The sequence below is a fragment of the Pseudomonas sp. 58 R 3 genome (genome assembly GCF_900006605.1).
In the GTDB taxonomy this organism is placed as follows: domain Bacteria; phylum Pseudomonadota; class Gammaproteobacteria; order Pseudomonadales; family Pseudomonadaceae; genus Aquipseudomonas; species Aquipseudomonas salomonii.
In genome coordinates this window covers 1-55,626 of sequence record NZ_CVTT01000046.1, presented here as the reverse complement: position 1 = coordinate 55,626, position 55,626 = coordinate 1, and the positions used below count along the sequence as shown (strand labels likewise).

The 55,626-nt window shown below is 60.3% G+C and carries 54 protein-coding genes and 5 tRNA genes (1 of these 59 only partly in view); 31 read left to right on the top strand and 28 right to left on the bottom strand.

Features of this window, described 5'->3' with window-relative positions; genetic code table 11:
- The 6 genes from BFP92_RS12060 to BFP92_RS12035 all read right to left on the bottom strand — a co-directional run.
- Positions 1-467, bottom strand: the 5' portion of a protein-coding gene (locus BFP92_RS12060) for a 50S ribosomal protein L25/general stress protein Ctc (protein ID WP_065929657.1). It extends 133 nt beyond the left edge of the window; only the first 467 of its 600 coding nucleotides appear in the window; it begins with the start codon at positions 465-467; its stop codon lies beyond the left edge, outside the window.
- A gap of 139 nt (positions 468-606) precedes the next feature.
- Complete coding sequence (locus BFP92_RS12055; protein ID WP_003208392.1) at positions 607-1,548, bottom strand: ribose-phosphate pyrophosphokinase; 942 nt, start codon at positions 1,546-1,548, stop codon at positions 607-609.
- A 46-nt stretch (positions 1,549-1,594) separates the two neighbouring features.
- A tRNA-Gln gene (locus BFP92_RS12050) sits at positions 1,595-1,669 on the bottom strand.
- A gap of 36 nt (positions 1,670-1,705) precedes the next feature.
- Positions 1,706-2,509 carry a 4-(cytidine 5'-diphospho)-2-C-methyl-D-erythritol kinase gene (gene ispE, locus BFP92_RS12045; protein WP_218178052.1) on the bottom strand — a complete coding sequence of 268 codons (804 nt, stop codon included), beginning with the start codon at positions 2,507-2,509 and terminating at the stop codon, positions 1,706-1,708.
- 49 nt (positions 2,510-2,558) lie between these two features.
- On the bottom strand, positions 2,559-3,176 hold the full coding sequence (lolB, locus tag BFP92_RS12040) for a lipoprotein insertase outer membrane protein LolB (RefSeq protein WP_065929655.1): 618 nt from the start codon (positions 3,174-3,176) through the stop codon (positions 2,559-2,561).
- A gap of 4 nt (positions 3,177-3,180) precedes the next feature.
- Positions 3,181-4,905: a tetratricopeptide repeat protein gene (locus BFP92_RS12035; protein WP_056859136.1), complete on the bottom strand. Its 1,725-nt coding sequence runs from the start codon at positions 4,903-4,905 to the stop codon at positions 3,181-3,183.
- A 182-nt stretch (positions 4,906-5,087) separates the two neighbouring features.
- Between BFP92_RS12035 and hemA the strand changes: the two genes are divergently transcribed.
- From hemA to BFP92_RS12005, 6 genes are all read left to right on the top strand, one after another.
- A complete protein-coding gene (gene hemA, locus BFP92_RS12030) occupies positions 5,088-6,377 on the top strand; it encodes a glutamyl-tRNA reductase (RefSeq protein ID WP_065929654.1) in 1,290 nt (429 codons plus the stop codon).
- Positions 6,374-7,456, top strand: coding sequence for a peptide chain release factor 1 (gene prfA / locus BFP92_RS12025; RefSeq protein WP_065929653.1), 1,083 nt, complete (start codon positions 6,374-6,376; stop codon positions 7,454-7,456). The genes hemA and prfA overlap by 4 nt, the downstream gene beginning before the upstream one ends.
- Positions 7,457-8,287 (top strand): peptide chain release factor N(5)-glutamine methyltransferase, encoded by an 831-nt coding sequence (prmC, locus tag BFP92_RS12020; RefSeq protein WP_065929652.1) that lies wholly within the window; start codon positions 7,457-7,459, stop codon positions 8,285-8,287.
- Positions 8,281-9,036, top strand: a complete 756-nt coding sequence (locus tag BFP92_RS12015; protein ID WP_056859132.1) for a molybdopterin-synthase adenylyltransferase MoeB — start codon at positions 8,281-8,283, stop codon at positions 9,034-9,036. Before prmC ends, BFP92_RS12015 begins: the two co-directional genes overlap by 7 nt.
- Positions 9,029-9,823, top strand: coding sequence for a glutamate racemase (gene murI, locus BFP92_RS12010; RefSeq protein ID WP_065929651.1), 795 nt, complete (start codon positions 9,029-9,031; stop codon positions 9,821-9,823). The genes BFP92_RS12015 and murI overlap by 8 nt, the downstream gene beginning before the upstream one ends.
- 109 nt (positions 9,824-9,932) lie before the next feature.
- Complete coding sequence (locus BFP92_RS12005) at positions 9,933-10,451, top strand: acyloxyacyl hydrolase (RefSeq protein ID WP_065929650.1); 519 nt, start codon at positions 9,933-9,935, stop codon at positions 10,449-10,451.
- A gap of 170 nt (positions 10,452-10,621) precedes the next feature.
- Here BFP92_RS12005 and BFP92_RS12000 read toward each other — a convergent pair whose 3' ends face one another.
- From BFP92_RS12000 to BFP92_RS11945, 12 genes are all read right to left on the bottom strand, one after another.
- Positions 10,622-10,927 carry a YkgJ family cysteine cluster protein gene (locus BFP92_RS12000; RefSeq protein ID WP_056859129.1) on the bottom strand — a complete coding sequence of 102 codons (306 nt, stop codon included), beginning with the start codon at positions 10,925-10,927 and terminating at the stop codon, positions 10,622-10,624.
- A 54-nt stretch (positions 10,928-10,981) separates the two neighbouring features.
- Positions 10,982-11,473 carry a DUF2878 domain-containing protein gene (locus tag BFP92_RS11995; protein WP_065929649.1) on the bottom strand — a complete coding sequence of 164 codons (492 nt, stop codon included), beginning with the start codon at positions 11,471-11,473 and terminating at the stop codon, positions 10,982-10,984.
- Positions 11,466-12,737 carry an SAM-dependent methyltransferase gene (locus BFP92_RS11990; RefSeq protein WP_065929648.1) on the bottom strand — a complete coding sequence of 424 codons (1,272 nt, stop codon included), beginning with the start codon at positions 12,735-12,737 and terminating at the stop codon, positions 11,466-11,468. The genes BFP92_RS11995 and BFP92_RS11990 overlap by 8 nt, the downstream gene beginning before the upstream one ends.
- Complete coding sequence (locus BFP92_RS11985) at positions 12,724-13,533, bottom strand: DUF1365 domain-containing protein (protein WP_065929647.1); 810 nt, start codon at positions 13,531-13,533, stop codon at positions 12,724-12,726. The genes BFP92_RS11990 and BFP92_RS11985 overlap by 14 nt, the downstream gene beginning before the upstream one ends.
- On the bottom strand, positions 13,530-14,777 hold the full coding sequence (locus tag BFP92_RS11980) for an NAD(P)/FAD-dependent oxidoreductase (protein WP_065929646.1): 1,248 nt from the start codon (positions 14,775-14,777) through the stop codon (positions 13,530-13,532). The genes BFP92_RS11985 and BFP92_RS11980 overlap by 4 nt, the downstream gene beginning before the upstream one ends.
- A complete protein-coding gene (locus tag BFP92_RS11975) occupies positions 14,774-15,556 on the bottom strand; it encodes an SDR family NAD(P)-dependent oxidoreductase (protein ID WP_065929645.1) in 783 nt (260 codons plus the stop codon). The genes BFP92_RS11980 and BFP92_RS11975 overlap by 4 nt, the downstream gene beginning before the upstream one ends.
- Complete coding sequence (locus BFP92_RS11970) at positions 15,553-15,975, bottom strand: nuclear transport factor 2 family protein (RefSeq protein ID WP_065929644.1); 423 nt, start codon at positions 15,973-15,975, stop codon at positions 15,553-15,555. The genes BFP92_RS11975 and BFP92_RS11970 overlap by 4 nt, the downstream gene beginning before the upstream one ends.
- Positions 15,968-17,410, bottom strand: a complete 1,443-nt coding sequence (gene phrB / locus BFP92_RS11965) for a deoxyribodipyrimidine photo-lyase (protein ID WP_065929643.1) — start codon at positions 17,408-17,410, stop codon at positions 15,968-15,970. Before phrB ends, BFP92_RS11970 begins: the two co-directional genes overlap by 8 nt.
- Positions 17,411-18,340, bottom strand: a complete 930-nt coding sequence (locus BFP92_RS11960; protein ID WP_065929642.1) for a MerR family transcriptional regulator — start codon at positions 18,338-18,340, stop codon at positions 17,411-17,413.
- A 3-nt stretch (positions 18,341-18,343) separates the two neighbouring features.
- Positions 18,344-19,303: a YbgA family protein gene (locus BFP92_RS11955; protein ID WP_065929641.1), complete on the bottom strand. Its 960-nt coding sequence runs from the start codon at positions 19,301-19,303 to the stop codon at positions 18,344-18,346.
- 113 nt (positions 19,304-19,416) lie between these two features.
- Positions 19,417-19,632 (bottom strand): TIGR02450 family Trp-rich protein, encoded by a 216-nt coding sequence (locus BFP92_RS11950; RefSeq protein ID WP_065929640.1) that lies wholly within the window; start codon positions 19,630-19,632, stop codon positions 19,417-19,419.
- Complete coding sequence (locus BFP92_RS11945; protein WP_017137621.1) at positions 19,629-20,615, bottom strand: NAD(P)/FAD-dependent oxidoreductase; 987 nt, start codon at positions 20,613-20,615, stop codon at positions 19,629-19,631. Before BFP92_RS11945 ends, BFP92_RS11950 begins: the two co-directional genes overlap by 4 nt.
- Positions 20,616-20,853: 238 nt before the next feature.
- On the opposite strand from BFP92_RS11945, the gene BFP92_RS11940 reads away from it, so the two are divergent.
- The gene (locus BFP92_RS11940) at positions 20,854-21,753 is read left to right on the top strand and encodes a TIGR01777 family oxidoreductase (RefSeq protein WP_065929639.1); all 900 of its coding nucleotides are present in this window, start codon (positions 20,854-20,856) and stop codon (positions 21,751-21,753) included.
- Positions 21,754-21,767: 14 nt separating this feature from the next.
- Positions 21,768-22,793: a ferrochelatase gene (hemH, locus tag BFP92_RS11935; protein WP_065929638.1), complete on the top strand. Its 1,026-nt coding sequence runs from the start codon at positions 21,768-21,770 to the stop codon at positions 22,791-22,793.
- Between the two features lie 140 nt (positions 22,794-22,933).
- Here the strand turns inward: hemH and BFP92_RS11930 are convergent, their stop codons facing one another.
- The 3 genes from BFP92_RS11930 to algW form a co-directional block, all read right to left on the bottom strand.
- On the bottom strand, positions 22,934-23,653 hold the full coding sequence (locus BFP92_RS11930; RefSeq protein WP_065929637.1) for a DUF4198 domain-containing protein: 720 nt from the start codon (positions 23,651-23,653) through the stop codon (positions 22,934-22,936).
- A gap of 12 nt (positions 23,654-23,665) precedes the next feature.
- Positions 23,666-25,762, bottom strand: coding sequence for a TonB-dependent siderophore receptor (locus BFP92_RS11925; protein ID WP_065929636.1), 2,097 nt, complete (start codon positions 25,760-25,762; stop codon positions 23,666-23,668).
- A gap of 108 nt (positions 25,763-25,870) precedes the next feature.
- Complete coding sequence (gene algW, locus BFP92_RS11920; protein ID WP_056859113.1) at positions 25,871-27,025, bottom strand: Do family serine endopeptidase AlgW; 1,155 nt, start codon at positions 27,023-27,025, stop codon at positions 25,871-25,873.
- A 102-nt stretch (positions 27,026-27,127) separates the two neighbouring features.
- Between algW and BFP92_RS11915 the strand changes: the two genes are divergently transcribed.
- The 3 genes from BFP92_RS11915 to cysN all read left to right on the top strand — a co-directional run bounded on the left by BFP92_RS11915 (position 27,128) and on the right by cysN (position 30,874).
- Positions 27,128-27,886: a Nif3-like dinuclear metal center hexameric protein gene (locus BFP92_RS11915; protein ID WP_065929635.1), complete on the top strand. Its 759-nt coding sequence runs from the start codon at positions 27,128-27,130 to the stop codon at positions 27,884-27,886.
- 162 nt (positions 27,887-28,048) lie between these two features.
- A complete protein-coding gene (cysD, locus tag BFP92_RS11910; protein WP_065929634.1) occupies positions 28,049-28,966 on the top strand; it encodes a sulfate adenylyltransferase subunit CysD in 918 nt (305 codons plus the stop codon).
- Positions 28,967-28,975: 9 nt separating this feature from the next.
- Complete coding sequence (gene cysN / locus BFP92_RS11905) at positions 28,976-30,874, top strand: sulfate adenylyltransferase subunit CysN (RefSeq protein ID WP_065929633.1); 1,899 nt, start codon at positions 28,976-28,978, stop codon at positions 30,872-30,874.
- A 176-nt stretch (positions 30,875-31,050) separates the two neighbouring features.
- Here cysN and BFP92_RS11900 read toward each other — a convergent pair whose 3' ends face one another.
- The 3 genes from BFP92_RS11900 to BFP92_RS30400 all read right to left on the bottom strand — a co-directional run bounded on the left by BFP92_RS11900 (position 31,051) and on the right by BFP92_RS30400 (position 34,420).
- Complete coding sequence (locus BFP92_RS11900; protein WP_065929632.1) at positions 31,051-31,950, bottom strand: acyltransferase; 900 nt, start codon at positions 31,948-31,950, stop codon at positions 31,051-31,053.
- The gene (gene pta, locus BFP92_RS11895) at positions 31,951-34,050 is read right to left on the bottom strand and encodes a phosphate acetyltransferase (RefSeq protein WP_065929631.1); all 2,100 of its coding nucleotides are present in this window, start codon (positions 34,048-34,050) and stop codon (positions 31,951-31,953) included.
- Positions 34,051-34,129: 79 nt separating this feature from the next.
- Complete coding sequence (locus BFP92_RS30400; RefSeq protein WP_341865562.1) at positions 34,130-34,420, bottom strand: DUF3565 domain-containing protein; 291 nt, start codon at positions 34,418-34,420, stop codon at positions 34,130-34,132.
- Between BFP92_RS30400 and BFP92_RS11885 the strand changes: the two genes are divergently transcribed.
- On the top strand, positions 34,419-34,904 hold the full coding sequence (locus BFP92_RS11885; RefSeq protein ID WP_027606858.1) for an FKBP-type peptidyl-prolyl cis-trans isomerase: 486 nt from the start codon (positions 34,419-34,421) through the stop codon (positions 34,902-34,904). The two genes, BFP92_RS30400 and BFP92_RS11885, sit on opposite strands and share 2 nt — an antisense overlap.
- A gap of 287 nt (positions 34,905-35,191) precedes the next feature.
- Here BFP92_RS11885 and rpsT read toward each other — a convergent pair whose 3' ends face one another.
- Positions 35,192-35,470, bottom strand: coding sequence for a 30S ribosomal protein S20 (rpsT, locus tag BFP92_RS11880; protein WP_003171647.1), 279 nt, complete (start codon positions 35,468-35,470; stop codon positions 35,192-35,194).
- A 253-nt stretch (positions 35,471-35,723) separates the two neighbouring features.
- On the opposite strand from rpsT, the gene murJ reads away from it, so the two are divergent.
- The 6 genes from murJ to ispH all read left to right on the top strand — a co-directional run bounded on the left by murJ (position 35,724) and on the right by ispH (position 43,242).
- The gene (gene murJ, locus BFP92_RS11875) at positions 35,724-37,262 is read left to right on the top strand and encodes a murein biosynthesis integral membrane protein MurJ (RefSeq protein ID WP_065929629.1); all 1,539 of its coding nucleotides are present in this window, start codon (positions 35,724-35,726) and stop codon (positions 37,260-37,262) included.
- A gap of 119 nt (positions 37,263-37,381) precedes the next feature.
- Positions 37,382-38,320: a bifunctional riboflavin kinase/FAD synthetase gene (ribF, locus tag BFP92_RS11870; protein WP_065929628.1), complete on the top strand. Its 939-nt coding sequence runs from the start codon at positions 37,382-37,384 to the stop codon at positions 38,318-38,320.
- A 14-nt stretch (positions 38,321-38,334) separates the two neighbouring features.
- Complete coding sequence (gene ileS / locus BFP92_RS11865) at positions 38,335-41,166, top strand: isoleucine--tRNA ligase (RefSeq protein ID WP_056859106.1); 2,832 nt, start codon at positions 38,335-38,337, stop codon at positions 41,164-41,166.
- Positions 41,159-41,668, top strand: a complete 510-nt coding sequence (gene lspA, locus BFP92_RS11860; RefSeq protein WP_056859105.1) for a signal peptidase II — start codon at positions 41,159-41,161, stop codon at positions 41,666-41,668. Before ileS ends, lspA begins: the two co-directional genes overlap by 8 nt.
- A gap of 7 nt (positions 41,669-41,675) precedes the next feature.
- Positions 41,676-42,113, top strand: coding sequence for an FKBP-type peptidyl-prolyl cis-trans isomerase (gene fkpB / locus BFP92_RS11855; RefSeq protein WP_010213263.1), 438 nt, complete (start codon positions 41,676-41,678; stop codon positions 42,111-42,113).
- 181 nt (positions 42,114-42,294) lie between these two features.
- Positions 42,295-43,242, top strand: a complete 948-nt coding sequence (gene ispH / locus BFP92_RS11850) for a 4-hydroxy-3-methylbut-2-enyl diphosphate reductase (RefSeq protein WP_017137605.1) — start codon at positions 42,295-42,297, stop codon at positions 43,240-43,242.
- Here ispH and BFP92_RS11845 read toward each other — a convergent pair.
- Positions 43,196-43,771: a GspH/FimT family pseudopilin gene (locus BFP92_RS11845; protein WP_065929627.1), complete on the bottom strand. Its 576-nt coding sequence runs from the start codon at positions 43,769-43,771 to the stop codon at positions 43,196-43,198. The two genes, ispH and BFP92_RS11845, sit on opposite strands and share 47 nt — an antisense overlap.
- 204 nt (positions 43,772-43,975) lie before the next feature.
- Between BFP92_RS11845 and pilV the strand changes: the two genes are divergently transcribed.
- From pilV to thiO, 5 genes are all read left to right on the top strand, one after another.
- Positions 43,976-44,461, top strand: a complete 486-nt coding sequence (gene pilV / locus BFP92_RS11840) for a type IV pilus modification protein PilV (protein ID WP_065929626.1) — start codon at positions 43,976-43,978, stop codon at positions 44,459-44,461.
- Positions 44,458-45,165 (top strand): PilW family protein, encoded by a 708-nt coding sequence (locus BFP92_RS11835; RefSeq protein ID WP_065929625.1) that lies wholly within the window; start codon positions 44,458-44,460, stop codon positions 45,163-45,165. The genes pilV and BFP92_RS11835 overlap by 4 nt, the downstream gene beginning before the upstream one ends.
- Positions 45,166-45,171: 6 nt before the next feature.
- Entirely contained in the window at positions 45,172-45,696 is a 525-nt protein-coding gene (locus BFP92_RS11830) for a pilus assembly PilX family protein (protein ID WP_065929624.1), read from the top strand.
- Positions 45,697-45,710: 14 nt separating this feature from the next.
- Entirely contained in the window at positions 45,711-46,112 is a 402-nt protein-coding gene (locus tag BFP92_RS11825; protein ID WP_065929623.1) for a type IV pilin protein, read from the top strand.
- A gap of 62 nt (positions 46,113-46,174) precedes the next feature.
- Positions 46,175-47,284: a glycine oxidase ThiO gene (gene thiO / locus BFP92_RS11820; RefSeq protein ID WP_065929717.1), complete on the top strand. Its 1,110-nt coding sequence runs from the start codon at positions 46,175-46,177 to the stop codon at positions 47,282-47,284.
- Here thiO and BFP92_RS11815 read toward each other — a convergent pair.
- Positions 47,271-47,504 carry a PP0621 family protein gene (locus tag BFP92_RS11815; protein WP_065929622.1) on the bottom strand — a complete coding sequence of 78 codons (234 nt, stop codon included), beginning with the start codon at positions 47,502-47,504 and terminating at the stop codon, positions 47,271-47,273. The genes thiO and BFP92_RS11815 overlap by 14 nt on opposite strands.
- Positions 47,505-47,630: 126 nt before the next feature.
- Positions 47,631-48,656 carry an outer membrane protein assembly factor BamD gene (locus BFP92_RS11810; protein WP_017137597.1) on the bottom strand — a complete coding sequence of 342 codons (1,026 nt, stop codon included), beginning with the start codon at positions 48,654-48,656 and terminating at the stop codon, positions 47,631-47,633.
- Between the two features lie 149 nt (positions 48,657-48,805).
- Here BFP92_RS11810 and rluD point away from each other — a divergent pair, with 149 nt between their 5' ends.
- From rluD to BFP92_RS11770, 8 genes are all read left to right on the top strand, one after another.
- A complete protein-coding gene (gene rluD, locus BFP92_RS11805) occupies positions 48,806-49,768 on the top strand; it encodes a 23S rRNA pseudouridine(1911/1915/1917) synthase RluD (RefSeq protein WP_017137596.1) in 963 nt (320 codons plus the stop codon).
- On the top strand, positions 49,765-50,490 hold the full coding sequence (gene pgeF / locus BFP92_RS11800; protein WP_065929621.1) for a peptidoglycan editing factor PgeF: 726 nt from the start codon (positions 49,765-49,767) through the stop codon (positions 50,488-50,490). The genes rluD and pgeF overlap by 4 nt, the downstream gene beginning before the upstream one ends.
- A gap of 149 nt (positions 50,491-50,639) precedes the next feature.
- The gene (clpB, locus tag BFP92_RS11795) at positions 50,640-53,204 is read left to right on the top strand and encodes an ATP-dependent chaperone ClpB (RefSeq protein WP_065929620.1); all 2,565 of its coding nucleotides are present in this window, start codon (positions 50,640-50,642) and stop codon (positions 53,202-53,204) included.
- A 303-nt stretch (positions 53,205-53,507) separates the two neighbouring features.
- Positions 53,508-53,583: transfer RNA gene (locus tag BFP92_RS11790), tRNA-Asn, on the top strand.
- Positions 53,584-53,593: 10 nt separating this feature from the next.
- Positions 53,594-53,670, top strand: a tRNA-Pro gene (locus tag BFP92_RS11785).
- Between the two features lie 5 nt (positions 53,671-53,675).
- Positions 53,676-53,751, top strand: a tRNA-Lys gene (locus BFP92_RS11780).
- Positions 53,752-53,845: 94 nt separating this feature from the next.
- Positions 53,846-53,922 (top strand) — tRNA-Pro (locus BFP92_RS11775).
- Positions 53,923-54,249: 327 nt separating this feature from the next.
- Positions 54,250-55,581: an IS110 family RNA-guided transposase gene (locus BFP92_RS11770; RefSeq protein WP_065911656.1), complete on the top strand. Its 1,332-nt coding sequence runs from the start codon at positions 54,250-54,252 to the stop codon at positions 55,579-55,581.
- The last annotated feature ends 45 nt before the right edge of the window (positions 55,582-55,626 follow it).

The following is a 55,626-nucleotide window of genomic DNA, read 5'->3' as shown; positions in this document are numbered from 1 at the left end:
ATGGCGCCGATTTCCAGAGCCGACAGGTCGACTTCGATGAACTCAGGCAGGTCTTTCGGCAGGCAAGTCACTTCGATTTCGTTCAGGACGTGCGAGACTTCGCCGCCTTTCTTGACCGGAGCTTCTTCGCCGACGAAGTGAACTGGAACGATAGCGGTCAGTTTCTGACCGGCAATAACGCGTACAAAGTCAGCGTGCAGCACGTGGCCTTTGGCCGGGTGACGTTGCAGAGCCTTGATGATCACGTTTTGCTTTTTGCCGCCAACGTTCAGTTCGATAACGTGGCTGTAAGCAGCATCGTTTTCGAGCAGTTTGGCGATTTCTTTGGCCAGCATGCTGATGGATTCAGGGGCTTTGTCGCCACCGTAAACTACAGCTGGAACCAGGCTTGCGAGACGACGCAGGCGGCGGCTCGCACCTTTCCCCAGGTCGGAACGCGCTTCAGCATTCAGAGTAAAATCGTTCATGTTGTATCTCCAAAATAACCACATTCGCCCCAGCGTTTGCGACCAGCGCTAAAGGCGATATGGGCAAAAAAGCCCCGCCCCAACAGAATGCTGGGGCGGGGCGCTTTTCGTCAGTGGGATGTTTCGTAAGGTTTGACCCTTATCGGAACATCGCGCTGATCGATTCTTCGTTGCTGATGCGGCGAACCGCTTCGGCAACTACCGGTGCGATATCCAGTTGACGGATACGCGAACAGGCTTGAGCTGCTGCGGACAACGGGATGGTGTTAGTCACCACCAGTTCGTCCAGCATGGAGTTCTCGATGTTCTCGATCGCTCGGCCCGACAGCACAGGGTGTGTGCAGTAGGCGAAGACTTTTGCTGCACCGTGCTCTTTCAAGGCTTTCGCCGCGTGGCACAGGGTGCCGGCGGTGTCGACCATGTCATCAACCAGAATACAGGTACGCCCTTCGACATCACCGATGATATGCATCACTTCAGAGTGATTGGCTTTCTCACGGCGTTTGTCGATGATCCCGAGGTCCACGCCCAGGGATTTGGCAACAGCCCGTGCACGCACGACGCCACCAATGTCCGGGGACACGATCATCAGGTTTTCAAAGCGCTGGTCTTCAATGTCATCCACCAATACCGGGGAGCCGTAGATGTTATCTACCGGAATATCGAAGAACCCCTGGATTTGGTCAGCGTGCAGGTCAACCGTGAGAACACGGTCGATACCTACCACGGTCAGCATGTCAGCCACGACTTTCGCGCTGATAGCCACACGTGCGGAACGCGGACGGCGATCCTGACGGGCATAACCAAAGTAAGGGATTACAGCTGTGATTCGAGTCGCTGAGGAGCGGCGGAAGGCATCAGCCATCACGACGAGTTCCATCAGGTTATCGTTGGTCGGAGCGCAGGTCGGCTGAATAATGAAAACATCTTTACCGCGGACGTTTTCATTGATCTCGGCTGTAATTTCGCCATCGGAGAATTTACCGACAGAGATGTCACCGAGAGGGATATGCAGCTGACGTACGACACGTCGAGCCAGATCGGGGTTGGCGTTCCCCGTAAAGACCATCATCTTGGACACGCGCAGTACCTAGAGGCTGAGGGTAACCTGGATGAGTATTAGAAAATGGCAGGGGCGGCTGGATTCGAACCAACGCATGGCAGGATCAAAACCTGCTGCCTTACCGCTTGGCGACGCCCCTGTATCTGTTGCAACGAGTACCCAGTACTCGGTTCCTTTAGAGCAGACTTTGCAGCTTGCGATGCAACATCGAAACGTTGCTTCCCTTTGCTACAAACCCTGTAAGGGTCTCTGTAAGAAGGGCCGAGACTTTATCAGCTTCAGCTTTGTTTGGGAAGCCCCCAAACACACAACTTCCAGTTCCGGTTAATTTTGCCTCGGTAAATTTACCTAACAAATTCAAAGCGTTACGTACCTCTGGATAACGCCTTGCTACAACCGGTAAGCAGTCATTTCGACTGTTTCCCTTGGGAACGGGGCGCACTTTAATGGGAGGAGAGTTACGTGTCAACAGTGGATCTGAAAAAATTTCTGCTGTACTTACAGATACTTGCGGAACAAGCACGACATACCACGGCTCTTCGGGGTATTCCGGGGTGAGTTTCTCCCCGACGCCTTCGGCAAAAGCCGCGTGCCCACGCACGAAAACCGGCACGTCGGCGCCCAGTGTCAGGCCCAGCGTGGCCAGGCGATCGTGGTCCCAGCCCAGTTGCCACAAGTGATTCAAACCGAGCAGGGTGGTCGCGGCATTTGAGCTGCCGCCACCGATGCCGCCGCCCATGGGCAAAATTTTATCGATCCAGATGTCGATACCGAGCGAGCAACCGGATTGCGCCTGAAGTGTTTTCGCCGCCCTGACAATCAGATTGCTGTCGTGGGGCACGCCTTCGAATTCGGTGTGCAGCTGGATCACGCCATCGTCGCGTACGGCAAAGGTCAGTTCATCGCCGTAATCGAGAAATTGAAACAGCGTCTGCAGTTCGTGGTAGCCGTCTTCACGGCGCCCAAGAATGTGCAGCATCAGGTTGAGTTTGGCCGGAGAGGGCAGCGTCAAGCGTTCTGAGGTCACGTTATTGCCCCAGCTTGCGCGGTTGCCATTCCTTGATCACCAGCGTGACGTCAAGGTCGGTGCCATGCAGTTTGATGCGCTCAGGCAGCCAGTAGCCATTCTGTTCCACGTAGCTCAGGTACTCGACCTGCCAGCCATCCTGCTCAAGCGTGGCCAGGCGGCTGTCGCCGTTGAGGCTCAGGCGGCTTTTGCTGTCCGGCGCGGGCAAGCCGCGTACCCACCACACCAGGTGCGAAACCGGCAGCTTCCAGCCTATCTGCTGTTCCAGCAATTCTTCCGGCGTGGCTGCCTCATAGCGGCCCTGGTTGGCCACTTCCAGGCTCACTTGCCCTGGTCGGCCGGTCAGGCGTGCTGCGCCGCGGCCCAGTGGTCCGGACAGACGAATATCGTAATAGTCCTGGCGTTGCAGCCAGAACAACGTACCGCTGCCGGAATCTTTTGGTGCGCGCACCCCGACTTTGCCGTCGATCTGCCAGCCGTCAATGCTGCTGAGCTGATCCTTGTGCTGCTGCCATTGCGCCGGGCTGCCCTGGCCTTCAACGGATTCGCGGCTGCCAATGCCCGCGCAACCGGCGAGCAGGGCGATGAAACTGAAAACAATAACGTGGCGCAAGAACATAAGCTTAAAGGGTCTCGGATCCGGTCAGGCGCTTGATGGTGCCGCGCAGGATAGGGCTTTCGGGTTGTTCCTTGAGGAATTTTTCCCAGATTTGTCGCGCTTCGCGCTGTTTGCCATTGGCCCACAGCACTTCACCCAGGTGAGCGGCCACTTCCTGATCCGGGAAGCGTTCGAGTGCCTGGCGCAGCAGGCGTTCGGCTTCGTCCAGGTTGCCCAGGCGGTAATTCACCCACCCCAGGCTGTCGAGCACGGCCGGGTCTTCCGGGTTGAGCTTGTGGGCTTGTTCGATCAGCACCTTGGCTTCGGCGTAGCGCGTGGTGCGGTCCGACAGGGTGTAGCCCAGGGCGTTGAGCGCCATGGCGTTGTCCGGGTCGCGCTTGATGATCAGGCGCAGGTCTTTTTCCATCTGCGCCAGGTCATTGCGTTTTTCCGCCTGCATGGCGCGGGTATACAGCAGGTTCAAATCGTCGGGGTATTGCAGCAAGGCTTGTTGCAGCAATTTCCAGGCGCGTTCGCCCTGCTTGTTGGCCGACAGCGTCTCGGCCTGGATCAGGTACAGCTGGATCGCATAGTCCGGCTCGGCAGCGCGTGCCGCCGCCAGGCGTTTTTCGGCTTCGTCGGTGCGGCCGTTGCTCATCAGGATATCGGCCTGACGCAACTGGGCCGGCAGGTAGTCATTGCCGGGGCCGACCTGGGCGTATTCAAGCAGTGCAGCCTGCGGGTCGTTGCGTTCTTCAGCGATGCGGCCGAGGTTCAGGTGCGCCGAATCCACATGGCTTTCGCGCTCGATCAGCTCCTCCAGGTAACCCTTGGCCTCGTCCCAGGCCTTGGCTTCCAGGCACACCAGCGCCAGCGAATAACGCAACTCGTCGTCGTCAGGGTATTGCTGGACCAGGTTGGCAAACTGCACTTTGGCGTCTTCCATGCGGTCTTGCTCAACCAGCATGCGCGCATAGGTCAGCAGCAAACGCTTGTCGCCCGGATACTTCTTGATGCTTTTTTCCAGCAGTGGAATCGCTTCCTTGCCGCGATTGAGGTTTTGCAGCAAGCGTGCGCGCAGCAGAATCGGGGCGATCTCGCCGTCTTCCGGCGGGTTCTGCTCCAGCAGCTTGAGGGCGGCGTCGGCTTCGTCATCCTGTTGCAGCAGCAAGGCTTTGCCGAAAATCAGCTGGCTGTTCTTCGGATGTTTTTGCAGCAGGCGGTCAAAACTTTTCATCAAGCCATTGCGCGTGTCCTGGTCGGTGTCGGCCGCCGACAGCGCGAGGAAGTCGAAATGCGTGTCGCCCTTGCCCTGCAGGACTTTCTCCATATAGACCATGGAGTCGTCATAACGCCCGGCGCGGGCCAGTTGCACAGCCGCCGCGCGTTGCGCTTCCAGGTCGTCCGGGGCGTTTTTCGCCCAGATCAGCGAGGTGTCCAGCGCGGCCTGGTCAGCCCCCAGGTATTCGGCGATGCGAAACGCACGCTCCGAAATGCCCGGGTCCTGGGTATTGATGGCCTGGGTCACGTAGTTATCCAGGGCAATATCGAAACGATTGCGCTGGCCGGCGAGTTCGGCGGTCAGCAGGCTATAGATCGTTTCTTCATTGAACGAGGAGTAAACCTTGGGCTTTTCAGGGGCTGGGGTGCTGTCTTCGACCGGCGGCGTACCGTCCGGCGACACGGGTGCCAAGGCCTGGCAGCCGCTGAGGAAGACAAAAGCAAGGAGCAACGCGGAAGATCTATTCATATAGGAAGAGGACGACTAACCTGCGGTCGGATCATCATGACACAAGCCTTCGGCCAAACATAACCGAGTCTCAGTGGGCGCCTTTATAGGCACAAGCTACTAGGACAATAGACGACGGTGGTTGTTCTGGATCTTTCGAAGTAGGACAATTGTCGGCTTCCCGACATCATCAGCGATATTGAATGGCCTTCCTCGCACTCGGTATTAACCACAAGACTGCAACCGTAGACGTGCGCGAGCGCGTGGCGTTTACGCCAGAGCAGTTGGTTGAGGCCTTGCAGCAGCTCTGCCGGCTCACCGACAGCCGCGAAGCTGCGATCCTTTCGACCTGCAATCGCAGCGAGCTTTATATAGAGCAGGAACATCTTTCGGCGGATGTGGTGCTGCGCTGGCTGGCCGATTATCACCATTTGGACCTCGACGACCTGCGCGCCAGTGCTTATGTGCATGAAGAGGATGCGGCAGTTCGTCACATGATGCGCGTCGCCGCAGGGCTCGACTCGCTGGTGTTGGGCGAGCCGCAGATCCTCGGGCAGATGAAATCCGCCTACGCCGTGGCCCGCGAGGCCGGCACCGTCGGCCCGTTGCTTGGCCGTTTGTTCCAGGCCACGTTCAATTCGGCCAAGCAGGTGCGCACCGACACCGCCATCGGTGAAAACCCGGTGTCCGTCGCGTTCGCCGCCGTCAGCCTGGCCAAACAGATTTTCAGTGACTTGCAGCGCAGCCAGGCGCTGCTGATCGGCGCCGGTGAAACCATCACCCTGGTCGCCCGCCACCTGCACGACCTGGGCGTCAAGCGTATTGTGGTCGCCAACCGCACCCTGGAGCGCGCCAGCATCCTGGCCGAGCAGTTTGGCGCCCATGCTGTGTTGCTGTCGGACATCCCGGCCGAGCTGGTGCGCAGCGATATCGTCATCAGCTCCACCGCCAGCCAACTGCCGATCCTGGGCAAAGGCGCGGTCGAGAGTGCATTGAAGCTGCGCAAGCACAAGCCGATCTTCATGGTGGATATCGCCGTTCCCCGCGATATCGAGCCTGAAGTCGGCGAGTTGGACGACGTTTACCTCTACAGCGTCGACGATCTGCACGAAGTGGTCGCCGAAAACCTCAAGAGTCGCCAGGGCGCGGCCCAGGCCGCCGAAGAAATGGTCAGCACCGGCGCCGAAGACTTTATGGTGCGCCTGCGTGAATTGGCGGCGGTCGATGTGCTCAAGGCGTATCGTCAGCAGGGCGAACGCCTGCGTGATGAAGAATTGATCAAGGCCCAGCGTTTGCTGGCCAACGGCAGCAGCGCCGAAGACGTGCTGATGCAACTGGCGCGTGGCTTGACCAACAAATTGCTCCACGCCCCCAGCGTTCAGTTGAAAAAGCTTACCGCCGAAGGCCGCCTCGATGCGCTGGCCATGGCCCAGGAACTCTTTGCCCTCGGTGAGGGCGCGTCAGATAGCTCTTCGGATAAAAAACCGCAATGAAAGCGTCACTGCTCAATAAACTGGACGTGCTCCAGGACCGTTTCGAAGAACTGACCGCCTTGCTCGGCGATGGCGAGGTCATCTCCGATCAGACCAAGTTCCGTGCCTATTCCAAGGAATACGCCGAAGTTGAGCCTATCGTGGCCACCTATAAAAGCCTGATGAAAGTGCAGGCCGACCTCGAGGGCGCCCAGGCGCTGCTCAAAGACAGCGACCCGGACATGCGCGAAATGGCCGTGGAAGAAGTCCGCGAAGCCAAAGAGAAGCTGGTCGAGCTCGAAGGCGACCTGCAACGCATGCTGCTGCCCAAAGACCCGAACGACGGACGTAACGTGTTCCTCGAAATCCGCGCCGGCACCGGTGGCGACGAAGCGGCGATCTTCTCCGGCGACCTGTTCCGCATGTATTCGCGCTACGCCGAGCGACGTGGCTGGCGTGTCGAGATTTTGTCCGAGAACGAAGGCGAACACGGCGGCTATAAAGAAGTCATCGCGCGGGTCGAAGGTGACAACGTCTACGGCAAGCTCAAATTCGAATCCGGCGCGCACCGCGTGCAGCGGGTTCCGGCGACTGAATCCCAGGGCCGTATCCACACCTCGGCGTGCACCGTGGCCGTGTTGCCCGAGCCGGACGAGCAGGAAGCCATCGAGATCAACCCGGCAGACTTGCGTGTCGACACCTACCGCTCGTCGGGCGCCGGTGGTCAGCACGTGAACAAGACCGACTCGGCGATCCGCATTACCCACTTGCCGTCGGGCATCGTGGTCGAGTGCCAGGAAGAACGTTCCCAGCACAAAAACCGTGCGCGGGCCATGTCCTGGCTGTCGGCCAAGCTTAACGACCAGCAGACCAGCGCCGCCGCCAATGCAATTGCCAGCGAGCGCAAGTTGCTGGTGGGCTCGGGCGACCGCTCCGAACGCATTCGCACCTACAACTTTGCCCAGGGCCGGGTCACCGACCATCGGGTCAACCTCACCCTGTATTCCCTCGACGAGATTCTCGCCGGTGGCGTTGACGCGGTAATCGAGCCGTTGCTGGCCGAATACCAGGCTGATCAATTGGCGGCGATAGGTGAATAAATGACCATTATTGCCAGCCTCCTGCGCGCCGCCGACCTGCCAGACTCGCCCACCGCGCGGCTGGATGTGGAGCTGTTGCTGGCCGCTGCCCTGGGCAAATCGCGCAGCTACCTGCACACCTGGCCGGAAAAAATCGTCAGCAGCGAAGACGCGCTGACGTTTGCCAATTACCTGCAGCGTCGTCGCACGGGTGAGCCGGTGGCCTACATCCTCGGGCAGCAGGGTTTCTGGAAGCTGGATTTGGAGGTCGCACCGCACACGCTGATTCCGCGCCCGGAAACCGAGTTGCTGGTAGAGGCCGCGCTGGAATTGCTGCCGTCCACGCCTGCCAGGGTTCTTGATCTTGGCACGGGCAGCGGCGCCATCGCCCTGGCCCTGGCCAGCGAGCGCCCGGCCTGGCAGGTCACTGCGGTCGATCGTGTGCTCGAAGCCGTGGCCCTGGCCGAACGCAACCGCCAGCGCCTGCACCTGAAGAACGCCTCGGTGTTGAACAGCCATTGGTTCAGCGCGTTGCAAGGCCAGCACTTCGACTTGATCATCAGCAACCCGCCTTACATTGCCGATAACGATCCCCATCTGGTGGCCGGCGATGTGCGCTTTGAGCCCGCCAGTGCCTTGGTGGCAGGCCATGATGGGCTGGACGATTTGCGGTTGATCATCGCCCAGAGCCCGGCCCACTTGAATGCCGGTGGCTGGTTGCTGCTCGAACACGGTTACGACCAGGCTGGGGCGGTACGTGATTTGTTGTCGGGTGAGGGCTTTGATGAGGTCCACAGCCGCATCGACCTCGGTGGTCACGAACGCATCACGTTGGGGCGCCGCCCGTGCTGACCGACCAGGAACTGTTGCGCTATAGCCGACAGATTCTGTTGCAGCACGTCGACATCGACGGCCAATTGCGCCTGAAAAACGCCCGCGCGCTGATCGTCGGCCTCGGTGGGCTCGGCGCGCCGGTCGCGCTTTACCTGGCCGCCGCCGGTGTGGGTGAGTTGCACCTGGCAGACTTCGATACCGTCGACCTGACCAACCTGCAACGCCAGATCATCCACGATACCGACAGCGTCGGGCAGACCAAGGTCGATTCGGCCATGCGTCGTCTGGCCGCCATCAACCCGGAAATCGCGTTGGTCGCCCATCGCACTGCGCTGGATGCCGATTCACTCGCCGCCGCAGTGGCGGCGGTCGATGTGGTACTCGATTGCAGCGACAACTTCTCTACCCGTGAGGCCGTAAACGCCGCTTGCGTTGCAGCGGGCAAGCCTTTGGTCAGCGGCGCGGCCATTCGCCTGGAAGGCCAATTGTCGGTGTTCGACCCACGGCGCGCCGAGAGCCCGTGCTACCACTGTTTATATGGGCACGGCAGCGACACCGAGCTGACCTGCAGCGAAGCCGGTGTGATCGGCCCGTTGGTCGGGCTGGTTGGTAGCCTGCAAGCACTGGAAGCCTTGAAGTTGCTGGCAGGTTTTGGTGAGCCCCTAGTGGGGCGTTTGCTGTTGATCGATGCCTTGACCACGCGTTTTCGCGAGCTGCGCGTCAAGCGCGACCCCGGCTGCAGCGTTTGCGGGACGGCCCATGGTTAAGGACGCGCCCATCGGTGTGTTCGATTCCGGCGTCGGCGGCCTGTCGGTGCTGGATGAAATTCAGCAACTGTTGCCCCATGAGTCGTTGTTATACGTGGCTGACGGCGGGCACATCCCCTACGGTGAAAAATCCCCGGCGTTCATTCTTGAACGTAGCCGTTTGGTCGCCGGGTTTTTCCGCGAAAAAGGCGCCAAAGCCTTTGTGATTGCCTGCAATACCGCAACCGTCGCCGCCGTGGCTGATTTGCGCCAGGACTATCCCGACTGGCCCCTGGTGGGCATGGAACCTGCTGTCAAACCGGCGGCGGCCGCCACCCGCAGCGGCGTGGTCGGCGTGCTGGCCACCACCGGCACCCTGCAAAGCGCCAGGTTCGCCGCGCTGCTCGATCGCTTCGCCACCGATGTGCGGGTGATTACCCAGCCGTGTCCGGGGTTGGTTGAACTGATCGAAACCGGCGACCTCAACAGTGCCGCACTGCGCCAGTTGTTGCAGGGCTATGTCACCCCGCTGCTCAACGCAGGTTGCGACACCATCATCCTCGGCTGCACCCACTATCCCTTCCTCAAGCCGCTTCTGGCACAGATGCTTCCCCCCAGCATCGTCCTGATCGACACCGGCGCTGCCGTGGCCCGCCAGCTCAAGCGTCTGTTGGGCGAGCGTGACCTGCTGTCGCCTGGCAATCCTGAGCCAGCGCAGTTCTGGACCAGCGGCGACGTCGATCACCTAAGAAATATCCTACCGACACTCTGGAAATCTTCTGGCGTTGTGCGTAATTTTGGCTTGTGAAAAATTCGTGAAACATCGCGGTTGGAAGCTGAACTTCTGGCATCGCGCAAGCTTCTATAGCGTTAGCCTGTACAAACCCTACAACTTCGATCTCAAAGGATGTGCTCTTATGAAGCGCTTGTTCTGTTTGGCTGCGATTGCGGCCGCGGTGGTGGGACACTCAGTTTCGGCTCAGGCCGCCGGCCTGGAATTTGGGGTGGGGGGGACCAGCGATTCGACCTTGACCTATCGGTTGGGGCTGACGTCGGATTGGGATAAAAGCTGGTGGCAGAGTGATACGGGCCGACTGACCGGCTATTGGAGTGGCGCTTACACCTACTGGGACGGCGACAAACGCGCGAGTGTCAGCAGCCTGTCGTTCTCGCCGGTGTTTGTGTATGAGTTTGCCGGGGAGAAGGTCAAGCCTTACATCGAAGCGGGTATCGGTGTGGCGGTGTTTTCACGCACGCGGGTTGAAGACAACAACATCGGCCAGGCCTTCCAGTTCGAAGACCGCCTGGGCTTTGGTTTGCGCTTTGCCGGCGGGCATGAAGTGGGCATTCGTGCCACGCACTATTCCAATGCGGGCATCAGCAGCAATAACGACGGCGTAGAGAGCTACTCGTTGCACTACACCTACCCGTTGTAACTCCCAAGCCTGCGCAAGCCAGCTCCCACATAGCTTGACTTGGAATACAGTCAAAATGTGGGAGCGGGCTTGCTCGCGAAGACGGTGTGTCAGACGCCTGATGCATCGACTGACACTGCGCTTTCGCGAGCAAGCCCGCTCCCACATTATGATCTTCATCAGTCTTGGGCTCAGCGATACGCCGTCGCAATGCCCTGGCGCTCTTCAAGGCACTCCGGCGCACCCATCTCGAATTCCCGACAGATCAACGGCCGCCGCTCGTAAATCGTGCACATCATCGTGTCCCGATCCAGGGCCGCGCACCAGCCGTCATCCAGGCGCAGCATCACTTCACCGCCCCAATCGTCGGTATCGATATAGCGCTCCGGCACGCCGGTGTCGGTGATCAGCATGACTTCCAGCTGGCAGCAGCAGGCTGCGCACGTCGAGCAGGTGACGGCGGGTTCGGTGATTTGTGTGTGGGGGATGTTGGTCATAGGCGCGCAGTGTAAGGCAAGCGCGTTGCTTGCGTATGAATGCTCTGACGGACGTCAGTGCCCAAGCTGCCGTGCCACCCAGTGCAATACCGGGAACACCAGCGCCCAGAGCAACGCCAGGCCGATCAGCGTCAGCGTTGTGTCGTAGCCCAAACGCACACCGGCCAATTGGCTGCCGGCGTAATAAGACAGTGGCCCACCCACCGCCCCCAACAGGCTGGCGCGCCACCAGGGTTGTGCACTCCAGGCCAGGCAATGGCGCAGTGTGGTGGCGAGCAGTGCCCAGAGCATGATCAGCCAGAAGGGAATCAGCGGCCCTGGAAAACCGAAGTGAAACACGCCAAAGGTGCGCAACAAGGTATCAACCACGGTGCCCAACAGGGTCACGGCCAGGATCACGTGGCCTTCTTCCGACCATGAACTTGTCCACAGCAGGTGGATGGCCAGCACGCCCGCGCCCACCCACAACCAGCGGCTGTCACCGCCCAGCACACAGGCAAACCAGCCGCACTGGAACAGCACGGCATTGGCCAGGGTTTTAAGCATTGAAACGCCCGAGCAACGGCGGGTTGATCGCCGCAGGCTTGGCCAGCAGCAGCTGCGCGGTACCGATCGTTCGCTCCATAAACCCGCCTTCGCAGTAGCACAAGTAAAATTCCCACAGGCGCAGGAAGTACTCATCGTAGCCCAACTCGGCAAGACGACCATGGGCGCGACGGAAGTTCTCATGCCACAGGCGCAGGGTGCGCGCGTAGTGCAAGCCGAAGTCTTCCATGTGCAGCAGGTTCATGTCGGTGTCGCGGCTGACGATCTGCAGCATGTTCTGCACAGAGGGCAGGGCGCCGCCGGGGAAAATATAGCGCTGGATAAAGTCGACGCTGTTTTTGGCCTTCTCATAACGCTGTTCACGAATAGTGATGGCTTGCAGCAGCATCAGCCCGTCGCTGTTGAGCAGGTGCGCGCATTGCTTGAAGTAGGTCGGCAGAAAGCGATGGCCCACCGCTTCGATCATCTCGATGGACACCAGTTTGTCGTACTGGCCCGTCAGGTCGCGGTAGTCCTGCAGCAGCAGCGTTACCTGCTCCTTGAGCCCCAAGGCCTCGATGCGTTTTTCGGTGTAGGCGAACTGCTCTTTGGACAAGGTCGTGGTGGTGACCTTGCAGCCATAGTGCTGCGCCGCATACAGCGCCATGCTGCCCCAGCCGGTGCCGATTTCGAGCAAATGGTCGGTGGGTTTGAGCGCGAGCTTCTGGCAGATGCGTTCCAGTTTGTTCAGTTGCGCCTGTTCCAGGCTGTCGTCGGGGGTCAGAAACTGCGCCGCCGAATACATCATGGTCGGGTCGAGGAATTCCTCGAACAAGTCGTTGCCCAGGTCATAGTGGGCGGCGATATTTTTCTGCGAGCCCTTGCGGGTGTTGCGGTTAAGCCAGTGCAGGCCTTGGGTGAAGGGTCGCGCCAAGCGCGCCAGGCCGCCTTCCATGGCATCGAGCACATCCAGGTTGCTGACCATCACGCGCACCACGGCGGTGAGGTCCGGGCTGCTCCAGTAACCGTGGATAAACGCCTCGCCGGCGCCGATCGAACCATTGGCCGCCACCAGGCCCCAGACTGCCGAATCGTGGACCTGGATTTCGCCCAACAGATGCGCTTCGCGTGCGCCGAACACTTGGCGTTCACCGTCTTCGATCACCACCAGTTGGCCGTGGCGCAGTTGGCTGAGCTGGCGCAGTACACCTTTGCGCAACAGCGCACTGGTCACGCCGTTGACGTTCAGGCGGTTGGTCTTGACCGATAAGCTAGGGGATTTCATGGCGGCGATCCTTGGTATACCCGACTGCGGTGCGAGAGGCGCCATCGGCGGCCTGATGGGAAAAAATCGGTGTGCGTTTGAGCAAAAGGCGAATGGCTTGCCAGTAAATCGCCAGGCAGGTCTTGGCGGTCATCCACGGAAAGCGCCACAAGTAGCGATGCAGGCTGGCGCGGGTCAGCGCTTCTTTTTGCAGGCTCAAGGTGGCGTCGAAGACTTTTTGCGTGCCCTGCCAATCAGCCATGTGCACGCCGAGCCTGTCGGCCGGCGGGCTGAAGCTCATGCGGTATTCCAGGTCGCGGGGTAAAAACGGCGACACATGGAACGCCTTGGCCACGGCGAAGTGCTGGTGTTCCTCGGCGCCGAGCGCCTGGGCCGGCAGCACATAGTGGTAGCGCTCGCGCCACGGGGTGTTGGTCACTTCACACAGGATCGCGGCCAATTGCCCATCGGCCTCGAAGCAGTAGAAGAAACTCACCGGGTTAAAAGCCAGGCCCCAACTGCGGGCCTGGGTCAGTAGGCAGATAACGCCCCGGGGCTCGCGCCCCAGAGCCTTGCCGACTTCCTGGCGCACGGCATCGCTCAAGCTGATGCCGTGACGCGTAAATTCACGCAGGTAGTCCTGCTGGCGAAAGCCGAAGGGCGCCAGCCGGCTGTTGCCGGCCAGGGGCGAGAGCCCGAGCACTTCGTCTTGTTCGCTCAAGTCCAGGTACAGCAGGCCAATGCGGTAGCGAAAGGCGTGGGCCTTGGGCGCAAACCGGCGATGGGCGATCCAGCCGCTGTACAGGGCGCTGTTCATAGGGTTTCGCCAAAGGCCTGGGCCACGCGCAATGCGCTGGTCACGCCGTCTTCATGAAAGCCGTTGGCCCAGTAGGCGCCACAGTAAAAGGTGTGGCGCGCGCCGTGTAATTCTTCCCAGCGGTTTTGTGCCGCCACCGCTGCCAGGCTGTATTGCGGATGCGCATAGGTGTAGCGCGCAAGGATCTTCAGCGGGTTGATCATCGGCGTCTGGTTGAGGCTGACGCAAAAAGTGGTGTCGCTGTGGATGCCTTGCAGGATGTTCATGTCGTAAGTGACGGCCGCCTGGGTTTGCGCGGTGCCGCTCAGGCGATAATTCCAGCTGGCCCAGGCCAGTTTGCGCTCGGGCAGCAGGCGCGTGTCGGTGTGCAGCACCACGTCATTGTCGGCGTAGGGCAGGGCACCGAGAATGTCTTGCTCGGCCTGGCTCGGGTCGGCCAGTAACGCCAAGGCCTGGTCGCTGTGACAGGCAAACACCACGCGGTCAAAGCGCTCGCTGCCGGCGGGGCTGTGGATAATCACGCCCTCGTCTGTGCGTTCGACTTTATCCACAGGGCAATTGAGACGGATCTGCTCGCGAAAACTGCGGGTCAGCGGTTCGATGTAGCTGCTTGAACCGCCTTCGATCACACACCATTGCGGCCGATTGTTCACCGACAACAAGCCGTGGTTCTTGAAAAACCGCACAAAGAACTGCAACGGGAAACCGAGCATGTCCGCCAGGGACATCGACCAGATCGCCGCGCCCATCGGCACGATGTAATGGCGGATAAAGCGTGGGCCGTATCCACCGGCTTCCAGGTAATCGCCCAGGGTCATGTCGGCACTGATGCGTTGCTCTTGCAGGTCCAGCGGTGCCTGGCGGTTAAAGCGCAGAATGTCGCGCAACATGCCCCAGAATCCCGGCGAGAGAATATTGCGGCGCTGGGCAAACAGGCTGTTGAGGTTATTGCCGTTGTATTCGAAACCGGCGTTCTCGTCGCACACCGAGAAGCTCATTTCGGTGGGCTTGAAGGTCACGCCGATCTGCCCGAGCAGGCGGATGAAATTGGGGTAGGTCCAGTCGTTGAACACGATGAAACCGGTGTCCACGGCATAGCTTTGACCTTCAACTGTGACATTGACGGTGTGGGTATGCCCGCCAATGCGCTCGCCCGCCTCAAACAGCGTGATGTCGTGGCGCCGGCTGAGCAGGTAAGCGCTGGTCAGCCCGGCGATACCGCTGCCGATGATGGCGATCTTCACAGGTCGTCCTTCTTCGGTGGCGGGCTGCGCAGCATGCGTTTGCCGATAATCAGTTGCGCGCGGTTGGGCAGCTTCGACAATGGCCACAGGGTGGCGATAAACATCGCCGGGAAGGCGATTTCCAGCGGGCGTTTTTCCAGCTTGGCGAAGATATGCCTGGCAGCCTTCTCGGCGGACCAGCTCAGCGGCATCGGGAAATCATTGCGTTCGGTCAGTGGGGTGTCGACAAAGCCCGGGCTGATCACCGTGACGTCGATGTTCTCCGGCGACAGGCTGATGCGCAGCGATTCGAACAGGTAACGCAGCCCGGCCTTGGACGCGCCATAGGCTTCGGCGCGTGGCATTGGCAGGTAGGTCACGGCGCTGGCGACGCCCACCAGATGTGGGGTGAGCCCTTTGCGCAACAGCGGCAGTGCAGCTTCGATGCAATAGCTGCTGGCAAGCAGGTTGGTGCGCACCACGTGCTCGACGATGGAGGAATCGAATTGCCGGGCGTCGACATACTCACAGGTGCCGGCGTTGAGGATCACCGTATCCAATGAACCCCAGACCTCGCCGATGTGTTCGCCGATCTCGCGCACGGTCTGGCTGTCGGTCAGGTCGCCGGCCACCACCAGCACTTGGCCTGGGTAACGCAGGGCGAACGCTTCAAGCGGGCCTTTGCTGCGCGAGCTGAGCGCCACATGCGCGCCACTGTTGAGCAGTTCGACGGCCAGCGCGGCACCGATGCCACTGCTGGCACCGGTCAACCAATAACGGCGGGGCGGTACAAGGCTCATCCCATTCTCCTTTTTAGCCAACTGACCACAGGGCCGACTACCGGCAGGTGTTCATAGAGCAACGCGCCCGCATCGAAATAATCGCGATGGCGGTAGACCTTGTCGCGCCACATCAGGTGCGAGCAACCTTCCACCCGGATCACCTTGCCACTGGCCAGGCGCGGGTGGCAAAAGCTCATTTTCCAGCGCAGGTAGCCTTCACCTTCGGCGACCTGGTCGAATCCGTGGAAGTCAAAACGCAACTGGCTGATGTTGCTGTACATCTGGGCGAAGTAACTGCGCAAAGCGGGCAGCCCGTGCACTTCGTGCAGCGGATCGGTGAAGGCGATGTCCTGGCTGTACAAGCTGTCGAGCAGGTGCAGGTTGTGCTTGTCCAGGGTGGTAAAGGCCTGGGCGAACCGCTGCAGGAAGTCACTCATGTTCGGCGACCTCCTGGCGTGAAGGCAGGTTGCGAAAGGCGGCGAGTGCACGCTCGCGGGATTTTTTCAGGTCGACAATCGAGCGTGGGTAATCTGCCACGCCGAACAGGCCACCGGCGGCTTCGGGGTTGTGCACTTCCTTCTTGTTCAGCGCCGCCAGCTCCGGTAGCCAGTGCTTGATGAACACCCCTTCGCTGTCGAACTTTTGCGACTGGCTCAACGGGCTGAAAATCCGGAAATACGGCGCCGAGTCGGTGCCGGTGGACGAGCTCCACTGCCAGCCGCCGTTATTGGCGGCCAGGTCGCCGTCGATCAAGTGGCGCATAAAGAAGCGCTCACCTTCGCGCCAGTCGATCAGCAGGTTCTTGGTCAAAAACATCGCCACCACCATGCGCAGGCGGTTGTGCATCCAACCGGTTTCCAGCAGTTGGCGCATGGCCGCGTCAATAATCGGCAGGCCGGTGCGCCCTTGTTGCCAGGCGGCCAAGTCCTTGGGCGCATCGCGCCAGGCCAGCGCCTCGGTTTCGGGGCGGAACGCACGGTGGCGCGAGACCCGTGGGTAACCGACCAGAATGTGTTTGTAGAACTCGCGCCACAGCAACTCGTTGATCCAGGTGATGGCGCCGATATCGCCGCTTTCGAACTCGCCCTGGTTGGTTTGCAGGGCGGCGTGCAGGCACTGGCGTGGTGAAACCACACCGGCGGCGAGGTAGGCCGAGAGCTGGCTGGTGCCGGGTTTGGCCGGGAAGTCGCGTTCGTCTTTGTAGTAGCTGATCTGTTGGTCGGCGAAGGTGTCGAGGCGACGCCGGGCTTCTTCCTCACCCGCCGGCCAGAGGGCGCGCAAGGTGTCGCTGGGTGTTTCGAAACCTTCGACCTGATCCGGGATGGCGTCGCGGTGCACATCCAGCGGTGCCTGTTGTTGCGGCGTCGCCACCAGGCGCGGCAAGGCGCTGTGCAGGCGGTTGTAGCAGACTTTGCGGAATTGACTGAATACCTGGAAGTAAGTGCCGGTTTTGGTCAGCACGCTGCCAGGTTGGAAAAACAGCTGGTCGAGGTAACTGTGGAACGTCACCCCGTCAGCCTCCAGAGCTTTAGCCACGGCCACATCGCGACGGCTCTCATGAATGCCGTATTCCTCGTTGATGTGCACCGAGTCCACCGACAGTTCCCGGCACAGTTTGCCCAGCACGGCGGGCGCCTGGTCCCAGGTGTCGGCGGTGCGAATCAGCAAGGGAATGTTCAGTTCGCCAAGGGCCTGGCTCAAGTGTTTGAGGTTGCGCAGCCAGAAATCGACTTTGCAGGGCGCATCATCATGGTCCAGCCATTGCTGCGGCGTGATCAGGTACACGGCGACAACCGGGCCGCGCTGGCAGGCGGCGGCGAGGGCGGTGTTGTCGTGCAGGCGCAAGTCGGTGCGCAACCAGATCAAATGCATTTAGACAATTCCACGCTGGATCAATAACTGGTGGGCCGACAACGGGTCTTCGGCCACGAACAATTCAGGAGTGTCACGGGTTAATACGGCTAACTCGTCCTGGTGGATGCATACCGTTGGTCCGGCAATCAAAATTGGGCAATTGATGCCGCCTAAAAGTTTGCTGAGTGCCGACAGGTGGAGGGCTTTGCTTGAATACAGCAGCACCGCACGCGGTTGCAGGTGTTCCACGGCCAGGGCCAATTCGCCGGTCGGCAAAGGCCAATCAAAAACCTCCACGGGGCAGTCGGCACTGCTGGCCAGCCAGGCGCTGAGCCACAGGTGCGGCTCCAGCGGCACGTCGGACTGGTTGACCAGCAGCAACGGTGCGCCCTGGAGCTGGCGGTTGTTGTGGTAAATGCGCGCGCCGAACTTGCTGCGCAGCCAGGACAGAAAAAACACCCGCTCCATTTGTGCGCCGAACTGGCCCTGCCAGCGTTGCTCCAGCGCGGTGAGCAGCGGCAGCATCAACTGCTCACACAAGGTGCGCGGCGGGTACAGCGCCATAGCCTGGTTGAACAGGTCGTCGACCCGGCGTTCGGCCAGTTCGCTGATTGCGGTGAGCAGTTTATGCCGCAGCACATGCCATTCATTTTCGACGCTGTCGGGGCTGGCCTGGGCGGAATCGATCAAGCCTTTGACCTGGCTGACCGGCACGCCACGGTTGAGCCAGGTCAGAATGGTGTGGATGCGTTGCACATGTTCGGCGCTGAACAGCCGATGGCCCTTGGGTGTGCGCTGGGGCACGATCAAACCATAACGGCGCTCCCAGGCACGCAGGGTCACGGCGTTGACGCCGGTCTGGCGCGCCACTTCGCGAATCGGCAGCCAGCCGTCTTCGATGGCTTGGGCGATGTCTTCGACAGGGTCGTCTTGCAGGGCAGGTGTCATGGTCTAGATCGCATTACGCAGGCTGAGGTTTTCCGGATGCGGCTGCAAGTAGGCCTGCTGCGCGATGTAGCGGTCCGGGTGTTGGCGAAAGTGATGTTTGAGCAAGGTCAGCGGCACCACCAGCGGCACGATGCCGGTGCGGTATTGGCCGATGACGGTTTGCATTTCCTGCTTGTCATCGGCGCTGATGGCCTGCTTGAGGTAGCCACTGATGTGTTGCAGCACATTGGTGTGGGTGCCGCGGGTGGCGCATTTTTTCAGGCCGCTCATCAACTCGCTGAAATAGCCGGCGGCCAGTTCATCCAGGTTGATGCCCTTGCCCATGCTGCCCAGCAGGTGGCCAAGGCTTTTGTAATGCACGGGGCTGTGGGCCATCAGCAGGTATTTGTAGCGCGCGTGGAACGCCAACAGGCGGTGACGGGTGATGCCTTCAGCCAGCAATTGTTGCCAGCTGGCGTACACAAACACGCGGGTGAGGAAGTTCTCGCGCAGCACCGGGTCATTCAGCCGGCCGTCTTCTTCCACCGGCAGGTTGGGGTGGCGTGCGCAAAACGCCTGGGCATAAATGCCGCGCCCGCCGCCATCGACGGGCGTGCCGTTGTCGCGATAGACCTTGACCCGCTCCAGCCCGCACGACGGCGACTTTTGCATGAAGATATAGCCGCACAGGTCTGTGTGTTCCACCGCCATCTGCTGGCCGTAATCGTCCAGGGGCTGGGTCACATTGAGTTCACGGTGCACGGTGCCGACGGCCTGCGGATGAGCAGGGTCGCCCACCAGGCGAATCGGTTCGCGGGGGATGCCCAGGCCAATTGCGACTTCGGGGCACAACGGCACGAAGTCGAAATAGTCGGCGAGGGTTTGGCTGCACAGCAGGGATTGTTTGTGTCCGCCGTTGAAGCGCACGTTCTCGCCGAGTAGGCAGGCACTGATAGCGATCTTCGGTTTTGCGCTGCTGGACATGCTCAACCCTCTGCGAAATTCCTGTACAGATTTATAATTCTGTACAACTAAATCTCATCATAGGTTTGATGCTGTACAAGTCAAATTATTTGTATAAGTTTTTTCAGCGCCCGCTATTTCCAGCCCATGTGCCAGTCTTCGGCATTTTGCAGGGTTTGCCACGGGAGGCGTTCGGCGCGGCGGGTCATGACCGCTTGCAGTTCGATTTCGAGCACGGTGCCTTCGTCATCACGAAACAACTCGGTGACCAAAAAGTGTTTTTCCTTGTTGCGCGGGCGTGCTGCTGTCCACTTCGACAACAGCAATTTCGTCGGGTTGAGACGGTTCATTGCAGGTGTTCGATCAGGCGGCGTGCGGCTTCCTGGCCGCTGAGCCACGCGCCTTCGACCCGCCCGGACAGGCACCAGTCACCACACACGTACAAGCCCAGGTCGGCGTCGGCCAACACACCGAATTCATGCCGCTCCGACGGCCTGGCGTAGAGCCAGCGATGGGCCAGGCTGAAGGACGGCGCGGGCATGGCGCTGTGCAGCAGTTCGGCGAAGGCGCCGTGCAGGTGTTCGATCACTGCCTCTTTGGGCAGGTCGAGGTTGGCCTTGCTCCAGGCGCTGGTGGCGTGCAGCACCCAGGTGTCGAGGGTGGCGTCGCGCCCGGGTTTGCTCCGGTTGCGCGCCAGCCAGTCGAGCGGGCTGTCTTGCACAAAGCAGCCTTGCATCGGCGTATCCAGCGGTGTGTCGAAGGCGAGGGCGACGGCCCAGGTCGGGTCCATTTTCACCCCGGCGGCGGCGCTTGCAAGCTTGGGCGCGGCAGCCAGCAGGGCGGTGGCCTGGGGCGCCGGCGTGGCAATCACCACGTGGCTGAACGGGCCATGATTGCCACCGTCGGCGTCCAGCAGGTTCCAGTGCTGTTTGCCTTGGAACACTTCGGTGATGCGGCAACCGAACTCCACCGGCAAGTCATCAAGCAGCGCGCGGGTAATAGCGCTCATGCGCGGCGTGCCGACCCAGCGGATCTGCTCGTCGGGGGAGGGCGTAAGCTGGCCGGACTTGAAGTTGTACAACTGCGGTTTCCACTGTTCGGCCCAGCCGTTGCTTTGCCAGCGCTGCACTTCGTTGACGAAGCGCCGGTCGCGGGCCGTGAAGTATTGCGCGCCCATGTCCAAGGCACCGGCATCGCTGCGCTTGCTGGACATGCGGCCGCCACTGCCACGGCTTTTATCGAAGAGTTGTACAACGTGCCCCGCGTCTCGTAACGCTCGGGCGGCGGAAAGACCGGCGATGCCGGTGCCGATGATCGCGATGGGAACAGTCATGGGGGGCCTCGTTTTACCTTTGAGTACAGACTACGCCGACACCCATAGCTGTACAATATTGTTTTTTGGTATAAGTTTTGGCGTACCTGTTCTAACGGCGTGACCTATTGTTAAAGGTGAGGGGTTAAGGGTGAGGCTTGAATTGGCCTCTGAAACCAACGTAACGCCCAATTACAAAAGATCCCTGCTTATAAAATAGACTAGCGATGGGCGGCAAACGTTACATGAGGAGAAACCCATGCATATTTTGCTGACCGGCGGTACGGGCTTGATCGGTCGCCAACTCTGCCTGCACTGGCTGGCCCAGGGGCATCGCTTGACGGTGTGGAGCCGTGAGCCGGATACCGTGGCCAAATGGTGCGGTGCCGAGGTGCTCGGTGTTGGCCGCTTGCAGGACGTGATCGGCACGGTGGATGCGGTGGTCAACCTGGCCGGCGCGCCGATTGCCGATCGCCCGTGGACCAAAAAGCGCAAGGCATTGCTGTGGAGCAGCCGCATCAGCCACACCGAGACCTTGCTGGCTTGGATGCAAGGCCTGGCGCAAAAGCCGGCGGTGTTGATTTCCGGTTCTGCAGTGGGCTGGTACGGCGACGGTGGCGAGCGCGAACTGACCGAAGCCAGCGGCCCGGTGCAGGACGATTTCCCCAGCCAGTTGTGCATTGCCTGGGAAGAAACCGCGTTGCGCGCCGAAGCCTTCGGCACCCGCGTGGTGCTGGTGCGAACGGGCCTGGTGTTGTCGGCCAAGGGCGGCTTTTTGTCGCGGCTGCTGCTGCCATTCAAACTGGGGCTGGGCGGGCCGATCGGCAATGGTCGGCAGTGGATGCCGTGGGTCCATATCAAAGATCAAATCGCCCTGATTGATTTTCTTCTGCACAACGGCGATGCCAGCGGTCCTTATAATGCCTGCGCGCCACACCCGGTACGTAATCGCGAGTTCGCCAAAACCCTGGGCCAGGTGCTGCACCGCCCGGCGTTCATGCCGATGCCCGCGTTTGCCTTGAAGGTCGGCCTGGGCGAGTTGTCCGGGCTGCTGTTGGGCGGGCAGAAGGCCGTTCCCGAACGGTTGCTGGCCGCCGGCTTCACTTTTCAGTTCACTGAGTTGCACGCGGCCCTGGAAGATTTATCCAGCCGCCTCTAGCCATAGGATGTTGCATGACGGATCACGCGTTGTTACTGGTCAATCTGGGTTCACCGGCATCCACTTCGGTGGCCGATGTGCGCAGCTACCTTAATCAGTTCCTGATGGACCCTTACGTGATCGACCTGCCGTGGCCGGTGCGGCGCTTGCTGGTGTCGCTGATCCTGATCAAGCGCCCTGAGCAATCGGCGCATGCCTACGCCTCGATCTGGTGGGAAGAAGGTTCGCCGCTTGTGGTCCTGAGCCGTCGCTTGCAAGCGCAAATGACCCAGCAGTGGACCCACGGCCCGGTGGAGTTGGCGATGCGCTACGGCGAGCCGTCGCTTGAAACCACCCTCACGCGCCTCGCGGCTCAAGGCATTCAAAAAGTCACCCTGGCGCCGTTGTATCCGCAGTTCGCTGACAGCACCGTGACCACGGTGATCGAAGAAGCCAAGCGTGTGGTCCGCGACAAGAAGCTCAATGTGCAGTTTTCTATCTTGCAGCCGTTCTACGATCAGCCGGAATACCTCGACGCCTTGGTCGCCAGCGCCCGGCCGTACGTGGCGCAGGCATTCGATCACTTGTTGCTGAGCTTCCATGGGTTGCCTGAGCGCCATCTGAAAAAACTCGACCCCACAGGCCAGCATTGCTTCAAGGATGCTGACTGCTGCAAGAACGCTTCGCCCGAGGTGCTTGCCACCTGCTACCGCGCCCAGTGCTTCAGCGTGGCGCGCGACTTTGCCGCGCGCATGGGATTGCCGGAGGGCAAGTGGTCGGTGGCGTTCCAGTCACGGCTGGGCCGCGCCAAGTGGATCGAACCCTACACCGAAGCCCGCCTGGAAGCCTTGGCCGGGCAAGGCGTGAAAAAGCTGCTGGTGATGTGCCCGGCGTTTGTCGCCGACTGCATCGAGACCCTGGAGGAAATTGGCGATCGCGGTCTGGAGCAGTTCCGCGAGGCAGGGGGCGAGGAGTTGGTGCTGGTGCCGTGCTTGAACGATGACCCGCAGTGGGCGGTGGCGCTTAATACGCTGTGCGAGCGGGCGCCGTTGTCACTCTAATCAAGCCAAACACAGGCTAAATGTGGGAGCGGGCTTGCTCGCGAATGTGGTGGATCAGTCAATACATCCGGTGACTGACACTCCGCCTTCGCGAGCAAGCCCGCTCCCACATTGATGGTGCCAACTTTGAGTTTCGGTGTTTATTCGTGGTGCGGTTCGCCGAGGAAGGTCAGCGAAGTGAACAGCCCTCGGGTGGCCACGTCAGCGTTGTCCTTGAGCGCAATCTCCACCTGTGCGGCAATCACATTCAACCCTTCATTACGTACCAGCACCTGGGCGCGGCCATCCTTGTCGGTCTCCGTGCTCACGGTGTTCGGCGCATTGCGATAATCACCTACCAGCTTGATACCCGCCGCAGGCTTGCCGTCCAGCAGCACCCGCACCGGCAGCGATTTGCCTGGCCCTACGGTCAGCGGGTCGACTTCCGGCAGGATCAGCAGCTTGATCTGGTCCAGCTTGGGCAGTTTCGCCCCCGGCTGGTAAATCGCCAGGCTGTATTTGAAGGTCTGGGTCGATTGAATCGCCCCCGGCACTTGGCTGCGGCCCTGGTTGACCCACTTTTTGTCTGGCGTCTGCGACCACATGCCGTTGTCCAGGGCCACGGCCATCACGGCCGGTGATTTGAGCGGCTTGAGGCGTGCGTGGTCGGGCAGGCGCTCTACGGTCACCGGGATCATCTTGCCGCCCGCGTCATATGCCCAGGCACCGCTGATTTTCTGTGCCTTGAACGCGTTGTCCTCGGCACCGTGGCCGTAGATCACTTCGATATTGCCGCGCCGCTGTTCGGTCCACAGGCCGTGGGCCGAGACTTGGGTGGCAAACAGCAGGCCGATGACGGCCAGGGATTTGAAGGCTTGCATGTTGACGTCCTGTTACAGGTTGAGGGTCAGGCTGACGGTGAAGTTGCGCGGCTCACCGGGCATCACCCAGTAATTGCTGTAGGAGCGCTCGTAGTATTTTTCGTCAAATAAGTTATTGAGGTTCAAGCCCACGGTGACCTTGTCACTGGCCTTGTAATGGGCCAGCAGGTCGACGGTGTGATACGCCGGCAGCTCGAAGCTGCCGCCGGCCTCGCCGGAGCGATCGCCGACGTAGGTAAACGCCGCGCCCAGGTCTGAGCCGCGCAGTGCGCCGTCCTGAAACTCATACACGCCCAGCAGGCTGCCGCTGCGTTTGGCCACGCCGAGAATCCGGCTGCCGGCGGGAATGGTTTTGTCGCCTTTGGTCACTTCGGCGTCGATGTAGGCAAAGGCGCCGATCACGCGTATCGCGTCCGTCAGTTGCCCGGTCAGTTGCAGGTCAAAACCCTGGCTGCGCGCCTTGCCCATGGCGCGGTTGGTGTCGGTGGACGGGTCCAGCGCCAGCACGTTTTCTTTGTCGATATGGAAGGCGGCCAGGGTGGTGCTCAGGCGGTCGTCGAACAGCTCGCTCTTGATGCCCACTTCATAGCCCACGCCTTCTTCCGGCTTGAAGGATTTGCCGCCGGCGTCCAGGCCATTGTTGGGCTTGAACGAGGTGGAGGCGTTGGCAAACACACCGATTTGCGGCGTCAGTTGGTAGAGCAAGCCGGCGCGCTGGGTGAGGGCGTCGTGAGTCTGACGGCTCTTGGCGTGGTTGCGGGTGAAGTCGTCGGTGCTTTGCTCGAAATGCTCAAAGCGTGCGCCGACCATGCCACGCAGGCGGTCGGTGAAGATGATCTGGTCTTGCAGGTTCAACGCCTGGCTTTTGACCTGCTCGTAGAAGTCAGTGCCGGAGCGTGCGCCGCTAGGTTTGGGCTGGCCGTAGACGGGCTTGTAGATGTCGATGGGGTAGAGGCTGCCGCCGATCGCGGTGACGCGCTCCTTCTTGCGATAGTCCTCGTATTCGGTGCCGATCAGCAACTCATGCTGCCAACTGCCGATATCGAACAGGCCGCGCAGTTCAAGCTGGGTGATGCTGTCGTGCCAACCCGTGGAGCGTTCGCGGTAACGGCGATTGACCGTATGGCCGTCGGCATTCAGTGCGCGGCTTTCCGAAGCATCGCCCCACAGGCTGCCTTGTTTATAGTGGCTGGCCAGGCGCAGTTGCCAGGCGTCGTTGAGGTGATGTTCCAGGGCCGCTTGCAGGCGGTTGTTGTGGTTGCGGATGTCGCCATCGTTGGGTTCGCCCAGGAAGGTCGAGCGGGACATGCCGTGCGGCGCGACGATGCCACGGTCGAAGGTGGAGCTGTGGCGCACAAATTCGCTTTCTACCAGCAGGCGGGTGTCCGGGTCCAATTGCCAGCTGAAAGACGGTGCGACGAACACGCGCTGGGCGTCGACGTGATCGCGGAAGCTGTGGTTGTCTTCCACTGCGAGGTTGACCCGCGACAGCACGCGGCCTTCGTCGTCCAGCGGGGTGTTCACATCCAGCGCAGTGCGGTAGCGGTCCCAACTGCCGGCGCTGGTTTGCACGGTGGTGAAGGCTTCGGGCTGCGGCTTCTTGGTGACAATGTTCACGGTGCCGCCCGGATCACCACGCCCATAGAGGCTGGCGGCAGGGCCTTTGAGCACTTCGATGCGCTCGATATTGGCCGCGTCCGGTGTGCTCGGGTAGCCACGGTTGGCGCTGAAACCGTCCTGGTAAAACTCCGACGTGGTGAAGCCGCGCACGCTGTATTCGTAAAGCGTAAGGCCGCCGAAGTTGTTCTGTTTGGACACGCCGCCGGCAAATTCCAGGGCGCGCTCCACGTTGGTACTGCCCAGGTCTTTGAGCACTGAGGCAGGAATTACGCTGATCGATTGTGGGATGTCGCGCAGGGCCGTGTCCGTTTTGGTCGCGCTGGCGGAGCGGGTGGCGCGGTAGCCTGTCACCGGGCCGGTGGCAGATTCATAGGCATCGCTGGTGACGCTGATGGTGTCCAGTTCGACGCTGTTGTTTTCGGCGTAGGCGGGGTCGAGCAACAAGCCCATGGCCAGGCCAGCCAGGGGGGCAAATCTTCGAGACGGCATGATAGAGCGTTCCAATAGCAATATTGAAACAATATAACATGACTAATGAGAATGGATTTCTTTCGAAACATTAGGTTACAGGAGCCCGCGTACGGGCTCCCACAGCCGTTATTCCTCTTCTTTGACCGGCGCCGGCGGTGGCCGCAGGCCGATTTCCGCCACCAGCTTGAGCTCTTTGCCGTTGCGCATCACTTGGATGACCACCTTGTCGGTCGGCTTGATCCGCGCCACCTGGTTCATCGATTTGCGGCCATCACCGGCAGGTTCGCCGTCGATGCTCAAAATCACATCGCCCAATTGCAGGCCGGCTTTTTGCGCCGGGCCATCGCGGAAAATCCCGGCGACCACGATGCCTGGGCGACCGGTCAGGCCGAACGACTCGGCCAGTTCCTTGGTCAACGGCTGTACTTCAATGCCCATCCAGCCGCGAATCACCTGACCGTGTTCAATGATCGCCTTCATCACCTCCATCGCCAGCTTCACCGGAATCGCAAAGCCGATACCCTGGGAGCCGCCGGACTTGGAGAAGATCGCGGTGTTGATGCCGGTCAGGTTGCCATTGGCATCCACCAGCGCGCCGCCTGAGTTGCCGGGGTTGATGGCCGCGTCGGTCTGGATAAAGTCTTCGTAGCTGTTAAGCCCCAACTGGTTGCGCCCGGTGGCGCTGATAATGCCCATGGTCACGGTCTGGCCAACCCCGAAAGGGTTGCCGATGGCCAGTGCCACGTCGCCCACGCGCAGCCCTTCGGAGCGGCCGATGGTGATGGAGGGCAGGCTTTTCAAATCGATCTTGAGTACGGCGAGGTCGGTTTCCGGGTCACTGCCGACCACACGGGCCAGGGTTTCACGGCCGTCGCGCAGGGCCACGACAATCTGGTCGGCGCCCGTGGTCACGTGGTTGTTGGTGAGGATGTAGCCTTCCGGGCTCATGATCACACCCGAACCCAGGCTCGATTCCATGCGGCGTTGCTTGGGGCCGTTGTCGCCGAAATAGCGGCGAAATTGCGGGTCTTCAAACAGCGGGTGCGCCGGTTTGTTGATGACTTTGGTGGTGTACAGGTTGACCACGGCGGGCGCGGCGATGACCACGGCGTCTGCGTAGGTGACCGGGCCTTGTACCACGGAGCTGGTTTGCGGGGCCTGTTGCAGGTTCACATCAAGGCTGGGTAAGCCCACCCATTGGGGATAACGCTGAATAATCAGCATCGCGATCAGCACGCCAGCCAACAATGGCCATCCAAAAAAACGCAGTGCCTTGAGCATCAAGTAAGTCCTGACAGGTTGCAGGGGGCGGGAGAGCGCCCATAATGTCGCGCATTATACGAGGCTGCGAGCGCCTCGGAACGGGATATTTAGGAGTCTTTTATGGCTGTCCCCCTTAGCACCCTGGTCGAGGAAGCTGACCGCTACCTTGGCAGCGCAAAAATTGCCGATTATTGCCCCAATGGCCTGCAGGTCGAGGGGCGCCCGCAGGTGATGCGCATCGTCAGCGGCGTCACGGCCAGCCAGGCGTTACTGGACGCCGCCGTCGAAGCCCAGGCCGACCTGGTGCTGGTGCACCACGGTTATTTCTGGAAGGGCGAAAACCCCTGCATCACCGGCATGAAGCAGCGGCGCCTGAAAACCCTGCTCAATCACGACATCAGCCTGCTGGCCTACCACCTGCCGCTGGACCTGCACCCGGATGTGGGCAACAACGTGCAACTCGCCCGTCAGTTGGACATCACCGTCGAAGGCCCGCTGGACCCGAACAACCCGAAAATCGTCGGCCTGGTTGGCTCCCTCGCCGAACCCTTGTCGCCGCGTGATTTCGCCCGCCGCGTGCAGGACGTGATGGGGCGCGAGCCGCTGTTGATCGAAGGCAGCGAGATGATCCGCCGGGTGGGTTGGTGCACCGGCGGCGGGCAAGGTTACATCGACGATGCGATTGCCGCTGGCGTCGACCTGTACTTGAGTGGCGAAGCGTCCGAGCAAACCTTCCACAGCGCACGGGAAAACGACATCAGCTTCATTGCTGCCGGGCACCACGCCACCGAGCGTTATGGCGTGCAGGCGTTGGGTGACTATCTGGCACGGCGTTTCGCGCTGGAGCATCTGTTCATCGATTGCCCGAACCCAATCTAATGTGGGAGCTGGCCTGAACCAGTTACACCCCAAACTGTGGGGCATATTCATATACCGTTTCGATCTAGCTGGCTCCCTGAATAGAAGAAGGTGCTGTGCTAGCATGCCCCGCTCGAACACGGCCCGCTGGCCGTCCATAAGATCGTTTTTCCGTGAGTAACCATGGTCGACAAACTGACGCATCTGAAACAGCTGGAGGCGGAAAGCATCCACATCATCCGCGAGGTCGCCGCCGAGTTCGACAACCCGGTGATGCTCTACTCGATCGGTAAAGACTCCGCCGTGATGCTGCATCTGGCGCGCAAGGCCTTCTTCCCGGGCAAATTGCCGTTCCCGGTGATGCACGTCGACACCCGCTGGAAATTCCAGGAGATGTACAAGTTCCGCGACAAAATGGTCGAAGAGCTGGGCCTGGACCTGATCACCCACATCAACCCCGATGGCGTGGCGCAGAACATCAACCCGTTCACCCACGGCAGCGCCAAGCACACCGACATCATGAAGACCGAAGGCCTCAAGCAGGCCTTGGACAAGCATGGTTTCGACGCAGCCTTCGGTGGTGCCCGTCGCGATGAAGAGAAATCCCGCGCCAAAGAGCGCGTGTACTCGTTCCGCGACAGCAAACACCGCTGGGACCCGAAGAACCAGCGCCCGGAGCTGTGGAACGTCTACAACGGCAACGTCAACAAGGGTGAGTCGATCCGTGTGTTCCCGCTGTCCAACTGGACCGAGCTGGACATCTGGCAGTACATCTACCTTGAAGGCATCCCGATTGTGCCGCTGTACTTCGCCGCCGAACGCGATGTGATCGAGAAGAACGGCACGTTGATCATGATCGACGACGACCGCATCCTCCAGCACTTGTCCGACGAAGACAAAGCCCGAATCGTCAAAAAGAAAGTACGTTTCCGTACCCTTGGCTGCTACCCGTTGACGGGCGCGGTGGAGTCCGAAGCCGAGACGCTGACGGACATCATTCAGGAAATGCTCCTGACGCGAACTTCCGAGCGCCAGGGCCGGGTCATCGACCACGATGGCGCAGGCTCCATGGAAGATAAAAAACGTCAAGGCTATTTCTAAGGGGCTGTCATGTCGCACGTATCTGATTTGATCAGCGAGGACATCCTCGCCTACCTGGGCCAGCACGAGCGCAAAGAGATGTTGCGCTTCCTGACCTGCGGCAACGTCGACGACGGCAAGAGCACCCTGATCGGGCGCCTGCTGCACGACTCCAAGATGATCTACGAAGATCACCTGGAAGCCATTACCCGTGATTCGAAAAAATCCGGCACCACCGGCGATGATATCGACCTGGCCTTGCTGGTCGACGGCCTGCAGGCTGAGCGTGAGCAGGGCATCACCATCGATGTTGCCTACCGCTACTTCTCCACCGCCAAGCGTAAATTCATCATCGCCGACACCCCCGGCCATGAGCAGTACACCCGCAACATGGCCACCGGTGCGTCCACCTGTGACCTGGCGATCATTCTGATCGACGCCCGCTACGGCGTGCAGACCCAGACCCGCCGCCACAGCTATATCGCCTCGTTGCTGGGCATCAAGCACATCGTGATTGCCGTCAACAAGATGGACATCAATGGCTTCGACCAAAGCGTGTTCGAGTCGATCAAGGCCGATTACCTGAAGTTCGCCGAAGGCATTGCGTTCAAACCGAGCACCATGGCGTTCGTGCCGATGTCGGCGCTCAAGGGCGACAACGTGGTGAACAAGAGCGAGCGTTCGCCCTGGTACACTGGCCAGTCGCTGATGGAGATTCTCGAAACCGTCGAGATCGCCAACGACCGCAACTACACCGACCTGCGTTTTCCGGTGCAGTACGTCAACCGCCCTAACCTGAACTTCCGTGGTTTCGCCGGCACCCTGGCCAGCGGCATCGTGCACAAGGGCGATGAAGTGGTGGTGTTGCCGTCGGGCAAGAGCAGCCGCGTCAAATCCATCGTCACCTTCGAAGGTGAGCTGGAACACGCAGGCCCAGGCCAGGCCGTGACCCTGACCATGGAAGACGAGATCGACATCTCCCGTGGCGACCTGCTGGTGCATGCCGACAACGTGCCGCAAGTCACCGACGCTTTCGACGCCATGCTGGTGTGGATGGCCGAAGAGCCGATGCTGCCGGGCAAGAAATACGACATCAAGCGCGCCACCAGCTACGTGCCGGGTTCGATCACCAGCATCGTGCACCGCGTGGACGTGAACACCCTGGCCGAAGGCCCGGCAAGTTCGCTGCAACTGAACGAGATTGGCCGGGTCAAGGTCAGCCTCGACGCCGCCATTGCGTTGGATGGCTATGACAGCAACCGCACCACCGGTGCGTTTATCGTCATCGACCGTTTGACCAACGGCACCGTGGCTGCGGGCATGATCATCGCGCCGCCGGTGGGCCATGGTGGCACTGCGCAACACGGCAACCTCGCCCATGTAGCCACCGAAGAACGCGCCCTGCGCTTCGGCCAGCAACCGGCCACCGTGTTGTTCAGCGGCCTGTCCGGCGCCGGCAAAAGCACCTTGGCCTATGCAGTTGAGCGCAAGCTGTTCGACATGGGCCGTGCGGTGTTCGTACTGGATGGCCAGAACCTGCGCCACGACCTGAACAAGGGCTTGCCGCAGGACCGCGCCGGGCGTACTGAAAACTGGCGCCGTGCTGCTCACGTGGCGCGTCAGTTCAACGAAGCGGGGCTGTTGACCCTGGCCGCGTTTGTGGCGCCGGATGCCGAAGGCCGTGAACAGGCCAAGTCGTTGATCGGCAGCGACCGCTTGCTCACCGTTTACGTGCAAGCCTCGCCGCTGGTGTGCGCCGAACGTGATCCGCAGGGCCTGTACGCAGCGGGTGGGGATAACATCCCTGGCGAGTCTTTCCCGTACGACGTGCCGTTGAATGCCGACTTGGTGATCGACACCCAGGCCACGTCGCTGGAAGACAGCGTCAAGCAAGTGCTGGAGCTGTTGCGTCAGCGCGGCGCGATCTAAACCTCGCCGCCGCAAAAAAGCCCGCTACCGATGATTCGGTGGCGGGCTTTTTCATGGACTCTTGAAAACAACTCGGTCAAATGTGCGAGCGGGCTTGCTCGCGAAAGCGGAGTGTCAGTCAATACATGTGTGGCTGAACCACCGTATTCGCGAGCAAGCCCGCTTCCACATTTTGATCACTTGTTATCCGGGAAGTCTGTGTGCAGTTTGGCCAGCAGTTGGTCTTTGTCTTCCCACAGCTGGTTAATCCACCCCTGGAACGCCAACCGATACTCCCCATCCTGCTCATAATTCTTGCCGATAAACCCGGCCGGAATCTGCACTTCTTCAAAGTGCACCACCACGTCCTTCACATTCCCGCACAACAAATCCCAATACCCTGGGCGTCCGGCCGGGTAGTGGATGGTCACGTTCACCAATGACTTGAGCTGCTCGCCCATGGCATCCAGCACAAACGCAATGCCACCGGCCTTGGGCTTGAGCAGGTAACGGAACGGCGATTTCTGTTGTGCATGCTTGCCCGGCGTAAACCGCGTGCCCTCGGCAAAGTTGAAAATACCCACAGGGTTGTCGCGAAACTTCGCACAGGTCTTACGCGTGGTTTCCAGGTCTTTGCCTTTCTTCTCCGGGTGCTTCTCCAGGTACGCCTTGGTGTAGCGCTTCATGAACGGGAAGCCCAGCGCCCACCAGGCCAGGCCGATCACCGGCACCCAGATCAGTTCTTGTTTGAGGAAGAACTTCAGCGGGCGAATGCGCCGATTGAGTACGTATTGCAGCACCATGATGTCGACCCAGCTCTGGTGGTTGCTGGTCACCAGATACGAGTGCTGGTAGTCCAGGCCTTCAAGGCCCTTCAGGTGCCAGCGCGTGCGCCGCACCAGGTTCATCCAGCCCTTGTTATTGGTCACCCAGGCTTCGTGCGTATGGTTCATCAGCCATTCGCTGAAGCGTTTGGCAAATGGCAGCGCCTTGAACAGCGCGACGATAAACAGGAACGAACACAGGAGGATCGTGTTCAGCGCCAACAACAAGGACGCGATGACCCCGCGCACGGCGGCAGGTAGAAAATCCAGCATTTAGATATCCATAGGTCGGTTGGCGGCTTGGATCGCCGTCAGGGCGATGGTGTACACGATGTCGTCCACTTGTGCGCCGCGCGGCAGGTCGTTCACTGGTTTGCGCAGGCCTTGCAGCATTGGCCCCAGGCTCACGCAATCGGCGCTGCGTTGCACGGCCTTGTGCGTGGTGTTGCCGGTGTTCAGGTCCGGGAACACAAACACCGTGGCCTTGCCGGCGACCTGGCTGTTGGGCGCCAACTGCCTTGCCACGGTTTCATTGGCGGCGGCATCGTACTGCAATGGGCCGTCGATCAGCAGCGAGCTTTGCTGTTCGTGGGCGAGCAGGGTGGCTTCGCGGACTTTTTCGACTTCTTCGCCGCTGGCCGAATCACCGCTGGAATAGCTGATCATCGCCACCCGTGGCGTAATGCCGAACGCGGCGGCGGAGTCGGCACTTTGCAGGGCGATTTCCGCCAGCTCCACGGCGCTGGGGTGCGGATTCATCACGCAGTCGCCGTATACCAGCACCTGCTCGGGGAACAGCATGAAGAACACCGACGACACCAAGGTGCAGCCCGGCGCCGTTTTGATCAGCTGCAGGGCAGGGCGGATAGTGTTGGCGGTGGAGTGAATCACCCCGGAGACCAGGCCGTCCACTTCGTCCAGTGCGAGCATCATGGTGGCGATCACCACCGTGTCTTCCAATTGTTGCTCGGCCATCGGCGCGTTGAGGCTCTTGCTCTTGCGCAGTGCGACCATCGGCTCGACGTAGCGTTGGCGAATCAGGTCCGGGTCGAGAATCTCCAGGCCTTCGGGCAGTTCGATGCCGTGGGCGCGGGCGACGGCTTCCACATCGGCAGGTTTGGCCAGCAGCACGCAGCGCGCAATGCCGCGGGCCTGGCAGATGGCGGCGGCCTGCACGGTCAACGGCTCGCTGCCTTCGGGCAATACGATGCGCTTGTTGGCGGCCTGGGCGCGCTGGATCAACTGATAGCGAAACACCGCCGGCGACAGGCGCATTTCCCGTGGCGTGCCGCAGCGTTGGTGCAGCCAGCGCGCATCGAGGTGGCTGGCGACGAAATCGGTGATGATCTCCGCACGCTCGCGGTCATCAATCGGGATTTCCTTGTTCAGGCTATTGAGCTGGTTCGCCGTGTCGTAGGAACCGGTACTTACCGACAACACCGGCAGCCCGGCCTGGAAGGCGCCACGGCACAAATCCATGATGCGCGGGTCGGGCAGGGTGTCGCTGGTCAGCAACAAACCGGCCAGGGGCACGCCGTTGATTGCGGCCAGGCTGACGGCGAGGATGATGTCGTCACGGTCGCCCGGCGTTACCACCAGCACGCCCGGCTTGAGCAGCTCCACGGTATTACGCATGGTGCGCGCGCAAATGATGATCTTGGTCATGCGCCGGGTTTCGTAGTCGCCGGCGTTGAGGATCTGCGCGCCCATCAGGTCGGCCACGTCGCGGGTGCGCGGGGCGTTGAGTTCGGGCTGGTAAGGGATGCAGCCGAGCAGGCGGAAATCGCCGCTGCGCAACAGGGGCGAATGCTCCTTGAGGCGCGCCGAGAAGGCTTCCATGCTTTCGTCGGTGCGCACCTTGTTGAGGATCACACCCAGCACTTTCGGGTCCTTGGGGCCGCCGAACAGTTGGGCCTGCAATTCCACACGGCCCGAGAGCTCGGTGAGCACTTCGTTCTCCGGCGCCGACACCAGGATCACTTCGGCGTCCAGGCTCTTGGCCAGGTGCAGGTTGACCCGCGCCGCATAGCTGGCGCTGCGGGTCGGCACCATGCCTTCGACGATCAGCACGTCCTTGCCTACGGCGGCCTGCTGGTACAGGGTGATGATTTCTTCGAGCAACTCGTCGAGCTGGCCGTCGCCGAGCATGCGCTCCACATGGGCCAGGCCCAAGGGGTGTGGTGGCTTCAGGCCGTGGGTGCGCGCCACCAGTTCGGTGGAGCGCTCGGGGCCGGTGTCGCCCGGATGTGGCTGGGCAATCGGTTTGAAGAAGCCGACTTTCAGCCCGGCCCGCTCAAGGGTACGCACCAGCCCAAGGCTGATGGAGGTCAGACCCACACCAAAATCGGTGGGCGCGATAAAAAAAGTCTGCATGCGAATTCTCTGGAGGTGCATGGCTTCGGTGGCGCTCTATGGCTGAGCGCCTACCGGGAATCAGGCACCAAGGTTATCGTTATTCAGGCGCTTGCGCACACCAGCCGCACGTAAAGGGTTGGCCTATTTTTTCAAGGCGTTGCGCAGCATCCAGTACCCAGGCGCGCGACTGCCATGGCGGCTGGTGGCGCAGGTGCTGGGTGTGGCCGCAGGACAGCTCGGCCACCCAGTGGCCGTCGCCGTCCTGGTGGAAGCCGAGGATGAAGGATGCCGTTGATCGGCTCCGTCTGTCCGGGTTCTGTTCGCTTTCGGGCAAATCCTTGTTTAGACTTGTCCGTTCTTCATTCTTATGCAAAAGGTCTCGCCCCATGACGATCGCCGCTAACAAGGCTGTCTCCATCGACTATACCCTGACCAACGACGCTGGTGAGGTCATCGACAGCTCCGCCGGCGGCGCGCCGCTGGTCTACCTGCAAGGCGCAGGTAACATCATCCCGGGCCTGGAGAAGGCTCTGGAAGGCAAAAGCGTCGGTGACGAACTGACTGTCGCCGTAGAACCTGAAGATGCCTACGGCGAATACTCCGCCGAACTGGTCAGCACCCTGAGCCGCAGCATGTTCGAAGGTGTTGATGAGCTGGAAGTGGGCATGCAGTTCCACGCATCCGCCCCGGACGGCCAGATGCAGATCGTCACCATCCGTGATCTGGACGGCGACGACGTGACTGTCGACGGCAACCACCCTCTGGCTGGCCAGCGCCTGAACTTCCAAGTGAAGATCGTTGCCATCCGCGACGCATCCCAGGAAGAAGTGGCCCACGGCCACGTCCACGGTGAAGGCGGTCACCACCATTGATTGTGGTTTGATCAATAGGTAGCAAAAACGCCCCGACTGGTTCGGGGCTTTTTTTTGCGCCTGAAAATACACCGCAGTTCAGGTGTGGGAGCGGGCTTGCCCGCGATGAGGGCGTGTCAGCCACCCTATTCACCACTGACCCACTGCAATCGCGGGCAAGCCCGCTCCCACATGTTGATCAGTGTGCACCCCTCGTTATTGAGCACAAACAAAAATGCCCCGGACCTTTCGGTACGGGGCATTTCTTAACTGTTACGCAACCTGAGTTACGTGGCAGTTGTTACCACTTAGGCTGCTGCAGCGACGTTCAGAGCCTTGATGTGGCCATTCAGGCGGCTCTTATGACGAGCGGCTTTGTTCTTGTGGATGATGCCTTTATCGGCCATACGGTCGATAACAGGCACAGCCAGAACGTAAGCAGCTTGAGCTTTTTCAGCGTCTTTGGTGTCGATGGCTTTAACTACATTCTTGATGTAGGTACGAACCATGGAACGCAGGCTGGCGTTGTGGCTGCGACGCTTCTCAGCCTGTTTTGCACGTTTTTTGGCGGAAGGTGTGTTGGCCACCGTCGAGCTCCTCGAAAGACTTTTTAGGAAATAGCAAACAAAATAGGCCGCGAATCATGCCGATGACTTGATGGGTTGTCAAGGGCGGCTGATGCGAACTGCTGAGTGGTCGATCTGAAGAGGCGGGTGATTTATTTCCGGCGCTTGACCTGTAAACTCGCGAGCTTTGGCTCTGTGCTGTTGCAGGCGCGCAGTATCGCATAAGTGGGCGCTTTGTTCGCCTGCTCTTTATCTAAAGGCGCAAACTCTTTCAATGAATCTGCTCAAATCGTTGGCTGCCGTCAGCTCTATCACAATGATCTCCCGGGTTTTGGGGTTTGTGCGTGACACCCTGCTGGCACGCATTTTCGGCGCCAGCATGGCCACGGATGCCTTCTTTATTGCCTTTAAACTGCCCAACCTGCTGCGGCGGATCTTCGCCGAGGGCGCATTTTCCCAGGCGTTCGTGCCGATCCTGGCCGAATACAAAACCCAGCAGGGCGAAGAAGCGACCCGTACCTTTATTGCCTATGTCTCGGGCCTGCTGACCCTGGTACTGATGCTGGTAACCCTCGTCGGCATGCTCGCCGCGCCCTGGGTGATCTGGGCCACGGCCCCCGGTTTTGCCAACACCCCGGAAAAATTCGCGCTGACCACTGACCTGCTGCGCGTGACCTTTCCTTATATATTGCTGATCTCGCTGTCATCCCTGGCCGGGGCGATCCTCAATACCTGGAACCGTTTCTCGGTACCGGCCTTCGTGCCGACATTGCTGAACGTCAGCATGATTATTTTTGCGCTGTTCCTGACGCCGTACTTCGATCCACCGGTCATGGCCCTGGGCTGGGCGGTGCTGGCCGGCGGCCTGGCGCAGCTGCTGTACCAACTGCCGCACCTGAAAAAAATCGGCATGCTGGTGCTGCCGCGCCTGAACCTCAAGGACACCGGCGTATGGCGCGTGATGCGCAATATGTTGCCGGCGATCCTGGGGGTGTCGGTGAGCCAGATTTCCCTGATCATCAACACCGCGTTCGCATCCTTGCTGGTGTCCGGTTCGGTCTCCTGGATGTACTACGCCGATCGCTTGATGGAGTTGCCGTCCGGCGTACTGGGTGTGGCCTTGGGCACAATCTTGCTGCCGACGCTGTCGCGCACCTATGCCAGCAAGGACCGCCAGGAGTACTCGCGCATCCTCGACTGGGGCCTGCGCCTGTGCTTTATGCTGGTGTTGCCGTGTTCCCTGGCCCTGGGCATTCTGGCTGAGCCGTTGACCGTGTCGTTGTTCCAATACGGCCAGTTCAGCGCGTTTGACGCGTCAATGACCCAGCGCGCGCTGGTCGCTTACTCCGTCGGCCTGCTCGGCATTATCGTGATCAAAGTGCTGGCGCCGGGCTTCTACGCCCAGCAAAACATCCGCACGCCGGTCAAGATCGCAATCTTCACCTTGATCGTCACGCAACTGCTCAACCTGGTGTTTATCGGCCCGTTGGCCCATGCCGGCCTGGCCCTGGCCATCAGCGCGGGTGCCTGCATCAACGCAGGGCTGCTGTTTTATCAACTGCGCAAGCAGCAGATGTATCAGCCGCAGCCGGGCTGGGGCCTGTTTGCTCTCAAGCTGCTGGTGGCGGTGGCGATGATGTCGGCGGTGTTGTTGGGCCTGATGCACTTCATGCCCGCCTGGGATCAAGGCCATATGCTTGAACGCTTCATGCGCCTGGGTGTTCTGGTTGTTGCGGGTGTGGTGGTGTACTTCGGGATGTTGCTGATGCAAGGCTTCCGTCTGCGTGATTTCAATCGAAAGTCGCTTGGCTAGAGACTTTGCCGTGATAAAACGGTTGTTTTATCGATTCGATCCATTTGGCCTGCGCTGTTGCCTGTCGTCCGGGGCCGGGTGTGGTTATAATCGACCACTTTATGAGCAAGAAGCGCGTTATGCAGCTGGTTCGAGGTCTCCACAACCTGCGCCCCGAGCATCGGGGCTGCGTCGCCACTATTGGCAACTTTGACGGTGTTCACCGTGGCCACCAGGCTATCCTGGGTCGGCTGCGTGAACGTGCGATCGAGTTGGGCGTGCCCAGCTGCGTGGTGATTTTTGAGCCACAGCCGCGGGAATACTTTACCCCCGAGACGGCGCCGGCCCGCTTGGCCCGCCTGCGCGACAAGCTGCAACTGCTGGCTGAAGAGGGCGTTGACCGTGTGCTGTGCCTGGCTTTCAACCAGCGCTTGCAGAGCCTCAGCGCCGCCGAGTTCGTCGACCGCATCCTGGTCGATGGCCTGGGCGTGCAGCACCTGGAGGTCGGCGACGACTTCCGTTTCGGCTGCGACCGCGTCGGCGATTTCGACTTCCTGCAACACGCCGGTGTGAATCAAGGTTTTACCGTCGAAGCCGCGCAAACCGTCGAACTGGACGGCCTGCGCGTGAGCAGTACCCAGGTGCGTAACGCCCTGGCGGCAGCCGACTTCGCCTTGGCCGAGCGTTTGCTCGGTCGCCCGTTCCGCATTGCCGGGCGGGTATTGCACGGCCAGAAGCTGGCGCGCCAACTGGGCACGCCAACCGCCAACGTGCAGCTCAAACGTCGTCGTGTGCCGCTCACCGGGGTTTACCTGGTGAGTGTCGACATCGACGGCCAATCGTGGCCGGGAGTCGCCAATATAGGCGTCAGGCCCACGGTTGCAGGTGATGGCAAGGCCCACCTGGAAGTTCACCTTTTGGATTTTGCCGGTGATTTGTATGACCGGCGTTTAACGGTGGTTTTCCACCAGAAGCTGCGTGAAGAGCAGCGTTTCGCCTCCCTTGAGGCGTTGAAAACGGCGATCAATGCGGATGTCGCCGCCGCCCGTGCACTAGCCGCACCTAGCGCCCATCGCTAACCGAAGAGCCTTAAATGACCGACTATAAAGCCACGCTAAACCTTCCGGACACCGCCTTCCCAATGAAGGCCGGCCTGCCACAGCGCGAACCGCAGATCCTGCAGCGCTGGGACAGTATTGGCCTGTACGGAAAGTTGCGCGAAATTGGCAAGGATCGTCCGAAGTTCGTCCTGCACGACGGCCCTCCTTATGCCAACGGCACGATTCACATCGGTCATGCGCTGAACAAAATTCTCAAGGACATGATCCTGCGTTCGAAAACCCTGTCGGGTTTCGACGCGCCTTATGTTCCGGGCTGGGACTGCCACGGCCTGCCGATCGAGCACAAAGTCGAAGTGACCTACGGCAAGAATCTGGGCGCGGATAAAACCCGCGAACTGTGCCGTGCCTATGCCACCGAGCAGATCGAAGGGCAGAAGTCCGAATTCATTCGTCTGGGCGTCCTCGGCGAGTGGGACAACCCGTACAAGACCATGAACTTCAAGAACGAGGCCGGTGAAATCCGCGCCTTGGCCGAAATCGTCAAAGGCGGTTTCGTGTTCAAGGGCCTCAAACCCGTGAACTGGTGCTTCGACTGCGGTTCGGCCCTGGCAGAAGCGGAAGTCGAGTACGAAGACAAGAAGTCCTCGACCATCGACGTGGCCTTCCCGATCGCCGACGACGCCAAGCTGGCCCAAGCCTTTGGCCTGTCGAGCCTGCCAAAACCTGCAGCCATCGTGATCTGGACCACTACCCCGTGGACCATTCCGGCCAACCAGGCGCTGAACGTGCACCCGGAATTCACCTACGCCCTGGTGGACGTCGGTGATCGCCTGCTGGTGCTGGCTGAAGAAATGGTCGAAGCCTGCCTGGCACGCTACGAACTGCAAGGTTCGGTCATCGCCACCACCACCGGCACCGCGCTGGAACTGATCAACTTCCGTCACCCGTTCTACGACCGTCTGTCGCCGGTGTACCTGGCTGACTACGTGGAATTGGGTTCGGGTACTGGCATTGTTCACTGCTCGCCGGCTTATGGCGTGGATGACTTCGTCATCTGCAAGAAGTACGGCATGGTGAATGACGACATCATCAACCCGGTGCAGAGCAATGGCGTGTACGTGCCGTCGCTGGAGTTCTTCGGCGGCCAGTTCATTTTCAAGGCCGACCAGGCGATCATCGACAAGCTGAGCGAGGTCGGTGCGTTGGTGAAATCCGACACCATCAAGCACAGCTACATGCACTGCTGGCGTCACAAAACCCCGCTGATCTACCGCGCCACCGCGCAGTGGTTTATCGGCATGGACAAAGAGCCGACCAGCGGCGACACCCTGCGTGTGCGCTCGCTCAAAGCCATCGAAGAGACCAAGTTCGTCCCGGCCTGGGGCCAGGCGCGCCTGCACTCGATGATCGCCAACCGCCCGGACTGGTGCATCTCCCGCCAGCGTAACTGGGGCGTGCCGATCCCGTTCTTCCTGAACAAGGAAAGCGGCGAGCTGCACCCACGCACCGTCGAGCTGATGGAAGCAGTGGCGCTGCGCGTTGAACAGGAAGGCATCGAAGCCTGGTTCAAGCTGGACGCTGCCGAGCTGTTGGGCGACGAAGCGCCGCTGTACGACAAGATCAGCGACACCCTCGACGTGTGGTTCGACTCCGGCACCACCCACTGGCACGTGCTGCGCGGTTCGCACCCTATGGGCCACGCCACCGGCCCGCGTGCCGACCTGTATCTGGAAGGCTCGGACCAACACCGTGGCTGGTTCCACTCGTCGCTGTTGACCGGCTGCGCCATCGACAACCACGCGCCGTACCGCGAACTGCTGACCCACGGCTTCACCGTCGACGAGACGGGCCGCAAGATGTCCAAGTCGCTGAAAAACGTGATCGAGCCGAAAAAGATCAACGACACCCTGGGCGCCGACATCATGCGTCTGTGGGTCGCGTCGACCGATTACTCGGGCGAAATCGCCGTGTCGGACCAGATCCTGGCCCGCAGCGCCGATGCTTACCGCCGTATCCGTAATACCGCACGCTTCCTGCTGTCGAACCTGACCGGTTTCAACCCGGCCACCGACATCCTGCCGGCCGAGGACATGCTCGCCCTGGACCGTTGGGCCGTGGACCGTACCCTGTTGCTGCAGCGCGAGCTGCAGGAACACTACGGCGAATACCGCTTCTGGAACGTCTACTCGAAGATCCACAACTTCTGCGTGCAGGAGCTGGGTGGTTTCTACCTCGATATCATCAAGGACCGCCAGTACACCACCGGCGCCAACAGCAAGGCGCGCCGTTCGGCGCAGACCGCGCTGTACCACATCTCTGAAGCGCTGGTGCGCTGGATCGCGCCGATCCTGGCCTTCACCGCCGACGAACTGTGGGAATACCTGCCGGGCGAGCGTAACGAGTCGGTGATGCTCAACACCTGGTACGAAGGCCTGACCGAATTGCCGGCCAACTTCGAACTGGGCCGCGAGTATTGGGAAGGCGTAATGGCCGTCAAGGTTGCGGTGAACAAGGAGCTGGAAGTTCAGCGCGCGGCCAAGGCCGTCGGTGGCAACCTGCAAGCCGAAGTCACCCTGTTTGCCGAGGAAGGCCTGACCGCCGACCTGGCCAAGCTGAGCAACGAACTGCGCTTCGTGCTGATCACCTCGACCGCAAGCCTGGCACCGTTTGCCCAGGCACCCGCGGACGCAGTGGCCACCGAAGTACCGGGCCTCAAGCTCAAAGTGGTCAAGTCGGCCTTCCCCAAGTGCGCCCGTTGCTGGCACTGCCGTGAAGACGTCGGCGTGAACCCGGAGCATCCGGAAATCTGCGGCCGTTGCGTGGACAACATCAGCGGTGCTGGCGAGGTTCGCCACTATGCCTAAAACCAGCCGTTTCGGACGTCTGGGTTGGCTCGTGCTGAGCGTGCTGGTCCTGGTCATTGACCAGGTCAGCAAGGCTCACTTCGAAGGCTCCCTGCAGATGTTCCAGCAGATCGTGGTCATTCCTGACTACTTCAGCTGGACCCTGGCCTACAACACTGGCGCAGCCTTCAGCTTCCTGGCTGACAGCGGCGGCTGGCAGCGCTGGCTGTTTGCCCTGATCGCCGTGGTCGTCAGTGCTGTGCTCGTCGTTTGGCTCAAGCGCCTCGGCCGCGATGACACCTGGCTGGCAATCGCCCTGGCCCTGGTGCTGGGCGGCGCGCTGGGCAACCTGTACGACCGCATTGCTCTGGGCCATGTGATCGACTTTATTCTGGTGCATTGGCAGAACCGCTGGTACTTCCCGGCGTTCAACTTTGCCGACAGCGCCATCACCGTCGGTGCAATCATGCTGGCGTTGGATATGTTCAAAAGCAAGAAAACCGGAGAGACCGTCAATGACTGATCAGGTATTGGCTGAGCAACGCATCGGCCAGAACACGGAAGTCACTTTGCATTTCGCATTGCGCCTGGAGAATGGCGACACGGTCGACAGTACGTTCGACAAAGCCCCGGCGACCTTCAAGGTCGGCGACGGCAACCTGCTGCCGGGTTTTGAAGCGGCACTGTTCGGTTTCAAGGCCGGCGACAAGCGCACCCTGCAGATCCTGCCGGAAAACGCCTTTGGCCAGCCCAACCCGCAAAACGTGCAGATCATCCCGCGCTCGCAGTTCCAGGACATGGACCTGTCGGAAGGCCTGTTGGTGATCTTCAACGATGCGGCGAACACCGAGCTGCCCGGCGTGGTTAAAACCTTCGATGACGCGCAAGTGACCATCGACTTCAACCACCCGTTGGCCGGTAAAACCTTGACGTTTGACGTTGAAATCATCGACGTTAAAGCGCTCTAATTGGCCGTACGCGGTCTAAAATGTGGGAGCGGGCTTGCTCGCGAATGCGGTGGATCAGTCTAATAGTTCGGTGACTGACACTGCGCATTCGCGAGCAAGCCCGCTCCCACCTTTGATCTTCATTGTCAGTTGAGTCAGCGTCAGACCTGGCTCAAGGTGGCTGCAAGACACGAGGCACAGCATGCAAATCAAACTCGCCAACCCCCGTGGCTTCTGCGCCGGTGTGGACCGGGCGATCGAAATCGTCAATCGCGCCCTGGAAGTGTTCGGGCCGCCGATTTACGTGCGCCATGAAGTCGTCCACAACAAATTCGTGGTTGAAGACCTGCGCGCGCGCGGGGCTATCTTTGTCGAAGAACTCGACCAGGTGCCGGACGACGTTATCGTCATCTTCAGTGCCCACGGCGTGTCCCAGGCAGTGCGCACCGAAGCGGCCGGTCGTGGCCTCAAGGTGTTCGACGCCACCTGCCCGCTGGTGACCAAGGTCCATATCGAAGTCGCGCGCTACAGCCGCGACGGCCGTGAATGCATCCTGATCGGCCACGCCGGTCATCCGGAAGTCGAAGGCACCATGGGCCAGTACGACGCCAGCAATGGCGGTGCTATCTACCTGGTGGAAGACGAAAAAGACGTCGCCGAGTTGCAGGTTCAAAACCCGGATCGCCTGGCCTTCGTGACCCAAACCACGCTGTCGATGGACGACACCAGCCGTGTGATCGATGCTCTGCGCACACGCTTCCCGGCAATTGGCGGCCCACGCAAGGACGACATCTGCTACGCCACGCAAAACCGTCAGGACGCGGTCAAGCAACTGGCCGACGAGTGCGATGTGGTCCTGGTGGTGGGCAGCCCCAACAGTTCCAACTCCAACCGCTTGCGCGAACTGGCGGAACGCATGGCCACGCCGGCCTACCTGATCGACGGCGCCGAAGACATGCAGCGCAGTTGGTTCGATGGCGTTGAGCGTATCGGCATCACCGCGGGTGCTTCGGCTCCGGAAGTATTGGTGCGTGGCGTGATCCAGCAATTGCAGGCCTGGGGTGCTACCGGCGCGGATGAATTGGCCGGTCGCGAAGAGAACATCACGTTCTCGATGCCCAAAGAGCTGCGGGTTCGCTCACTGCTCTGAGTGCCACGGTGCCGGAGCCGCACAGCGCCTGCTCGGTGGCCTCACTGCGCAGGCTGATGCGCCCGCTCGGCGCCAGCACCACTTGATAGCGGCTCTGTACCGGGTCGGTGCCGCAGATGTGCACCGTACCGGCACGGAAGCCACCCCCCGCAAACACCGGTTCACCCAGCCCGCTGAAGCGTACCTGGTTCTTGACAGGCCCATTGCCCGCCATCATCACGCGCCCATTGCCCTGCCGTTCCAGCAGTATCGGGTTGTCGGTACCCGGCTCACCGCGCCCGCTTATATCCACAATGATTTGCCATCCTCGGCTCCAATCGTTCTCCAGCGCCTGAATGATCACTGGGCGATTGCGGGTGATTGCCTCAGTGCGCGCCAACCGCAGGCCTTCGGCAAGCGAGTGTGCCGCGCTGCGTTGCTGCTGCGACGCAAGCAAACCCTTGAAGGCAGGCACTGCCACGGTCACGAGGATGCCACCCAGTAGCAGGCCGAACAGAAGTTCGATCAGGGTGAAACCGCGTTGTTGCATAGTTTGTCCCTCCATGGGCAAGGGTAAAAATGGGTTTGGAGACCTAGGTATAGCGCCCGGCGGCGGGGCTGGATGATGGCCTTTATGTCCAAAGTATTTCCCTTTGTTCCGATTGCGGCGCGGGGCAAGAACCGGCACTAGTCTTGGCTCGTACAGCAGTGCTGCGCTGCTTTTTTTTGGCCTTCGACACGGATGACGACGGTAATGCTTGCCTGCCCGAACAGACTTTTTCCCTGCGCACTGCCTCGACAACAAACCGGTATGACCTTGATCGAAGTGTTGGTGGCGGTGCTGATTCTCGCCATCGGGTTGCTGGGCGCCGCAATGACCCAGCTCAATGCACTCAAGTACACCGACAGTGCAAGGATGACCAGCCAGGCCAGTTTCATTGCCTACGATATGCTCGATCGAATCCGCGCCAACTCAGGCGCCGACTACGCATGGGCACTCATGCAAAGCGCTCCCGCCAATACCCCGACGGCCAGCGTGCGGGACCTGGACCTGCATGACTTCGAGGCCAATATCATCGGCTTCGGCGGCGAGGATGCCAAAGGTTCGGTGGTGATCAGCGGTGGCGAGGTAACCGTGAGCATCAGTTGGGATGACTCCCGTGGGGCGAATACTCGTGGGGCGCGGGAAACCTTCACCCTCACCAGCCGCATTGACGGCGAACCGCAGGCGCCCCAATGAGACGCTCTGTGCGTGGTTTCAGCCTGGTGGAGATGTTGCTCGCACTGGCGGTCGGGTTGCTGCTGGTACTGGGTGTCAGCCAGGTGGCGATCAGCGCTCGCGCGACTCACGCCAGCCAACAGGCCGCCATGGTGCTGCAGGATGATGCGCGGTTTGTGCTGGGCAAGATGATCCAGGATATTCGCCAGGCAGGCATGTTCGGCTGCCTGGCGACAGCCTCTATCGACAACGCACCGCCAGCCTTTTATCGACCTCTCGGCTGGGACTCTGCAGGCAGCGCCTGGTCGCTGACGCTGGTCACCGCCGAGGTTGCAGGCGAGGGCGGCACGCCAGACTGGACGGTGCTCTCTGACTGCCTCGGCACGGCCCAGGCCTACGCGGGGAGTTCACCGCCACCGATGCCGGGGCAGATCCGCTTTGCGCTGCGCCAACTCACCTACACCTATGAAACCGGGCAACTGAAGGTCAGTACCCCTGCGGCGCCGGCCAAGTCGGTGCTGTTGGACAACGTGCAGGCCTTCGACATCAGTTTCGGCGTGGCGGGCAAGCCAGGTTCGCCTCAGGTAGCGCGCTATGAATCCCGCCCGGCGGATGAATCGCTGATCCGCAGCGTACGCCTGCGCATCACGTTGCAAGACCCGACCGGGCGCGTGAAAGATCAGGCCTACAGCGTGGTAGCAGCCTTGCGAAACCGGCTGGGGTAGGGCGGCATGTTCAATCATCACGATGTTTTTGCGCGGCAAACCGGCATGGTTTTGCTGATCAGCCTGGTGTTTCTGCTGATGCTGTCACTGATCGGCCTGGCATCGATGCAAGGGGCGGTGTCCCAACAAAAGATTACCGGCAGCGTTTGGCATCGAAACCAATCCTTCCAAAGCGCCGAAAGTGGCCTGCGGTTGGGGGAGTCGGTGATCCGACGGGCCGGCGCGACATTGCCGGTGTGTCGGGCAATCACCACCTGTGCGCCGCCGATGGAATCGGCGCGGGTGGTGGCGGCAGGCACACACCCTGTTTCGGCGGTCACTTGGGTTGCCCTGAAAGGCGGGCTATATGGCGTGCAATCCCTGGGAGTGGGCTTTGCGCTGGCGGGTTTGCCTGCCGGAACACCGGCCGCGTTGTACCGCGTGACCGCAGTTGGGAGCAGTGGCCAGGTGCGCACGGTGCTGGAGGCGGTCTATGCACAGGCAGAGGGAGGCCTGAACGTTCATCGAGTTCTATGGCGACAACTTCAATAGTAAGGAGCATATCAATGGGCAAGGATTGCCAGGGTTTTACCCTGATCGAGTTACTGGGCACGGTCGCCATCATCGCGTTTTTGGCCGGGATTGCTTACCCCGCGTATACCGGGCAGGTGAAAAAAGCCTACCGCGCGCAGATCGTTGCACTGCTGACTGAGCAGGCGCAGCACCTCGAGCGCTTTTACACGCGCCACGGCACTTTTATTGATGCAGGTGGCGCCAGTGCCGGCAATGATCACTATAGAATCAGCACTGCGTTGAGCCCCGAGGCATTTACCCTGGTCGCCTCGCCTGCAGTGGGCGCCATCATGGCGAATGACCCTTGCGGTGAGTTCAGCTTGTCCAGTACCGGCGTACGCAGTAATCCGGGCGCGATACCTGAAATGTCGCGCCTTGCGTGCTGGGGGCAATGATGAGCGCGCTGGATGAATGGGCGCCGGGTGCGCTTTTCCCTTTTTATCGGCTGGATCAAATGATGGCTAAGCAACAGCAAGTGGTGATTGTGGGTGGCGGTGTTATCGGCTTGTTGACCGCGTTCAACCTCGCCACCGAGGGGCAGTCCGTGGTGCTGCTGGAGCGCTCCAGGCTGGGGCAGGAGTCTTCCTGGGCGGGTGGCGGTATCGTTTCGCCGTTGTACCCATGGCGCTACAGCCCGGCGGTCACCGCACTGGCCCATTGGTCGCAGGATTTTTACCCGCAGTTGGCACAGCGACTGTTTGCGGCCACCGGGGTTGATCCAGAGGTTCACACCACCGGCCTTTACTGGCTGGACCTGGAAGATGAAGCCCAGGCGTTGGCCTGGGCTGCCCGTGAAGGCCGGCCGTTGAGCAAGGTGGATGTGTCGGCCGCCCATGACGCCGTGCCGGTGCTGGGTGGTGGGTATTCCCAGGCGATCTTCATGGCGGACGTGGCCAACGTACGTAACCCGCGTCTGGTCAAATCCCTCAAGGCCGCGCTGTTGGCGTTACCGGGCGTGACCCTTCATGAGCAGTGCGAAGTGGAGGGGTTTGTGATTGAAGGTGGCGACGTCGTGGGTGTGAACACCCCGGCGGGGCCAGTCCTGGGCGACCAGGTGGTGCTGGCGGCGGGTGCCTGGAGCGGCGAAATACTCGGCAAGCTGGGCCTGTCGCTGCCGGTGGAGCCGGTCAAAGGCCAAATGATTTTGTACAAATGTGCGTCGGATTTTTTGTCGAGCATGGTGCTGGCCAAGGGGCGCTATGCGATCCCACGGCGTGACGGGCACATTCTGATCGGCAGCACGCTGGAGCACGAAGGGTTCGACAAGACCCCGACCGACTCTGCCCTGGAAAGCCTGAAGGCGTCGGCGGTGGAATTGATTCCCGCGCTGGCAGATGCCGAGGTCGTAGGCCACTGGGCCGGTTTGCGCCCAGGCTCACCGGAAGGTATCCCTTACATCGGTGAAGTACCCGGTTTCAAAGGGCTTTGGCTCAATTGCGGGCATTATCGCAATGGGCTGGTACTCGCGCCGGCATCCTGCCAACTGTTTGCTGACTTGCTGCTGGGCCGTACCCCGGTTATCGACCCGGCGCCGTATGCGCCCGCCGGTCGGATCAACGCTGGATAGACTTCGGCCCTTGTTCCAGGTGCGCCTGGGTGCAGTACCACGCCTGCCGTGAACTGAGTGCGCGGTCCTGCGGCAGGTGCACGCCGCAGTGGGCGCAGCGCACCATCATGGCCGCGCCCGGCTCAGCGGAGCGCTGCTGTTTAGCCGCCGGGCTTTTGAATTTGCGCCAGAACCATACCGCGGCAGCAATGACGGCAATCCAGAACAGTAGACGAAGCATGATGGGCAGTTTCTCGACAGGGAATGCGCCAGTTTAGCCAAGCGCGTGACAAGCGCACAGTGCAATAACAAGGCGCCCACAAAAAAGGAGCCTCGAGAGGCTCCTTCTTGATGACGCTGTGTGCAATCAGTCAAACACGCCGAAGGTCATGTAGCTGAACCACGAACGGTCTTCATTGTTGCCCAGGGCCTGCGGTGCTTCTTCTTCGATCACGTCGCCATTGGCGTCATGCGGCTTGAGCTCCGAAGGAATGGCTTCCTTGGCGTCCTGGAACTGCTTCATCACGTCCTGGTTGGCGCGGGTTTCGCCCGGCGGCAGCGGTGGACGGGAACTGATCAGGCCCAGGGTGTATTTGCTCAACCACGAACGGTTGTCTGCTTCAGCTACCCGAGGCACGAACTGGCCGTCTTTCAGGCTTGGGGAGTCCGGGTAGTTGAGCTTCAGGGTTTCCAGGCTGGTGGTTGCCAATGCATCCAGGTGCAAGGCCTGGTAAGCCTGGGTCATCACCGCCAGGCCATCACCCACGGATGGGGTTTCCTGGAAGTTCTCAACTACATAACGGCCACGGTTGGCGGCAGCTACATACGCCTGACGGGTCAGATAGTAGTCGGCCACGTGAATCTCGTAGGAGGCCAGCAGGTTGCGCAGGTAGATCATGCGCTGCTTGGCGTCCGGCGAGTAGCGGCTGTTGGGGTAGCGGCTGGTGAGCTGGGCGAACTCGTTGAAGGAGTCGCGGGCAGCACCAGGGTCACGCTTGGTCATGTCCAGCGGCAGGAAGCGCGCCAGCAGGCCAACGTCCTGGTCGAACGAGGTCAGGCCCTTCATGTAGTAGGCGTAGTCCACGTTCGGGTGCTGCGGGTGCAGCCGGATAAAACGCTCGGCGGCGGACTTGGCAGCTTCCGGCTCCGCGTTCTTGTAGTTGGCGTAGATCAGCTCAAGCTGTGCCTGGTCGGCGTAGCGCCCGAACGGATAGCGCGACTCCAGGGCCTTCAGCTTGGCTGTGGCACTGGTGTAGCTATTATTGTCCAAGTCTTTTTGAGCTAATTGATACAGCTCGACTTCGCTCAGGTTTTCGTCGACGACTTCCTTTGTTGACGAGCAAGCAGCAGTCATGGCGAGGATGGCGATCAGCAGCAGGTGTTTCACTTGCATGGCGGCTTGCGTCCCTATGACGGCCGCTGTCTTGGGCGGGGCCGTCCTGTTATGATGAGCGCCCCGTTGAAAGCCTCGGGGCAAAAGACGCCGTATTTAACCACAAGCGCGCAGCCGAAACCAAAGGCTGTGCCACGCCTAGTCTGAGCATGTCCGATAAAATTGAACTTCGCGCAGAGGTGCCGTCCGAATTGGGCGGCCAACGCCTCGATCAAGTCGCCGCACAATTATTCGCTGAGCACTCGCGCTCGCGCCTTTCCGCCTGGATCAAAGACGGCCGCCTGACTGTGGATGGAGCGGTTATCCGCCCGCGAGACATAGTCCATGGCGGTGCGATTCTTGAGCTGACTGCCGAGCAGGAAGCCCAGGGAGAATGGGTCGCCCAAGACATCGAGCTGGATATCGTCTATGAAGATGATGACATCCTGGTCATCAACAAACCTGCAGGCCTGGTGGTTCACCCGGCGGTCGGGCACGCTGATGGCACTTTGCTTAATGCCTTGTTGCACCACGTGCCGGACATCGTCAACGTGCCGCGCTGCGGCATCGTGCACCGCCTGGACAAGGACACCACCGGCTTGATGGTAGTGGCCAAGACCATTCAGGCGCAGACGCAGTTGGTCACACAATTGCAGGCCCGCAGTGTCAGCCGGATCTACGAATGCATCGTGATCGGCGTGGTGGTGGCGGGTGGCAAGATCAACGCCCCGATCGGCCGCCACGGCCAGCAGCGCCAGCGTATGGCGGTGATGGAAGGCGGCAAGCCGGCCGTCAGCCACTACCGTGTGCTCGAACGTTTTCGCTCTCACACGCATGTGCGGGTGAAGCTGGAAACCGGCCGCACGCACCAGATTCGCGTGCATATGGCGCACATCAACTTCCCGTTGGTCGGAGATCCGGCCTACGGTGGTCGCTTCCGTATTCCGCCAGCGGCCAGCCAGACCATGGTTGAATCGCTGAAAACCTTCCCGCGCCAGGCACTGCATGCACGTTTCCTGGAACTGGATCATCCGACGAGCGGTAAGCGGATGAGCTGGGAATCGCCTCTACCGGACGATCTGGTCTGGTTGTTGTCGTTGCTCAAGCAGGATCGCGAGGCATTTGTCGGGTGAATGACTGGCTGATTCCTGACTGGCCCGCGCCGTCGGGAGTCAAAGCCTGCGTCACCACCCGTGCGGGCGGCGTCAGTCTGGCGCCGTTCGACAGCCTTAACCTGGGTGATCACGTCGAGGACAGCCTTGAGGCCGTCCTTGAAAATCGTCGCCGCCTTACCGATGCTTTTTCTATCCAGCCTGCCTGGTTACGCCAGGTTCACGGGATAACCGTGGTGGAGGCTGACCCTTCGCGTATCGCTGAAGCCGATGCCAGTTGGACCAGCACACCCGGCATTGCCTGCACATCAATGACCGCCGACTGCCTGCCCGCGTTGTTCTGCAACCGCGCCGGCACCCGCGTGGCGGCTGCCCATGCCGGTTGGCGCGGGTTGGCAGCGGGTGTATTGGAAGCGGCCTTTGAAAGCTTGAATGCCGAACCCGACGACGTACTGGTCTGGCTCGGCCCGGCCATCGGTCCGCAAGCCTTCGAGGTCGGCCCCGAAGTGCGTGAAGCCTTCATGCAGCAACTGCCAGCCACGGCCGAGGCCTTTGTACCTGGCCGCAACCCCGGCAAGTACATGGCCGACATCTACCAGCTGGCACGCCTGCGTCTGGCTGCGCGCGGTGTCACCGCTGTATATGGTGGCGGTTTATGCACCGTGACCGACCCGCGCTTCTTTTCCTACCGTCGCAGCCCGCGCACCGGTCGGTTCGCCTCCCTTATCTGGCTTGAGCGCTAGACTCTCCTGACTTGGATCAATGCTGATCCACATCAACGATCAGCTGCTTGAATCTTGCAGAATCCCCCCCATCTATAAGGGTATCTGGCAGGTTTCTTCATTCAGGATGTGTATTTCTAGCTCCGGCCTGCTCAAAAGGAAGGTGACTAATGCGTATTGATCGTTTAACCAGCAAATTGCAGTTGGCACTCTCGGACTCCCAATCCCTGGCGGTCGGCCTCGACCACCCGGCGATTGAGCCTGCGCACTTGATGCAGGCGCTTCTCGAACAGCAAGGTGGTTCTATCAAGCCGTTGTTGATGCAGGTGGGCTTTGACGTCAACAGCCTGCGCAAAGAGTTGAGCAAAGAGCTCGACCAACTGCCGAAAATCCAAAACCCTACCGGCGACGTGAACATGTCGCAGGATCTGGCGCGCCTGCTTAACCAGGCCGATCGTCTGGCCCAGCAGAAAGGTGACCAGTTCATCTCCAGCGAACTGGTGCTGCTCGCCGCGATGGACGACAACAGCAAGCTTGGCAAATTGTTGCTGGGCCAGGGCGTGAGCAAAAAAGCCCTGGAAAACGCCATTAATAACCTGCGTGGCGGCGAGGCGGTGAATGACCCCAACCATGAGGAGTCGCGCCAGGCCCTGGACAAATACACCGTCGACCTGACCAAGCGCGCCGAAGAAGGCAAGCTGGACCCGGTGATTGGCCGTGACGACGAAATTCGGCGCACTATCCAGGTGTTGCAGCGTCGCACCAAGAACAACCCTGTACTGATCGGTGAGCCCGGCGTGGGTAAGACCGCGATTGCCGAGGGCCTGGCCCAGCGCATCATCAATGGTGAAGTGCCGGACAGCCTTAAAGGCAAGCGCCTGTTGTCCCTGGACATGGGGTCGCTGATCGCCGGTGCCAAGTTCCGTGGCGAGTTCGAAGAGCGCCTCAAATCCCTGCTTAATGAACTGTCGAAGCAGGAAGGGCAGATCATTCTTTTTATCGACGAGCTGCACACCATGGTCGGCGCCGGTAAAGGCGAAGGCTCGATGGATGCCGGCAACATGCTCAAGCCGGCGTTGGCGCGCGGTGAGCTGCATTGCGTGGGTGCGACCACGCTCAACGAATACCGTCAGTACATTGAAAAGGATGCGGCCCTTGAGCGGCGCTTCCAGAAAGTATTGGTGGAAGAACCCAGCGAAGAAGACACCATCGCCATCCTGCGTGGCCTCAAAGAGCGGTATGAGGTGCACCACAAGGTGGCGATCACTGACGGCGCGATCATCGCGGCGGCCAAACTGAGCCATCGCTATATCACCGACCGCCAGTTGCCGGACAAGGCCATCGACCTGATCGACGAAGCGGCCAGCCGCATTCGCATGGAGATCGACTCCAAGCCGGAAGTGCTCGATCGTCTGGACCGACGCCTGATTCAGCTGAAAGTTGAATCCCAGGCGCTTAAGAAAGAAGAGGACGACGCAGCAAAAAAACGCCTGGAAAAACTTCAGGAAGAAATCCTGCGCCTGGAGCGTGAGTATGCGGACCTCGAAGAAATCTGGACCTCGGAAAAAGCCGAAGTGCAGGGTTCTGCGCAGATCCAGCAAAAGATCGAGCAGTCCCGCCAGGAGCTGGAAGCAGCACGTCGTAAAGGCGACCTGAACCGCATGGCCGAGTTGCAGTACGGGGTGATCCCGGACCTGGAGCGCAGCCTGCAAATGGTCGACCAGCACGGCAAGCCCGAGAACCAACTGCTGCGCAGCAAAGTGACCGAGGAGGAAATTGCTGAAGTCGTCTCCAAGTGGACCGGCATTCCTGTGTCGAAAATGCTTGAAGGCGAGCGCGACAAGCTGCTGAAGATGGAAAGCCTGCTGCACCAGCGTGTGATTGGCCAGGAAGAGGCCGTGGTAGCGGTCTCCAACGCGGTACGGCGTTCGCGGGCGGGTTTGTCCGACCCTAATCGCCCGAGCGGCTCGTTCATGTTCCTCGGCCCAACCGGCGTGGGTAAGACCGAGCTGTGCAAGGCATTGGCCGAATTCCTCTTTGATACTGAAGAGGCCATGGTACGCATCGATATGTCCGAATTCATGGAGAAACATTCGGTGGCGCGCTTGATCGGTGCTCCTCCAGGCTATGTGGGCTATGAAGAAGGCGGTTACCTGACCGAAGCCGTGCGTCGCAAGCCTTACTCGGTGATCCTGCTGGATGAGGTCGAGAAGGCCCACCCGGATGTGTTCAACATCTTGCTGCAGGTGCTGGAAGATGGCCGGTTGACGGACAGCCACGGGCGTACGGTGGACTTCCGCAATACGGTGATCGTGATGACCTCCAACCTGGGCTCGGCGCAGATCCAGGAACTGGTCGGTGATCGTGAGGCCCAGCGCGCGGCGGTGATGGACGCGCTGACGTCGCACTTCCGCCCGGAATTCATCAACCGGGTCGATGAAGTGGTGATCTTCGAGCCTCTGGCGCGGGATCAGATCGCGGGTATTACCGAGATCCAGTTGGGCCGCCTGCGTAGCCGCCTGGCCGAGCGCGAGCTTGACCTGGAGCTGAGCAGCGAGGCGTTGGACAAGCTGATCGCGGTGGGTTACGACCCGGTGTATGGCGCACGGCCTCTGAAACGCGCGATTCAGCGCTGGATCGAGAACCCATTGGCGCAGTTGATCCTGTCGGGCAGCTTCATGCCGGGGACCAGCGTGGCGGCCACGGTGGAAAACGACGAAATCGTCTTCCACTAAGCCCGGCCTGTATGGCGATAAGAGGAGGCCTCGCATTGCGTGGCCTTTTTTTTCGATAGGGCGTTGAACTGTAAGGCAAAGGCTTGTAAAGTGCGCCCCGCAGCAACGTCAGCCCACGGGTTTCTTCTCCCCAAGAAGAAATCAGAAACAAGCGCAAATCATTGTCTTAAAAGCAATTTAAAGGGTTGACAGGGGTTTTTAAGATTGTAGAATAGCGCGCCTCAGAGACGTGAACGTAGCGATACGGACAAGCCGAAGAGAAGGTTGTAAAGCAGTAGAAGTTGTACATTTGAAATATGTAGTTCCGTGATAGCTCAGTCGGTAGAGCAAATGACTGTTAATCATTGGGTCCCAGGTTCGAGTCCTGGTCACGGAGCCAATTTCAAAACCGGGGTATAGCGCAGTCCGGTAGCGCGCCTGCTTTGGGAGCAGGATGTCAGGAGTTCGAATCCCCTTACCCCGACCATTTTTGGGTCGTTAGCTCAGTTGGTAGAGCAGTTGGCTTTTAACCAATTGGTCGTAGGTTCGAATCCCACACGACCCACCATTTTTGAGACCAGTTAACGCTGGAATCGAATCTTAAGATCAGAGGCCAAAAGCACTGATCGAAGAAGGCGACTGAAAGGTCGCCTTTTTTTTACCGGGGTATAGCGCAGTCCGGTAGCGCGCCTGCTTTGGGAGCAGGATGTCAGGAGTTCGAATCCCCTTACCCCGACCATATTAAAAATCCTCGTATCGAAAGATGCGGGGATTTTTTTTGTGCGCGCAAATCCTTGGCTCACCACAAAACAAATGTGGGAGGACCCGCCACCTCTTCGATGTAGCGCTGTCGCGCATCAAACTGGTTCATCGTAAGGTTGAAGAACGCGGGCGGGGCAAAGGCCGTAACCAGCACTGGTGTGTCAGCACCCGAGTGGGAGAGTGGCCTGCACGGTATCGGCGTGGAGTCATTGTCGGCACAGCAAGCTGTGACCACGTATAAGAGAGTGAATCCGCTCGCCACCGTGTACCCCGCCCGCGTCATTCAATCCTGCGAGGAATTGTCATGACGCGCAAGAACCAAAAACGTTTTGAGGTCATCCACCCTGACTGCGCTGCCGTTGATGTTGGAGGCGGTGAACATTTGGCCGCCGTTGATCCGACCAAATGCGCTGACCCGGTTAAAAGGTTTTCAACCTTCACCGACGATTTGCACGCCATGGCCGACTGGTTTGAATCCATGGGCGTCAAGATGGTGGCGATGGAAGCAACCGGGGTTTATTGGATCCCGCTTTTTGAAATATTGGATAGAAGAGGTTTTAAGGTCTATCTGGTTAATTCGCGGGCAACGCGGCAGATAACCGGCCGAAAGTCCGATGTACTTGATTGCCAGTGGATCCTTCAGCTCATGACGCACGGCCTGCTGAGAGGCGCTTTTCGGCCCTCGGACGAAGTGTGCTCACTGCGTTCACTGGTCCGTCAGCGTAGTAATAAAGTTCGTGACCAAGCCAAAGCGCTTAATCGGATGCAAAAGGCGCTGGTCCAAATGAACATCCAGCTGGCTCAGGTCATCAGCAACATTGCCGGGGTGACGGGTATGAGCATTTTGCGAGCAATCGTTGAGGGCGAACGAGATCCAGAAGTGCTCGCCATGCTCAGAGACAAGCGTGTCAAAGCCGACCAGGCCACCGTCGCCCGTAGCTTGCGGGGTAATTGGCGAGCCGAGCATTTGCATGCGCTGAGCCAGGAATTGGCGGCTTATGATTTTCTGGAAAAGCAAATTGGTGAGTGCGACCAAGCCATTGCTCACGCACTGGAACGACTTCCAGTGCTTCAGGCGGATGTTGTCCCGCCCAGTAAAACACTGCGCAACCCACACCGCTCAAATGAGCAGCAACTGATTTTGCATCGCGCACTGAACAAGGTCATGGGCGTGGATTTGACCGCAATCCCAACCATAGGAATCGACACGGCTTTGGTTTTGGCCAGTGAATTGGGGGCGGATTTATCACGTTTTCCGACTTCGCAGCACTTCTGTTCGTGGTTAGGCCTCGCACCGCCGACGAGAATTTCGGGAGGAAAACCCCTTCCTGGAAAGACGGTGAAAGTGATTAATCGAGCTGCTCAAGCGCTGAAGCAAGCCGCCTCTATTGCACGTAACGACAAAAGTTTTATCGGTGCCAGCCACCGAGCGCGCCTGACCCGGATGGACACCTGTTGCGCGATTAAGGCGACAGCGCATCAACTGGCACGACTGATCTACGCGATGCTGACCAAAGGTCAGCCTTATGTTGAGAAAGGAATAGAGGAATTTGAAGAGCGTAGCCGGGACCGGCAACTGCGCGCCTTGGAGCGCAAGGCGCGAAAGTTGGGGTTGCAGCTGGTTAAAGCGGCTTGATTTTTAAGAGCAAAAACAATGAGTTATTTTTTGTTTGATAAGAGC

What these genes read in the sequence shown, in the direction of transcription:
- lspA (WP_056859105.1), top strand. Translation starts at nt 41,159, where the DNA reads ATGCCTAAAACCAGCCGTTTCGGACGTCTGGGTTGGCTCGTGCTGAGC.
- BFP92_RS12005 (WP_065929650.1), top strand. Translation starts at nt 9,933, where the DNA reads ATGAAGCGCTTGTTCTGTTTGGCTGCGATTGCGGCCGCGGTGGTGGGA.
- hemH (WP_065929638.1), top strand. Translation starts at nt 21,768, where the DNA reads ATGACGGATCACGCGTTGTTACTGGTCAATCTGGGTTCACCGGCATCC.
- BFP92_RS11915 (WP_065929635.1), top strand. Translation starts at nt 27,128, where the DNA reads ATGGCTGTCCCCCTTAGCACCCTGGTCGAGGAAGCTGACCGCTACCTT.
- BFP92_RS11975 (WP_065929645.1), bottom strand. Translation starts at nt 15,556, where the DNA reads ATGAGCCTTGTACCGCCCCGCCGTTATTGGTTGACCGGTGCCAGCAGT.
- pilV (WP_065929626.1), top strand. Translation starts at nt 43,976, where the DNA reads ATGCTTGCCTGCCCGAACAGACTTTTTCCCTGCGCACTGCCTCGACAA.
- BFP92_RS11945 (WP_017137621.1), bottom strand. Translation starts at nt 20,615, where the DNA reads ATGACTGTTCCCATCGCGATCATCGGCACCGGCATCGCCGGTCTTTCC.
- BFP92_RS11810 (WP_017137597.1), bottom strand. Translation starts at nt 48,656, where the DNA reads ATGCAAGTGAAACACCTGCTGCTGATCGCCATCCTCGCCATGACTGCT.
- murJ (WP_065929629.1), top strand. Translation starts at nt 35,724, where the DNA reads ATGAATCTGCTCAAATCGTTGGCTGCCGTCAGCTCTATCACAATGATC.
- pta (WP_065929631.1), bottom strand. Translation starts at nt 34,050, where the DNA reads ATGCAGACTTTTTTTATCGCGCCCACCGATTTTGGTGTGGGTCTGACC.
- BFP92_RS11925 (WP_065929636.1), bottom strand. Translation starts at nt 25,762, where the DNA reads ATGCCGTCTCGAAGATTTGCCCCCCTGGCTGGCCTGGCCATGGGCTTG.
- BFP92_RS11950 (WP_065929640.1), bottom strand. Translation starts at nt 19,632, where the DNA reads ATGAACCGTCTCAACCCGACGAAATTGCTGTTGTCGAAGTGGACAGCA.
- BFP92_RS12000 (WP_056859129.1), bottom strand. Translation starts at nt 10,927, where the DNA reads ATGACCAACATCCCCCACACACAAATCACCGAACCCGCCGTCACCTGC.
- ribF (WP_065929628.1), top strand. Translation starts at nt 37,382, where the DNA reads ATGCAGCTGGTTCGAGGTCTCCACAACCTGCGCCCCGAGCATCGGGGC.
- BFP92_RS12035 (WP_056859136.1), bottom strand. Translation starts at nt 4,905, where the DNA reads ATGAATAGATCTTCCGCGTTGCTCCTTGCTTTTGTCTTCCTCAGCGGC.
- cysD (WP_065929634.1), top strand. Translation starts at nt 28,049, where the DNA reads ATGGTCGACAAACTGACGCATCTGAAACAGCTGGAGGCGGAAAGCATC.
- algW (WP_056859113.1), bottom strand. Translation starts at nt 27,025, where the DNA reads ATGCTCAAGGCACTGCGTTTTTTTGGATGGCCATTGTTGGCTGGCGTG.
- BFP92_RS11835 (WP_065929625.1), top strand. Translation starts at nt 44,458, where the DNA reads ATGAGACGCTCTGTGCGTGGTTTCAGCCTGGTGGAGATGTTGCTCGCA.
- ispH (WP_017137605.1), top strand. Translation starts at nt 42,295, where the DNA reads ATGCAAATCAAACTCGCCAACCCCCGTGGCTTCTGCGCCGGTGTGGAC.
- BFP92_RS11940 (WP_065929639.1), top strand. Translation starts at nt 20,854, where the DNA reads ATGCATATTTTGCTGACCGGCGGTACGGGCTTGATCGGTCGCCAACTC.
- BFP92_RS11955 (WP_065929641.1), bottom strand. Translation starts at nt 19,303, where the DNA reads ATGTCCAGCAGCGCAAAACCGAAGATCGCTATCAGTGCCTGCCTACTC.
- BFP92_RS11985 (WP_065929647.1), bottom strand. Translation starts at nt 13,533, where the DNA reads ATGAACAGCGCCCTGTACAGCGGCTGGATCGCCCATCGCCGGTTTGCG.
- BFP92_RS11930 (WP_065929637.1), bottom strand. Translation starts at nt 23,653, where the DNA reads ATGCAAGCCTTCAAATCCCTGGCCGTCATCGGCCTGCTGTTTGCCACC.
- BFP92_RS11995 (WP_065929649.1), bottom strand. Translation starts at nt 11,473, where the DNA reads ATGCTTAAAACCCTGGCCAATGCCGTGCTGTTCCAGTGCGGCTGGTTT.
- ispE (WP_218178052.1), bottom strand. Translation starts at nt 2,509, where the DNA reads ATGCTGCACATTCTTGGGCGCCGTGAAGACGGCTACCACGAACTGCAG.
- BFP92_RS11900 (WP_065929632.1), bottom strand. Translation starts at nt 31,950, where the DNA reads ATGCTGGATTTTCTACCTGCCGCCGTGCGCGGGGTCATCGCGTCCTTG.
- clpB (WP_065929620.1), top strand. Translation starts at nt 50,640, where the DNA reads ATGCGTATTGATCGTTTAACCAGCAAATTGCAGTTGGCACTCTCGGAC.
- cysN (WP_065929633.1), top strand. Translation starts at nt 28,976, where the DNA reads ATGTCGCACGTATCTGATTTGATCAGCGAGGACATCCTCGCCTACCTG.
- BFP92_RS11825 (WP_065929623.1), top strand. Translation starts at nt 45,711, where the DNA reads ATGGGCAAGGATTGCCAGGGTTTTACCCTGATCGAGTTACTGGGCACG.
- BFP92_RS11815 (WP_065929622.1), bottom strand. Translation starts at nt 47,504, where the DNA reads ATGCTTCGTCTACTGTTCTGGATTGCCGTCATTGCTGCCGCGGTATGG.
- BFP92_RS30400 (WP_341865562.1), bottom strand. Translation starts at nt 34,420, where the DNA reads ATGGGGCGAGACCTTTTGCATAAGAATGAAGAACGGACAAGTCTAAAC.
- BFP92_RS11845 (WP_065929627.1), bottom strand. Translation starts at nt 43,771, where the DNA reads ATGCAACAACGCGGTTTCACCCTGATCGAACTTCTGTTCGGCCTGCTA.
- ileS (WP_056859106.1), top strand. Translation starts at nt 38,335, where the DNA reads ATGACCGACTATAAAGCCACGCTAAACCTTCCGGACACCGCCTTCCCA.
- thiO (WP_065929717.1), top strand. Translation starts at nt 46,175, where the DNA reads ATGGCTAAGCAACAGCAAGTGGTGATTGTGGGTGGCGGTGTTATCGGC.
- prmC (WP_065929652.1), top strand. Translation starts at nt 7,457, where the DNA reads ATGACCATTATTGCCAGCCTCCTGCGCGCCGCCGACCTGCCAGACTCG.
- hemA (WP_065929654.1), top strand. Translation starts at nt 5,088, where the DNA reads ATGGCCTTCCTCGCACTCGGTATTAACCACAAGACTGCAACCGTAGAC.
- phrB (WP_065929643.1), bottom strand. Translation starts at nt 17,410, where the DNA reads ATGCATTTGATCTGGTTGCGCACCGACTTGCGCCTGCACGACAACACC.
- BFP92_RS11990 (WP_065929648.1), bottom strand. Translation starts at nt 12,737, where the DNA reads ATGAAATCCCCTAGCTTATCGGTCAAGACCAACCGCCTGAACGTCAAC.
- rluD (WP_017137596.1), top strand. Translation starts at nt 48,806, where the DNA reads ATGTCCGATAAAATTGAACTTCGCGCAGAGGTGCCGTCCGAATTGGGC.
- prfA (WP_065929653.1), top strand. Translation starts at nt 6,374, where the DNA reads ATGAAAGCGTCACTGCTCAATAAACTGGACGTGCTCCAGGACCGTTTC.
- BFP92_RS11970 (WP_065929644.1), bottom strand. Translation starts at nt 15,975, where the DNA reads ATGAGTGACTTCCTGCAGCGGTTCGCCCAGGCCTTTACCACCCTGGAC.
- BFP92_RS11960 (WP_065929642.1), bottom strand. Translation starts at nt 18,340, where the DNA reads ATGACACCTGCCCTGCAAGACGACCCTGTCGAAGACATCGCCCAAGCC.
- murI (WP_065929651.1), top strand. Translation starts at nt 9,029, where the DNA reads ATGGTTAAGGACGCGCCCATCGGTGTGTTCGATTCCGGCGTCGGCGGC.
- BFP92_RS11885 (WP_027606858.1), top strand. Translation starts at nt 34,419, where the DNA reads ATGACGATCGCCGCTAACAAGGCTGTCTCCATCGACTATACCCTGACC.
- BFP92_RS11830 (WP_065929624.1), top strand. Translation starts at nt 45,172, where the DNA reads ATGTTCAATCATCACGATGTTTTTGCGCGGCAAACCGGCATGGTTTTG.
- BFP92_RS11770 (WP_065911656.1), top strand. Translation starts at nt 54,250, where the DNA reads ATGACGCGCAAGAACCAAAAACGTTTTGAGGTCATCCACCCTGACTGC.
- lolB (WP_065929655.1), bottom strand. Translation starts at nt 3,176, where the DNA reads ATGTTCTTGCGCCACGTTATTGTTTTCAGTTTCATCGCCCTGCTCGCC.